54 protein-coding genes (1 of these 54 only partly in view) are annotated in these 56049 nt (G+C 65.8%); 22 read left to right on the top strand and 32 right to left on the bottom strand.

Features of this window, described 5'->3' with window-relative positions:
• Nucleotides 1-685, top strand: the 3' portion of a protein-coding gene (locus tag ACLD7X_RS02995) for a methyltransferase domain-containing protein (protein ID WP_411421977.1). 554 nt of this gene lie to the left of the window's left edge; only the last 685 of its 1239 coding nucleotides appear in the window; its start codon lies beyond the left edge, outside the window; the stop codon is at nt 683-685.
• Between the two features lie 8 nt (nt 686-693).
• Here ACLD7X_RS02995 and ACLD7X_RS02990 read toward each other — a convergent pair whose 3' ends face one another.
• The 9 genes from ACLD7X_RS02990 to ACLD7X_RS02950 form a co-directional block, all read right to left on the bottom strand.
• On the bottom strand, nt 694-1434 hold the full coding sequence (locus tag ACLD7X_RS02990) for a sulfotransferase domain-containing protein (RefSeq protein ID WP_411421976.1): 741 nt from the start codon (nt 1432-1434) through the stop codon (nt 694-696).
• Nucleotides 1435-1501: 67 nt separating this feature from the next.
• The gene (locus ACLD7X_RS02985; RefSeq protein WP_411421975.1) at nt 1502-2620 is read right to left on the bottom strand and encodes a glycosyltransferase 61 family protein; all 1119 of its coding nucleotides are present in this window, start codon (nt 2618-2620) and stop codon (nt 1502-1504) included.
• Between the two features lie 41 nt (nt 2621-2661).
• Nucleotides 2662-3549: a sulfotransferase family protein gene (locus ACLD7X_RS02980; RefSeq protein WP_411421974.1), complete on the bottom strand. Its 888-nt coding sequence runs from the start codon at nt 3547-3549 to the stop codon at nt 2662-2664.
• Nucleotide 3550: 1 nt separating this feature from the next.
• Nucleotides 3551-5863, bottom strand: a complete 2313-nt coding sequence (locus ACLD7X_RS02975) for an N-acetylneuraminate synthase family protein (protein ID WP_411421973.1) — start codon at nt 5861-5863, stop codon at nt 3551-3553.
• Between the two features lie 79 nt (nt 5864-5942).
• Complete coding sequence (locus ACLD7X_RS02970) at nt 5943-7289, bottom strand: DUF6716 putative glycosyltransferase (protein ID WP_411421972.1); 1347 nt, start codon at nt 7287-7289, stop codon at nt 5943-5945.
• Nucleotides 7286-8329, bottom strand: coding sequence for a DUF6716 putative glycosyltransferase (locus ACLD7X_RS02965; RefSeq protein WP_411421971.1), 1044 nt, complete (start codon nt 8327-8329; stop codon nt 7286-7288). Before ACLD7X_RS02965 ends, ACLD7X_RS02970 begins: the two co-directional genes overlap by 4 nt.
• Nucleotides 8326-9618, bottom strand: a complete 1293-nt coding sequence (locus tag ACLD7X_RS02960; RefSeq protein WP_411421970.1) for a DUF6716 putative glycosyltransferase — start codon at nt 9616-9618, stop codon at nt 8326-8328. Before ACLD7X_RS02960 ends, ACLD7X_RS02965 begins: the two co-directional genes overlap by 4 nt.
• A complete protein-coding gene (locus tag ACLD7X_RS02955; RefSeq protein ID WP_412007209.1) occupies nt 9615-10370 on the bottom strand; it encodes an acylneuraminate cytidylyltransferase family protein in 756 nt (251 codons plus the stop codon). The genes ACLD7X_RS02960 and ACLD7X_RS02955 overlap by 4 nt, the downstream gene beginning before the upstream one ends.
• Before the next feature lie 65 nt (nt 10371-10435).
• On the bottom strand, nt 10436-12571 hold the full coding sequence (locus tag ACLD7X_RS02950) for a capsular polysaccharide biosynthesis protein (protein WP_411421968.1): 2136 nt from the start codon (nt 12569-12571) through the stop codon (nt 10436-10438).
• A gap of 116 nt (nt 12572-12687) precedes the next feature.
• Between ACLD7X_RS02950 and ACLD7X_RS02945 the strand changes: the two genes are divergently transcribed.
• Nucleotides 12688-14712 (top strand): capsular polysaccharide export protein, LipB/KpsS family, encoded by a 2025-nt coding sequence (locus ACLD7X_RS02945; RefSeq protein ID WP_411421967.1) that lies wholly within the window; start codon nt 12688-12690, stop codon nt 14710-14712.
• Here the strand turns inward: ACLD7X_RS02945 and ACLD7X_RS02940 are convergent, their stop codons facing one another.
• From ACLD7X_RS02940 to ACLD7X_RS02930, 3 genes are all read right to left on the bottom strand, one after another.
• On the bottom strand, nt 14713-15963 hold the full coding sequence (locus ACLD7X_RS02940; protein WP_411421966.1) for a beta-ketoacyl-[acyl-carrier-protein] synthase family protein: 1251 nt from the start codon (nt 15961-15963) through the stop codon (nt 14713-14715).
• A gap of 233 nt (nt 15964-16196) precedes the next feature.
• Entirely contained in the window at nt 16197-16523 is a 327-nt protein-coding gene (locus ACLD7X_RS02935; protein ID WP_411421965.1) for an acyl carrier protein, read from the bottom strand.
• A gap of 9 nt (nt 16524-16532) precedes the next feature.
• Nucleotides 16533-17540, bottom strand: coding sequence for a GNAT family N-acetyltransferase (locus ACLD7X_RS02930; RefSeq protein ID WP_411421964.1), 1008 nt, complete (start codon nt 17538-17540; stop codon nt 16533-16535).
• Between the two features lie 655 nt (nt 17541-18195).
• Here ACLD7X_RS02930 and ACLD7X_RS02925 point away from each other — a divergent pair.
• On the top strand, nt 18196-19332 hold the full coding sequence (locus ACLD7X_RS02925; RefSeq protein WP_411421962.1) for a polysaccharide biosynthesis/export family protein: 1137 nt from the start codon (nt 18196-18198) through the stop codon (nt 19330-19332).
• Nucleotides 19333-19554: 222 nt separating this feature from the next.
• Here the strand turns inward: ACLD7X_RS02925 and purB are convergent, their stop codons facing one another.
• Both purB and ACLD7X_RS02915 read right to left on the bottom strand, forming a co-directional pair.
• Nucleotides 19555-20850, bottom strand: a complete 1296-nt coding sequence (purB, locus tag ACLD7X_RS02920; RefSeq protein ID WP_411421961.1) for an adenylosuccinate lyase — start codon at nt 20848-20850, stop codon at nt 19555-19557.
• A 91-nt stretch (nt 20851-20941) separates the two neighbouring features.
• A complete protein-coding gene (locus ACLD7X_RS02915; protein WP_411421960.1) occupies nt 20942-21208 on the bottom strand; it encodes a hypothetical protein in 267 nt (88 codons plus the stop codon).
• A gap of 129 nt (nt 21209-21337) precedes the next feature.
• On the opposite strand from ACLD7X_RS02915, the gene ACLD7X_RS02910 reads away from it, so the two are divergent.
• The gene (locus tag ACLD7X_RS02910) at nt 21338-22192 is read left to right on the top strand and encodes a TlyA family RNA methyltransferase (protein WP_411421959.1); all 855 of its coding nucleotides are present in this window, start codon (nt 21338-21340) and stop codon (nt 22190-22192) included.
• Nucleotides 22193-22308: 116 nt separating this feature from the next.
• Here ACLD7X_RS02910 and ACLD7X_RS02905 read toward each other — a convergent pair whose 3' ends face one another.
• A complete protein-coding gene (locus ACLD7X_RS02905; RefSeq protein ID WP_411421958.1) occupies nt 22309-22647 on the bottom strand; it encodes a P-II family nitrogen regulator in 339 nt (112 codons plus the stop codon).
• Between the two features lie 150 nt (nt 22648-22797).
• Here ACLD7X_RS02905 and queF point away from each other — a divergent pair, with 150 nt between their 5' ends.
• Nucleotides 22798-23283: a preQ(1) synthase gene (queF, locus tag ACLD7X_RS02900; protein WP_411421957.1), complete on the top strand. Its 486-nt coding sequence runs from the start codon at nt 22798-22800 to the stop codon at nt 23281-23283.
• Here queF and ACLD7X_RS02895 read toward each other — a convergent pair.
• From ACLD7X_RS02895 to ACLD7X_RS02865, 7 genes are all read right to left on the bottom strand, one after another.
• The gene (locus ACLD7X_RS02895; protein ID WP_411421956.1) at nt 23271-24599 is read right to left on the bottom strand and encodes a cytochrome c biogenesis ResB family protein; all 1329 of its coding nucleotides are present in this window, start codon (nt 24597-24599) and stop codon (nt 23271-23273) included. The genes queF and ACLD7X_RS02895 overlap by 13 nt on opposite strands.
• 25 nt (nt 24600-24624) lie before the next feature.
• Nucleotides 24625-25353 (bottom strand): cytochrome c biogenesis CcdA family protein, encoded by a 729-nt coding sequence (locus ACLD7X_RS02890; protein WP_411421955.1) that lies wholly within the window; start codon nt 25351-25353, stop codon nt 24625-24627.
• A gap of 9 nt (nt 25354-25362) precedes the next feature.
• The gene (locus ACLD7X_RS02885; protein WP_411421954.1) at nt 25363-26574 is read right to left on the bottom strand and encodes an FtsW/RodA/SpoVE family cell cycle protein; all 1212 of its coding nucleotides are present in this window, start codon (nt 26572-26574) and stop codon (nt 25363-25365) included.
• Nucleotides 26575-26812: 238 nt separating this feature from the next.
• Nucleotides 26813-27013 carry a phycobilisome linker polypeptide gene (locus ACLD7X_RS02880; protein WP_087068758.1) on the bottom strand — a complete coding sequence of 67 codons (201 nt, stop codon included), beginning with the start codon at nt 27011-27013 and terminating at the stop codon, nt 26813-26815.
• 35 nt (nt 27014-27048) lie between these two features.
• Nucleotides 27049-27537 (bottom strand): allophycocyanin subunit beta, encoded by a 489-nt coding sequence (gene apcB / locus ACLD7X_RS02875; protein ID WP_006909433.1) that lies wholly within the window; start codon nt 27535-27537, stop codon nt 27049-27051.
• A 42-nt stretch (nt 27538-27579) separates the two neighbouring features.
• Nucleotides 27580-28065: a globin family protein gene (locus ACLD7X_RS02870; protein ID WP_006911806.1), complete on the bottom strand. Its 486-nt coding sequence runs from the start codon at nt 28063-28065 to the stop codon at nt 27580-27582.
• A gap of 567 nt (nt 28066-28632) precedes the next feature.
• Nucleotides 28633-31641 carry a phycobilisome rod-core linker polypeptide gene (locus ACLD7X_RS02865; RefSeq protein WP_412007330.1) on the bottom strand — a complete coding sequence of 1003 codons (3009 nt, stop codon included), beginning with the start codon at nt 31639-31641 and terminating at the stop codon, nt 28633-28635.
• Nucleotides 31642-31734: 93 nt separating this feature from the next.
• Here ACLD7X_RS02865 and ACLD7X_RS02860 point away from each other — a divergent pair, with 93 nt between their 5' ends.
• The 13 genes from ACLD7X_RS02860 (at nt 31735) to ACLD7X_RS02800 (ending at nt 41474) form a co-directional block, all read left to right on the top strand.
• The gene (locus ACLD7X_RS02860; RefSeq protein ID WP_411421952.1) at nt 31735-32979 is read left to right on the top strand and encodes a class I SAM-dependent methyltransferase; all 1245 of its coding nucleotides are present in this window, start codon (nt 31735-31737) and stop codon (nt 32977-32979) included.
• Between the two features lie 181 nt (nt 32980-33160).
• On the top strand, nt 33161-33496 hold the full coding sequence (locus ACLD7X_RS02855; protein ID WP_425625054.1) for an ATP synthase subunit I: 336 nt from the start codon (nt 33161-33163) through the stop codon (nt 33494-33496).
• A gap of 25 nt (nt 33497-33521) precedes the next feature.
• Nucleotides 33522-34250 (top strand): F0F1 ATP synthase subunit A, encoded by a 729-nt coding sequence (gene atpB / locus ACLD7X_RS02850; protein WP_411421950.1) that lies wholly within the window; start codon nt 33522-33524, stop codon nt 34248-34250.
• A gap of 165 nt (nt 34251-34415) precedes the next feature.
• On the top strand, nt 34416-34664 hold the full coding sequence (gene atpE / locus ACLD7X_RS02845; RefSeq protein WP_010315318.1) for an ATP synthase F0 subunit C: 249 nt from the start codon (nt 34416-34418) through the stop codon (nt 34662-34664).
• Between the two features lie 99 nt (nt 34665-34763).
• Nucleotides 34764-35237 carry a F0F1 ATP synthase subunit B' gene (locus tag ACLD7X_RS02840; protein ID WP_411421949.1) on the top strand — a complete coding sequence of 158 codons (474 nt, stop codon included), beginning with the start codon at nt 34764-34766 and terminating at the stop codon, nt 35235-35237.
• 5 nt (nt 35238-35242) lie between these two features.
• Nucleotides 35243-35755, top strand: a complete 513-nt coding sequence (locus ACLD7X_RS02835; protein ID WP_411421948.1) for a F0F1 ATP synthase subunit B — start codon at nt 35243-35245, stop codon at nt 35753-35755.
• On the top strand, nt 35755-36303 hold the full coding sequence (gene atpH / locus ACLD7X_RS02830) for an ATP synthase F1 subunit delta (protein ID WP_411421947.1): 549 nt from the start codon (nt 35755-35757) through the stop codon (nt 36301-36303). The genes ACLD7X_RS02835 and atpH overlap by 1 nt, the downstream gene beginning before the upstream one ends.
• Nucleotides 36304-36391: 88 nt before the next feature.
• A complete protein-coding gene (gene atpA, locus ACLD7X_RS02825) occupies nt 36392-37909 on the top strand; it encodes a F0F1 ATP synthase subunit alpha (RefSeq protein ID WP_411421946.1) in 1518 nt (505 codons plus the stop codon).
• Nucleotides 37910-37923: 14 nt separating this feature from the next.
• Nucleotides 37924-38883 (top strand): F0F1 ATP synthase subunit gamma, encoded by a 960-nt coding sequence (locus ACLD7X_RS02820; RefSeq protein WP_411421945.1) that lies wholly within the window; start codon nt 37924-37926, stop codon nt 38881-38883.
• Nucleotides 38884-39046: 163 nt separating this feature from the next.
• A complete protein-coding gene (locus ACLD7X_RS02815) occupies nt 39047-39802 on the top strand; it encodes a TIGR02466 family protein (RefSeq protein ID WP_411421944.1) in 756 nt (251 codons plus the stop codon).
• A 13-nt stretch (nt 39803-39815) separates the two neighbouring features.
• Nucleotides 39816-40178: a 2Fe-2S iron-sulfur cluster-binding protein gene (locus ACLD7X_RS02810; protein ID WP_411421943.1), complete on the top strand. Its 363-nt coding sequence runs from the start codon at nt 39816-39818 to the stop codon at nt 40176-40178.
• A 10-nt stretch (nt 40179-40188) separates the two neighbouring features.
• Complete coding sequence (locus ACLD7X_RS02805) at nt 40189-40374, top strand: hypothetical protein (protein ID WP_411421942.1); 186 nt, start codon at nt 40189-40191, stop codon at nt 40372-40374.
• Entirely contained in the window at nt 40371-41474 is a 1104-nt protein-coding gene (locus ACLD7X_RS02800; protein ID WP_411421941.1) for a DUF3326 domain-containing protein, read from the top strand. Before ACLD7X_RS02805 ends, ACLD7X_RS02800 begins: the two co-directional genes overlap by 4 nt.
• Here the strand turns inward: ACLD7X_RS02800 and ACLD7X_RS02795 are convergent.
• The 6 genes from ACLD7X_RS02795 to ACLD7X_RS02770 are packed head-to-tail and all read right to left on the bottom strand — an operon-like array spanning nt 41462 to nt 47796.
• Nucleotides 41462-41899: a 23S rRNA (pseudouridine(1915)-N(3))-methyltransferase RlmH gene (locus ACLD7X_RS02795; RefSeq protein WP_411421940.1), complete on the bottom strand. Its 438-nt coding sequence runs from the start codon at nt 41897-41899 to the stop codon at nt 41462-41464. The genes ACLD7X_RS02800 and ACLD7X_RS02795 overlap by 13 nt on opposite strands.
• A 14-nt stretch (nt 41900-41913) precedes the next feature.
• Entirely contained in the window at nt 41914-43065 is a 1152-nt protein-coding gene (gene ald / locus ACLD7X_RS02790; RefSeq protein ID WP_412006922.1) for an alanine dehydrogenase, read from the bottom strand.
• Nucleotides 43066-43095: 30 nt separating this feature from the next.
• On the bottom strand, nt 43096-44799 hold the full coding sequence (locus ACLD7X_RS02785; protein ID WP_411421938.1) for an NAD+ synthase: 1704 nt from the start codon (nt 44797-44799) through the stop codon (nt 43096-43098).
• Entirely contained in the window at nt 44799-45404 is a 606-nt protein-coding gene (locus ACLD7X_RS02780) for a nicotinate-nucleotide adenylyltransferase (RefSeq protein WP_411421937.1), read from the bottom strand. Before ACLD7X_RS02780 ends, ACLD7X_RS02785 begins: the two co-directional genes overlap by 1 nt.
• Nucleotides 45401-46783 (bottom strand): GTP-binding protein, encoded by a 1383-nt coding sequence (locus ACLD7X_RS02775; RefSeq protein WP_411421936.1) that lies wholly within the window; start codon nt 46781-46783, stop codon nt 45401-45403. Before ACLD7X_RS02775 ends, ACLD7X_RS02780 begins: the two co-directional genes overlap by 4 nt.
• Nucleotides 46780-47796, bottom strand: coding sequence for a CNNM domain-containing protein (locus tag ACLD7X_RS02770; RefSeq protein ID WP_411421935.1), 1017 nt, complete (start codon nt 47794-47796; stop codon nt 46780-46782). Before ACLD7X_RS02770 ends, ACLD7X_RS02775 begins: the two co-directional genes overlap by 4 nt.
• A gap of 98 nt (nt 47797-47894) precedes the next feature.
• Here ACLD7X_RS02770 and ACLD7X_RS02765 point away from each other — a divergent pair, with 98 nt between their 5' ends.
• A complete protein-coding gene (locus ACLD7X_RS02765; protein WP_411421934.1) occupies nt 47895-49202 on the top strand; it encodes an aminopeptidase P N-terminal domain-containing protein in 1308 nt (435 codons plus the stop codon).
• Here the strand turns inward: ACLD7X_RS02765 and ACLD7X_RS02760 are convergent.
• A complete protein-coding gene (locus tag ACLD7X_RS02760) occupies nt 49183-50034 on the bottom strand; it encodes a TIGR01548 family HAD-type hydrolase (RefSeq protein WP_411422002.1) in 852 nt (283 codons plus the stop codon). The genes ACLD7X_RS02765 and ACLD7X_RS02760 overlap by 20 nt on opposite strands.
• Here ACLD7X_RS02760 and ACLD7X_RS02755 point away from each other — a divergent pair.
• Nucleotides 50033-50509, top strand: a complete 477-nt coding sequence (locus ACLD7X_RS02755) for a 30S ribosomal protein PSRP-3 (RefSeq protein ID WP_411421933.1) — start codon at nt 50033-50035, stop codon at nt 50507-50509. The two genes, ACLD7X_RS02760 and ACLD7X_RS02755, sit on opposite strands and share 2 nt — an antisense overlap.
• A gap of 140 nt (nt 50510-50649) precedes the next feature.
• Here ACLD7X_RS02755 and ACLD7X_RS02750 read toward each other — a convergent pair whose 3' ends face one another.
• From ACLD7X_RS02750 to atpD, 3 genes are all read right to left on the bottom strand, one after another.
• Nucleotides 50650-51678: a hypothetical protein gene (locus ACLD7X_RS02750; RefSeq protein WP_412006921.1), complete on the bottom strand. Its 1029-nt coding sequence runs from the start codon at nt 51676-51678 to the stop codon at nt 50650-50652.
• 240 nt (nt 51679-51918) lie between these two features.
• Nucleotides 51919-52329: an ATP synthase F1 subunit epsilon gene (atpC, locus tag ACLD7X_RS02745; RefSeq protein WP_411421931.1), complete on the bottom strand. Its 411-nt coding sequence runs from the start codon at nt 52327-52329 to the stop codon at nt 51919-51921.
• Nucleotides 52330-52358: 29 nt separating this feature from the next.
• Entirely contained in the window at nt 52359-53819 is a 1461-nt protein-coding gene (atpD, locus tag ACLD7X_RS02740; RefSeq protein WP_411421930.1) for a F0F1 ATP synthase subunit beta, read from the bottom strand.
• Between the two features lie 240 nt (nt 53820-54059).
• Here atpD and groES point away from each other — a divergent pair, with 240 nt between their 5' ends.
• Both groES and groL read left to right on the top strand, forming a co-directional pair.
• Nucleotides 54060-54371 (top strand): co-chaperone GroES, encoded by a 312-nt coding sequence (gene groES, locus ACLD7X_RS02735; protein WP_411421929.1) that lies wholly within the window; start codon nt 54060-54062, stop codon nt 54369-54371.
• 98 nt (nt 54372-54469) lie between these two features.
• Nucleotides 54470-56049, top strand: a 1580-nt coding sequence (gene groL, locus ACLD7X_RS02730) for a chaperonin GroEL (protein WP_411421928.1), incomplete at its 3' end; no start/stop codon positions are given.

The following is a 56049-nucleotide window of genomic DNA, read 5'->3' as shown; positions in this document are numbered from 1 at the left end:
GGGCATGACCCGGTTGCTGCAGCCGCAGGGCCAGGTGTCGATCGAGTTTCCCCATCTTCTGGAGCTGCTCGAGGGCAACCAGTTCGACACGATCTACCACGAGCACTACAGCTACATCAGCCTGGGCTCGTTGCAGCGGATGGCCAGTGCCGCAGGGCTCCGCGTGATCGATGTGGAGCGTCTGCCCACCCATGGCGGCAGCCTCAGGGTGTGGTTGGCCCGGGCGGACGGGGCCCTGCAGCCGGATGGGGCTGCCCTGCAGCGTCTCCAGGCCGTTCGGAACGCTGAGCGGCAGGGGGGCCTGGAGAGGCTGCAGGCCTATGAAGGCTTTCAGCAGCGGGCGGAATCCGCCAAGCACGCCCTGCTCCGCTTCCTGCTCAGCCAGCGGGAACGGGGTCAGCACGTGCTGGGGTATGGAGCAGCTGCGAAAGGCAACACACTGCTGAACTACGCCGGCGTGCGTGCCGATCTGCTGGCCGCCGTGGCCGACAAGGCGGCCAGCAAGATCGGGACATTCCTGCCGGGGAGTCACATCCCGGTGGTTTCGCCCGAGCAGTGGCTGGCCATGGAGCCCCAGCAGGTGCTGGTGCTCCCCTGGAACCTTGCCGCCGAGGTCAGGAGCTCCTTTGCAGACCACCCCGAGCTGGTGTTCCACAAGGCGATACCCAGCCTGCAAGTGATCTGAGGGCCCCCTCAGCCCGGTTGCGGTATAGGGTACATGGATTTGCGGAAACTGAGCGGATAGCCCTTCTGGCGCAGCCAGCGGCGTCCGGCATGCTCGGCGGCGATCGCTTCCGCCACCGAGAGAGTGTCCTTCCAGGCCCCCGCGCGTCCATCGGTGATGTGGTTGGTTGTGATGAACGTTTCACGTTGCAATGAGCGGTTCCCTTCGCTCACCCTTTGCGAGCGTTCCCGTTGTTTCTCGGGGGAGGCATCCTCCACGAGGGCGGCTTTCCTTTCGGAACTGATCGAGATCTCCAGGAATCGGCCCAATGCATCGACGAGGGCCGGCAGGTCGTGGACGATCTGCTCATAACGACCGATCCAGCAATTCCGGCGTGCCTCGAAGACTGCACCGATCTCGGTTTCCTCCTTGACGAATTGTGCAGCGATCTCCGGTCCCCGATCGCTGCTTCCGAGGATGAAACGATTCTTGCGCCAGGCTGAAGCCAGGGCATCGCGCACGTCCCGGTAGGTGTAGAGATAACGCACGCCCTGATCCGGCAGGGCGCGCCGCAGGTCGCGGCGAGGGATGTGGACCTTGCTCAACCAGATCTGCTCGGGGTCGTTGGCGCGCTCTTGCATCTCGGCGACAGAGTCACCCAGGCCGTTGGTGCTGATGCGGGGTTCACAGGTCTCGCTCAACAAGCCTCGGGTGAGTTGTGCGACCAAGGTGGAGCCTGACCGGTGCATTCCGCAGACAACAACGAGCATCGGTAACAAATCCAGGTGGCAGGACAGTTGATGAGAAGGGTGGATCAGAATCTTGAAGCACGCAGGTTCATCCCTGCGCAGAAAGCCGCCTTACGGTGTTGACCACGGTTTGCACGTCGAAACTGTTGCTCCGTTGAAAGCCATCGTCGGTGTTGTGCTGGCCAGCATCCTGCTGGGGGTGACAGTCGACATAGAGATCGTCGAATCCACAGGCGGCATCAATGTTCACCCAGTTGGTGCTCAGGGTTTTGGGACCAGCCAGGAACATGACCTGACGGGCCGGCGTGTTGCCCGGCGTGCTGGGGACAAAAGCCTTCAGATTCATGCAAGCCTGGGGGAAACCGATGATCCAATCGTAGCTTCGGTAAAGGGCGAGCTTCTCTTCAAAGCTCAGCTCTTCGGGACAGATGATGTCAACATTGGGGAGGCCACTGATTTGATTCACAACATCCAGTTCGCCGAGGAACTTGGTTGTGCCGGTGATCAGTTTGTGTCTTGAGAGGTAGGCGATCTTCTGCTTGCGGTGGGTAGCCTCAAGGTTTGCACGAAGTTCCGGCCGCAAGGCCGTGAGGCAGGCATCGTGGAAGTCGCGGGTCACAAAGCAGCGATCCCGATAGAGAACGCTGCTCGAAACGAGCGTCTTGGCTCGGATCGGCCGGCGGACGAGGCGGGTGCGCTCATGAATGCCCAGGCAGGTTAACCATGCCACGATCAACTCGCGGTTGGCAATGGTTCCGCCCTTGCGAAGACGATGGTAGTGAAACCAGATTGGACAGTCAAGATCGCGAAACAATCTCAGCAGTTGGTAAGTTCGGGTCAGGTCCAGCAGGAGGTGGCCGAAGTGGTCGAAGAGAGTGCCGCCATAGAGAACGAAATCCTTGCTGATCTCTTCAGTGCTGTCCACGCTCCGATTGCGGAGCGCTGCGAGTCGTTCCGTAGGGGGATAAAAGAAATGTCGGTCGCCCCGTTTGTCATTGAGCGCTTCGATGAGCTGTCCATGGCGGTCCACAACACCGTGATTCAGCTCAATCCACCAGCGCCGATGTGTTTCATGCACCCGGTTGATGTCGAGAACCAGTGCGTCTGATTCCACAATGATGCTGGAGGGTTCTGTAACGGAGGCTTTCCCCCACCAGGAAGGATGGCGGCGGTTGGCTTCGCGGATCAGCTTCAGGTCTGGCTCCATGGTTCAGAGTGCCTGGTCCAACCGGTGGAAATGGCCTCCCATCATATTTTCCAGTAGTCCCTGGGTTTGCCGATGTGATGCAGAAATTTCTGGCTGTCAGGTCTGACCAGGCGGCTGACACGCCACTTCAGCAGCCATGGCCAGCGCGGTTTTTCGACATAGCCGCGCCCCTGCTGGCCAGCTTCATTGACCAGCGGCAGACTGGTGCCGCCGTTGAGCAGGGGCTCCACGGGCCCATCCACACCGAGGAAGCCCAGAACCCTCTCCAGGCTGGGTTTGGGCGCACCGAGAAAGTCCTCGAAGGTCAGGCAGAGAATCTGATCATCTGGGAATTGCTCACGAAACTTGCTCAGCCTTTCGTAGTACATCGAGCAGCCGATCAACAGGTGCTTGAGTCTGGAGGTCTTCCAGAGTTGCTGAAATTCGCTGGTGCTGGGATGTTTGCCTTTGATGTGGCGCCACTGGGATACGATCCGATCCAATGGATGCCTGACCATGTAGATGATCTTGGTCTGTGGCAGATAGGTCTTGATCAGAGCTGCCGTGTGTTCAAAACCAGGCAGGGTGCTGGAGTACATGGTGCTGCCTTCGCCGCGCAAGCGAGCATCGCGCCCAGCCTGGAAGTGGCTTGCATACCAATCCCAACCCTTGTCGTAGTGCCTGCCGAAGAATTTGGGCTCCTTTGGCTTGCACATGAAGATGTCTGGATGGCGGCCCAGTACCCGGGTAAGGGTTGTGGTGGCTGACTTCGCGGCTCCAATCACAATGAAGTCGGGCAGACTTCGTGGGTCCACTTGATTCTTGCTCTCCAGATCTGCACCTTTCAGCCCCCGTTCGATGGCATGGAGGAGCTCACTTGTGGTCTCGTCCGCTGGAGATGGTGTGGTTGATCTTTCCAAAGGTGGAGCTTCTTTCGCCGAACGTCTCATCTCAGAAGCCAGAACGGACCATCTCCGTGATCGGCGTCACTGGCAAACCGCTATCCCCATGGCAGGCCTGGTCATGCTGCTCGAGGCGTTCCAGGGCCAACCAGGCACCTTCTCCCTGATTCTTGTGGCCTTGCCAGATTTCAGGAATGAACGACGCTTCAGGAGCAAGCGTTCTGAGCATCTGGAAGAGCATCGGCCAGTCGATGTCCCCCTCATCGATCTGAAGACCTTCCCCATCGACTCCACGAGCATCGGCTAGGTGAAGATGGGCTGTGAACGGCAGAACACGTTCCAGAAAACCATGAAAGGATTGGCCCAGGTGGTTGCAGGCCAGCTTGGAATGGGAGGCATCGAGGCATACCCTGTAGCCCTGCTGACTGCAGAATCCAACAATGAACTCAGGGTCCACGAAGAGGTTGTGAAACCGCTGTCCCCCAAAATGCCATGGGAAGGGTGGCATGGTCTGGGGAATGATTTCAACGCCGTCCGTTGACAGGCACGCCAGGCTCCTGATCAGGGCCTCGACCATGGGAGCGCCCTCGCCCGTATGAAGATGCCGGTGGGCTGAGAATCCGCCCACATTGGTGACCAGCAATACGTCGTGGGGACAGTCGAACCGTTCCTTGAGTCTGCGGGAAATGTCGATGACCCTCTGTAACTCACGGATCGAGTGCTGACGGTAATCCTGATCAAGTGTGCATAGATCGAGTGTATGATCTGATGCAAACAATTCAGGGGCATGTATGACCAGTCCCAGGGGTATGCACTCGGGAACGGCCTGCTCGATGGGAATCTCGAGATCTTTGTAGCTGAGGTGGATCTCGACGAGGTTCAGATTGCTGGAGCGCGTGAATAAGCCAAGATCGTGGTACCGAACTGGTACTCCGAAGGGGTTGAAAAACGCATAGCTCCGGGCCTTGATGGATCCCTCGCCCAGGTCGGACTCAAAGAAGAAGTCGCCCGCGTTCTTGTCGGTAGGGAGATGGCGACCGATCAGATCGGCGAGTCGGTAAGGCTGCAACCCCTGGCCTGGACTCTGGATCCTGACCATGGAGGGTTCCACCGGCGTGCCTTTCGGAATGGCGCAGGCGGCGACCAGGCTCTTGGCCAGCACTTCGCGGTTCATCAGCTCTCCCTGGCTGATGGAGCGCTCTGCATCACTCCCCATGGAGTCCTCCACCGCCCGGATGGCCGCCACCATCCTGCTGAATTCATCAGGGACCAGGCTGACCTTGTGGTCATTGCCCTCCATGGAAGGATCCAGGGTGATGTGCTTTTCCACGATCGTTGCACCGAGCGCCACAGCGGCAATCGGTACCTCGTAGCCCCTTTCATGGCCGGAATAGCCCACTGGTGCTCCGGAGAGCTCGCGCAGCCGGGTCAGATAGCGGAGGTTGACGTCCTTGTAGGGCGTCGGGTACGTGGAGTTGCAGTGCAGCAGGGCAAACGGAGCGCCCAGCTCGCGCAGGTGGCGGATGCCGCTGCTGATCTCCAGCTCCGTCGCCATCCCCGTGGAACAGATCAGCGGTTTGCCGGTGGCTGCGATGGCGCTCAGCAGTTCATGGTTCGTGAAGTCGGCTGAAGCCACCTTGAAGGCCTCCATGCCCCAACGGTCCAGCTTGGCCAGGCTGCTGGTGTCCCAGGGTGTGCAAAGGGGAATCATCCCCTTGCGGGCGGTGTAGTCAAAGCAGCGAAAGAGCTCCTCGTCTGTGAGCTGAAAACGCTCCAGCAGATCAAGTGTGTATTGGGTGCCAAGGTCGGAGGACATATCATTGCTGTCGCCAGCATTCACATAGAGATTCTTCATCTCCCGCATCTGAAACTTGGCGCAGTCAACCCCTGCATCTGCGGCAGCATCGATCAACTGAAGGGCCAGGTCCAGACTTCCATTGTGGTTGTTGCCGATTTCAGCGATCAGAAAACTCGGATAGCCTTCGCCGATGTTGCGCTCGCCGATCCGAAGTTCGTGGGCCCCTGCCATCGCCACGGCGGCGATGCGGCCGTGGCTGTCGAGCAGCGGGATCAGCTGAATCTGGGGACTGAACAGAGGAGCCAGTTCCGCCGGTGCCATCCCGACAAGACCCGTGCGACAGCGCGGGTTCATGGCCTGCGTCACTGGAGCGTTGAGGTCGATGTCGCTGCATTCAGCAACCCATCGCCGGAAATCGCCGTCACTGAGCACGCCCTGCAGGATGCCGCTTTCAGAGACGACAAAAATCAGCCTGCTTTTGTTGGCCGTGATCTTTGAGAGTGCGGTGAGAACCGTGTCTTCTGAAAAGACGACAAACTGCGTGAAATTGCGCTCAATCTGCATGCTCTACTCGTCGATCAACGCGATTTGGCTGACGCTTAACGGACAATCTCTGCTCTGACGCGCCCCGGGCCGGGCCAGCTTACAGCTTGAACCTGGGTGTCGCCAGGAGAAGTAGCCGTCGCACCAGTCGGTTCCCAGCCCTCACCGCGACCAGTCTGCGGCGGATGTTGGCATTGTCCGGTCGCTGCAGCGCCGCCATCTCCAGGAGCTTGGCGGCTTCGCCGTAATCCCGCTCGTCGATGGCCTGTTCGGCCCCGACACGCAGCTGGTTCGTGGAGAGCTCCCCGGAGTTGACCACATAGCCGCGTTGCTGCAGCCGCGGTGGCTGATCCCTGGGCTGAAGCGATGGCGACGTCCCATCGGAGCCCGCCCGCCCGGCACCGTGACGTCGGAGGATCACGAACAGTTCTGCCGGGGTGTACGTACTCCCATACCCCACCCACTCCAGCCAGTCCGGATTGACCCTGAGCCCAAGCAGAGCCTCGAGATCCTGGATCTGGCCGAGTTCGACGAGCATCCCTGAACCCCCGAAAAACACGGTGCCGAGGTCGGCACGCACCCCGAAGTCGCCCATCACGAGGGGAATGCAGCCATGGTCCAGGGCATCGAAGAAGGCTGTGGAGGAGAGGGTGGCGAACAGACGACTCTCGGCCAGCAGGGCGGGGAGAGCTTCGTAGGACACGGTCAGATTGGGCGGCCGCCGTGGACAGAGCCGCTCCAGGGTCGTGCTGATGTGTTCGCCGATCTCATGGAACGTGGCTTCATGGGGGGCGACCCTGGGTTTGAGCACGATCTGCCAGTCCGGGCAGCGGCGAGCCAGCGCCACCAGGTGCCGCACCATCTCCTGGCGCTCCTGCGGCAGCGCCGGCAGGGCCACCTGCTCGGCGAACACCAGTCGGCGGGGGCGGCTGGAGAGCGGTTTGGTCTGGGCCACGTGGGAACGTCCCAGGCCGGTGAGGAGGGTGCGTTGGCTCTGGAATGGCGTATGGCGGAGAAAACGTTCAAACCGCACCTGGTCACGGGGCCCATTGAGGCAGATCAGGTCGTACCCCAGCCGCCAGGTGATGGCCTCTTCGAACCGTTCCAGCACCACACCGTTGAAGCCGCAGAACAGCAGGGCGCGGGGTGGTGCCTGCTGGTGCCGGGACTGGTGATAGGCGCTGCGGAACTCGGCGAGTTTGCTGCCGGTGAGGAAGACGCCGATGCCGGCATAGCGGTTCAGCTGGCTGTCACGCAGGAGGGCAGCCATGCTGCGCTCCTGCACGGTGCCCAGTCGGCGCATGCGTTGAATGACCGCTTTGGGTGTGCCGTCCCTGGGGATCAGATTGATGGTGAGCTCGATGCCTGTGGCCGCCTTGGTACGGGCCAGGGCCTCGCAGTAGAGAAGCTGGCTGTCTGAATCGGCAATCAGCAGAACCGCGGTCATCGGCGGCGATGCTCCCCCACCCAGTTCCGCAACCGACGGGCCCCATCGCCGATCTCCCAGCCGCTCTCCCGCAACCAGCCGGGGTTGGGCTGGGGCAGATCGAGCAGTTCATCGAGATGTTCACACGACGTGAGCCGACCCATCAGCCCTGATCCGAACAGCAGGGCCCCGTCCATGTCGGTGCGGATGCCGTAGTCCCCCAGCAGCAGCAGCGGCACACCCTGGGCCAGGGCATGCCAGAGCAGGGGGCTGCTGATCGTGGCGCAGACCCCGGCCCGGGCCAGCTCCAGCAGTGGGGCGTCCCCATCTCCCTGCTGCAGGTTGGGTGCTGTCGACGTCCTCCCCAGCAGCATCTGGGTCAGGCTCTCTGCCGGCACCGTCGCGGGTTCCCGCTCGGGTTGCTGGGGCCGTGTCGGTTCCGCCGCCGGACCGGGAGCCTGGGCTGGTTGGATCACCACCTCCCAGCCAGGAGAGCTGACGCAGAGGCGTTCGAGCACCTCCAGCAGGCGCAACCTGGCCCCCGGGGCGGGGGGGAGGTCCGCCTGTTCGAGGAACAGCAGACGCCGGGGCCGCGCGGAGGGCTGAAGCTCCGGAACAGGGCGCCAAGGCGCAGCCAGGCCCCAAGGCCCCACCAGCAGGGCTGGCGGTGCTGGGGTTCCACAGGTTCGTGCCAGGTCGCCCAGTTCCTCCACTTGCCGCGGGCCATGCAGGCAGAGCAGGTCAGCACCGAGGCGGGGCAGCAGATCGGCCACCAGGGCATCGCCCACCAGAGGAAGGAGGGGTCCCGTGAACACGGGAATCGGGCTGCGCTCCCGCAGCCTGCAGGCCTGCCGGAACCGATGGAGAAAGGCAGGCACCTGCTGGGCGTGGATGAACAGCCCCACGGCATCCATACCCATGGGCAGATCGCTGCTGCTGAGCATCTCGGCGGAGAGGTTCAGATCGTCGAAGACCTCGATGCCCTCAGCCTCCAGCGCCGAGGCCAGGACGGCTGTGCAGGTGCGCGAGGCCGGACTGTCGCTGATCAGCAGGATCCTCATCGACCCCGAACGAAATCCTCCACCCAGCGCAGACCGAGGACCAGATCGCGCAGGTACCGGACAGCGTTCTTGCCCCTCTGGGTTGTTTTCAGGCGCGAGCGGTTCCCTGCACTCGTGAGCATGCGCCGCCCCCCATGCCGCAGGGCATAGCGCTGCCAGGACTCGGCCCCCCAGCCCGCAGGTCCTGGCGTCCCGGAGGTCTCGGGTCTGCTGCGCCCCTGTGCGATCCGATCGGCCAGGGCCATCACGAACTGATCGCTGCCATGGGGACAGCGACCATGGCGGTCCAGCCAGGTCTCGTCGTGGATCGGGGTGAAGGGGTCCTCGATGATCGCGGCGAAGTCCCGGACGCTGTTCGATCCCATGAAGTAGTGGTTGCCCAGGGTTTCATTCACCCCGAGGTCCCCCACGATTCTGGTGCTGATACCCATGGCCATCGATTCCATGGCGGCGGTGGATGAGACCGTGATGGCACAGCCGCAATGGCGCAGCAGTGCAAGGCTGGGTTTGTAGTTGATCTGAAGATTCGGAGATTTCCGCATCAATTTCTCGATCCGGCTTGCCATCTCCCCATGGCGGCGGTGCAGGGTGCGCTCCACACCGGAGGTTCTGGGCTTGAAGATCACGGTGTGGTCGGGCCACCGCTGGGCCAGGTCGTTCAGGCGGTTGCAGAGGTAGTGACGCTGCAGTGGATTGCCTGGAACCGAGGGCTGCTCGAAGAAGACGATCGTGGGCCGCTCCACGGAGGTGCGGCGTCTGGGATGGAGGTCCCAGAGGATGGGGAGGCCCGTGACGACAGCATTGTCAGAGGGCAGGCCCAGGGCCCGGCAGGCCTGTTGGTAAAGATCGAGATCGACCGGAGAATTCAGACACAGCAGATCGGCGCCCGAGCGATCCATCATCCCCTCGATCTGATGGCGGAAGAGGATCCCCGGGTAGGCGCTGACCGTCAGAGGCCAGTGGCCGTCGGGTGCATCAGCCCGCAGCAGCAATTGGAGCTCACGGGTGCGCTGGCCGTCGAGGCCCAGGATCAGAGCATCCAGTCCGAGCAGGGTGGGCCTGATCGCGCGCAACTGCTGCCATTCCTGGTGGATGATCGTGACCCTGCCGTCGATCCGCTGGATTTCGAGCAGCTGCCGCCGGGAGAGCCGCCGGCCCTGGATTTCCAGCAGGTACAGGGTTGTTCCGGCACCCTCCTTCCGGCACACCGACAGCATCGCCATCGCCGTCTTGCCGAAGGAGTCGAAGCAGGCGATGGCCGCCATCTCTCTGCCCTGAAGACGGTTCATCCGGCCTGGTCTCCTCCAGGGGGATGGTCGAGCACGCTCCCCCTGACCCCTGGCCCATCCAGCAGGGGGGCCAGCTGACGGCACAGCGCGAGATCGGCGGGGCTGTCGATCTCCGGAGCCGGCGCTTCGATGACCACGGGTCGAAGGGGAGGGACGAAGCGGTTTCCCATGGCCAGGAAGGCCGCCGTCCTCAGGGCGTAGATCGCACCGGTCTCCAGATAGGTGGGCGTGAGATCCTGGCGGCGCTGGCGGGGGAGGCTGGCGTCATGGTTCACCCCCCGGCCCCAGCCGTGATCATCGAGGTTCCAGAGAAAGCCGTGCCACGGCGTGACCGCGAAGGCCAGGTTGGCTTCGGAGGCCAGCAGCTCTCCCAGCACCCGGTCGATCTGGCTGCCGGTGGTGAAGGGGGAGGTGCACTGGAGAAAGACGAAGGCGGGCGGGAGAGGAGTCGCCTCGGCCAGCTTGGTCAGGGTGTGGATCAGGGCCGACTCCGAGGAAGCCGTGTCCCCGGCCAGGGCCGGTGGGCGTTCCACCACCGAGGCCCCGGCTTCGCAGGCCTCGTGGGCGATGGTGTTGTCATCGGTGCTCACCACGACGCCGCCGAGCCGGCTGCTGTCCTGGGCCGCGCGGATCGTGCGCGCGAGCAGCGAGGTACCGCCGATGCGCTGCAGATTCTTGGAGGGGATGCCCTTCGAGCCCCCGCGGGCTGGGATCAGGGCAATCGGAGCCTTGCTCGGATCGATCGCGGGCATCGGGCACTCACGAGGCTGGATGACCGCTTCCATCCCCAGGGCCCCGGGGCCAGACTGCGCTGAACCTAGCAGCGCTGCAGGGGGCTCCAGGCCTGCAGACGGGCCAGGAACTGGGCCACTCCATGGCGGAGCTGGCCAGGGGGCTCAACCCCGAGGGCATCCAGCCAGCGCTGCAGCGGTGCCCGGAAGGAGCGGGGATCGGCACGAAGGAGGCGCAGCTCCTCCACAGCCCGCTCCGGGGTGGTGTAGGCACCCGAACGCAGACTCAGGTAGATGGGGTAGTGGATCAGCGCGGCGTAGACCAGATCCTCCAGCAGGAGGTCGCGTCCCCGCCGCGCACACGTCAGCCGGTCCCGGGTGAGTCCCCAGCCGGCATAGAAGGGCAGGCCCCAGGTTTCCACGGGGACACCGCGCATCAGGGCCTCGAACCCTGTGATCGAGGTGCGCACATGCACCCCATCCACCGCCTCGAGCAGCTGTTCCATCGGTGCCTGGAGCAGCACCAGGTCGCAGTGCCGATGGGCTTCGGTTTCCCCCGGCCCGGGGCGCTGACGCCGGGAGATCACATCCGGGTGGGGTTTGTAGATCAGGAAGGCCTCGGGGTGCGCGCGCCGCACGGCCTGGAGCAGTTCCAGGTTGCTGCGCACGGTGGCTTCGGGAGGAACCCCGAAGCGGATCGAGAGATCCACCTCCACCTGGCCGGGGACGAGCAGCACGGGCCTGTCCCCCACCTGGGGGGGGCGCTGCCAGCCAGGGGAGCTCAGGTTGTACTTGGTCAACCCCGCCTCCACGATCAGGGCGCGCAGCCTGGCGGCCCGGTCCCGTTCGGCCGCCGAGAAGGCATGGGTGGCGAGGAAGGTCTCCAGGTCGCAGGGGGCCGAGGAGTCGTAGTAGATGCCGGTCTGGTCGATCACCCAGGAGATCGGTGGCACCCAGCGCAGCCACCATCCCTGACCGACCGAACGCAGAAAGCCGTCTTCGGCATGGATCAGGGGAGGGCTGGCCCGATGGAGCCCCCGTCCCACCCGGTTCCCCCAGACCAGACACCGGCTTCGGCCCTGGCGCCCAGGAGCGGCATGGAAGGGCCGGAAGCGCAGCCTGGCGGGCGCCAGGCCACGCTGAAAGCGACGCACCGCATTGCGCTTCCAGCCCGCGATTCCGAACACTTCCAGGTTCCGAGGCACGGCGGCCCGTTGCTGGCGCTGGAAGCCCAGATGCTCGATCAGGCGTTCCGGGGTGGTGATCCGGCCCGTTTCCGGATCGAGATAGCGGGCATAGGAGACCAGACAGGCATGGACCAGATCGTCCAGGCTGACGCCCGGCTGCCGCGCTCCATGGCGCGGTGGGGGCAGCCGGTCGTGGGTGAGACCCCAGCCGGCGTAGAAGGGCATGCCGAAGCAGTGCACCGCTTGGCCCCAGATCAGGGCTTCGAAGCCCATCTGGGAGGTGACCACGTACACGGCGCTGGCCCCCTCGAGCAGGGCGGCGGGATGGCCCCCATCGGTGCAGAGTTCCACCCGGGGATGGGCCAGGTGTTCGGCCGTGAAATGGCCCCGGCGCCGCCCCGAGACCACATCGGGATGGGTCTTGACGAGGATCCTGTGGTCGGGGAAATCGATCAGAGCCTGCTCCAGCATGGCCAGAAAGCTCCGGGCGTCGGCCTCGCCGTGTCGGATCGCGGCATCGTTGGCCACCTGATCCACCACCAGCACGAAGTCTGCGTCGGGGGTGGGGGACTCGATGGCCGCATTGATCTTGCTGACCCGCTGAGTCCGCCAGGCGGTTCTCAGGGACTGGGCGCGGAGAGTCTGCTGCGGCGTCAGGCCGCCCGCGATGAGGGCATCGAGCCGGCTGGGGGTGGAGGCGTCGTAGTGGATGCCCCGGTCATCCAGCAGGATCCCCAGGGGGGGCGCTCCGGGGCCGGGATCCACCGATCGCAGAAAGGCATCCTCCACGCGCCAGAGCGGCAGCGAGCGCTGCAGAGCTTCCCTCAGGCCCCAACGGCCGCTGGGCCGACGGCCCCAGACCAGCAGGGCATCGACGGGTTCCCTGCGACAGGCCCCTCGTCCGACCACCAGACGGGATGGCGCCAGCAGCGCGGGCAGGGTCGTGTGGGCCAGCACCAGGGGGTCCGGGAGGCCGATCACCCAGCCCGGGGGGCTGGCGGATGGTTGGGATGACACCGGGATGTCCCCCGTCATCCGTCACCCTCCACACTGGTGCCGGATCCTAGAGCCCGTGTCCTGAGAGCCTGGCCGCCCACGGTCACGGGGGGTCCAGCAGGCCATGCGAAGATCGTCGCGCCCCGGCGGTGAGGGTGGCTTTGGGCAGCGTGCAGGTGCAGATCGAAGGCCCCGTGCTGCTGCTGATGGGGCCCATCGGCCTGTTCTTTTCCAGGCTCTGGCACTATCTGAACGATTCGGGAGTTCCTGTTTACAAGATCTCCTATCCATTGCATGAGTTTGGCTTTCCCCGCCGGGCCCGCATCCCCTTCAGCGGCTCCATGGAGGAGTGGCCTGACTTTCTCCGCAATGTGATCCGCTCCAAGGGGATTCGCCACCTGTTCATGTATGGCGACTTCATCGATCCCCATCGCCTTGCCATTCAGGTGGCCCATGAGCTGGGGGTTGATGCGTTTGTCTTTGAATTGGGCTACGTCAGGCCCAATTATGTGACCCTGGAGCCGGATCGAGTCAATTGTCGCTCGAATCTCAACCTGCCGGTTGAGTTCTATGAAGCCCTGCCACCCGTCTCCAGGCTTCCTCAAGCTCGATTGGATCCGGGTTGGCGCTTTCGGAAAATCTGGAAAGCCCCCACATTCATTCAGCATGCCTTCACCCGTTACAGGATCATCGAGGGTGAGCACAAGCTTCAGCCATCGCCTGAATTCCTCTGGTGCCAGCTTCGGGGTTCGATCCGGTATTGGCTCTATCGCCTCGAAGAAAGGCAGCTCAAGAGGGTTCTTGTAGAAAACCTTTCTTATTTCCTGGCCATCCTCCAGGTTTCCAGCGATTCCCAGATCACGATGGGGTCAGGATTCCGTGGTATGCATGATTTCATAGAGACGGTCATCGTCTCCTTTGCGGCCCATGCCCATCCTTCCGACCATCTGGCGTTCAAGCACCACCCGCGGGACCGTGGCTACAACAATTACAAGGCCCTGATTCGCTTTCTGGCCGAGCGCGAGGGGATCGCCGGTCGGGTGCACTACTTCCATGATGGCCCCCTCAGCGCCTTCATTCGCACCTGTCGCGGTCTGGTCACGGTGAACAGCACGGTGGGGCTTCAGGCGCTCTTTCATGCGGCCCCAACCAAAGTGCTCGGGCAGACCTTCTACAACCTGCCCGGCCTCACCGATCAGCAGTCCCTGGATGACTTCTGGGCTTCACCCCAGACAAGCAGCCGCCCACTCTTCTACAGGTTCTACAACTATCTGGTGACGACGACCCAGATCAACGGAAATTTCGATGGAGATTTCCCTTTCCGGGAGACCCTTCCCATCTCCCTGTCGGCCCGGTCCCGCCAGGGCAGGGTCAGGGGCCTTGGGGATACCGGACGCCAGCCCTGGAAGGTCCCGTTCCGGGTCATCTACAGACTCCTGTGCTTCCTGGTCATGTATGTGGCCTACGGACTGCAACTGCTGGCCCTGGCCTTCAGGCTTCGCCGGCAGGCAACAGCGCTGCTCACCGTGGTCGCCCGCTTCGGATTGCGGGCTGTGGGCATCGAGGTGATTGTCGATGACAGCCTGCTGGCTGCTGAGGATGGTCGCCGCCGTATCCACATCTGGAACCACAACAGTCCCTTTGATGTGTTCGCGATTCAGGCCTATCTCCAGCTGCCTGCTGTCACCACTTCAGGTCTCCATCTGAACCGGTTGCTTCCCCTGTTCGACCGCTCCGCCACCAACGCCGGCCACGTTCTGCTGGACCATCGCCAGCCCGACCAACGCCGCAGCAGTCTCTGGCGCTCCTCCCAGGTGCTCCAACGCCACGGCCAGTTGATGATTGCCCCGAATGGCTCCCTGAAGACCTCCATCCTTCAGCGTGCTTCGGCCAGCGCCTTTCTGTTGTCCCGCCGTCATGACGCCATCGTGGTCCCCTGGTGGTTCGAGTACCGCGGTCTCGAGGGCATCGATGCGGACAGCCTTTACCACCCCCTCCGCCTCCTGGTTCAGAGGCTCTGTGCGCCGAGGGCTGTGCTGCACTGCCGCCAGGGCCGGCCGGAAGATCTGCGGCTCAGCCCGGAGGACAGCCACCGCGAGGGATTCTCACGCCGGGTGATTGCTTACTACGCCCAGGAACCCGGCGGTTTGCTTGATGCGGTCCATGGCCAGGCGTCCTGATCAGGCGGCCTGGATCATCACCGACACATTGTGGCCACCGAAGCCGAAGGCGTTCTTCAGGGCCGTCCGGCGGTGCAACGGCTGGGTGATCTGCAGGGGACTCCCCTGAACCAGGTTCAGCTGGATCTCCGGGTCGATCGGGGCGGCATTGACACTCACGGGAATCGTGCCGGCCTGGAGCGAGCAGATGGCCATGATCGTCTCCACAGCGCCGGCCCCCCCCAGCATGTGGCCGAACTGCCCTTTGGGAGCGGTGACGGGGATCTGGCCGTGGGTCGAACCGAGCAGCGTCTCGATGGCCCGGGCCTCCGCCAGATCACCCACCGGCGTTCCGGTGGCATGGGCCTGAATGAAGCAGAGATCATCGAGCTCCACCCCGCTGCGTGCGAGGGCCTGGTGCATGGCCGCACAGGCCTGGGCGCCCGTGGGTTGGGGCGTGACGATGTGGTGGGCATCGTTGGAGCTGCCCACGTCCAGGAGGTAGGCCTCGCAGGCGGCGTCCCTTGCCCGGGCATCGGACTCCCGCTCCAGAATGAGAATTCCCGCACCTTCCGCAATCACGAACCCATCGCGCTCGCGTCCATAGGGGCTCGAGGCCAAGGCCGGCGTGGCGTTCCGGGTGGACAGGGCCCGCATCGCACTGAAGCCCACCAGCCCAAGCTCGTTCACCGGAGCTTCGGAGCCACCGGCAATCACCACATCGGCGCGGTCATCGCGCAGCAGCATCAGCCCCCAGAGCAGGGCTTCCGCCGAGGAGGCGCAGGCGGAGACGGGTGTATGGGCCCCTGCCTGAGCACCGATGGCAATGCTGATCTGCCCGGCGGCTGCATTGGGGATCAGCATCGGCACCGTCAGCGGATTCACCCGGGACGCTCCCCGCTCCAGCAGGATGCGGTACTGCTGCCCCATGGTCTCCAGGCCGCCGATTCCGCAGCCCACGACCACCGCGGTGCGCCGAGCCCTCGCCGCTTGATCCCTTGGGAGTCCAGAGTGCTGCCAGGCTTCCTGAGCGGCGATCAGGGCGAGCTGGGAGCACCGATCCAGCCGTCGCCTCTGGAGGGGTTCCAGGTCGGCGGTGGGATCACCGGGGATCACGCCGGCGATTCGGGACGGCAGGGAGGCTGCCCAGGCATGCGGGAGCAGCTGGATCCCTGAGGCCCCAGCCCGATAGTGCTGCCAGCAGGACTCCACCCCGATGCCCAGGGGTGACACGGCACCCATGCCCGTGATGGCGATCCTCTCGTGGGGCACGGGTATCTGCCGGCTCTTTGTTGTGGTGGATGACCTTAGCCGAGCCTGCAACCTTCTAATCGTGCCGGAGCGCCGGGGGCAGGGAGGCGAGGCTGCTGGAAGTGGTCAGGCGCTCTCTGTTGAATCTTTCCGCTCTCCGTTGAATCGCTGGAGGGATGACGAGAGTATTTCGGTGAGTCTGGGTGGGAAGAATCTGCCGCCGGGGATTTCCAAAGAGAGCATCAAGGAGGTCATTAGGGCTGGGCGTGTTCCCTGGCTTCGATATAGCTTACGATGTCTCCCACGGTTTTGAAGGTGAGCAGATCTTTTTCTTCAATCTTGATGCCCATGGTTTCATCGGCTTCGATCAAAATCTCGTAGAAGCCAAGGGAGTCAACGCCCACATCTTCGATGATCAAGGCATCGATTGTGATGGTATCAGGATCGGCACCAGCAATCCTGGCCAGAATGTCCCTCAGCCCTTGGAGGATGTCGGCTCTGGACATTGAGCTGGCAGCTGTTGGGGTGCCTTCAGCAGGCCGCAGGCCGTCGTTCGGAGCGAGAGGGGCTGGATCTGCCAAGGGAGCCGTTTATCGCGAGCTGGACTGGGGAGAAGGATGTTCCATTTCAACTTTATCACCGCTGGCCGCCCTGGTCCCAATCGGCAAGGGCCTGTTCTGTCCGCGGAACCAGGGGAACTTTCGGTAGACCTCGGCATGGGGGAAGCCCACGAAGTGCTGCAAGCGTCTGGGAGCTACCTGGGTGAGGTCCGCAGTCATCAGGATTTCGGTGATCTGATTGAAATCCTTTGCGAGGGAGATGTCGTGGGTTTTGGCTCCCATCAGATTGATGTACTGGCGCAGGAGTACGGGAAGTCTGAACTCGGAATGATGCTTCTGTGCCTCGGTTTCCAGTTGCTGGATCGTCTGGCAACGGCCGTCTGCGTGCTCTTCGTCGCCTCGGAAGCCGCGGGGGTAACGGGCCGGAGGCAGGTCCGTGACGTTGCTGCGGAAGGGCGGGAGCATCAAGGAACGCAGGAAGAAGTCGTTGACAACTCCGGGATACTGAAAGTGGTTGTAGGAAACGAGCCCGTAGACCGAGGTGTATCCAGACGCGATGGCGGCCTGCAGGCCACCCCGAAACAAGGTCATCAGGGACGCTGGTTGACGCTGAAAAGCGGGAGAAATGGCAACCCGTCCGATTTCCAGGTGGCTGCCTTTAGCCATCAGAGAATTTTTAATTCCAGGGTAGACATGTTCGAGGTAAGAAGTTGTCGATCCATGCGGAAATCCAGTCGACGCAGGCTCCCCTGAGGAGTTCTGGTCGGGCACAAATTGCAGGCGGGCGGTGCCTGCAAGGGCAAATGTGTTGTCGTCGACCAGTACAAAATGGTCGTAATAGGGATCCCTGCGATCAAGGTCCTTGTTTTTGCCGGATCCTGAAAGCTTCTGGCGGTATGTGAGCTCACGCAAAAGGCCAACTTCGTCGGCAAAATTATCGAACGTATTGCCCGGTATCAGATATAGCGTAAGGCCGTAGTTCGAGAAAAAGAAAAATGGCTTGATGTCATCGATAAGTACTCGGCTCAGGGGAATCATCGGCTGTCGGGTCTGAGCGAGTGCAAAGGGTTGAAAGAGTCTGGCCTGACTGTCAGGCGTAGTGTTTCATAACGAATCGTAGTATGGAACTCCGGCGCCCACGGTCCCAGGGCGTTGGCCTTTCCAGGGCCGCCAGGCCGGATGCAGCTAGCCAGGAGGTGGCTTCGCCGGTGGTGGCACGTTCCTGGCCTGGCCTGTCGGCGGCGCGTGTAGCCCCCCTGCTGTGCCGTGATCCCGGGCTCCAGAAGGCCCCCTCCACCCCCGATCTGAAGCTCCAGCGGGGCTTTGGCGTGCCGCTCTGGCATCCACGTGCCGCTGAGGAGAGCCAGTTGGTCAGGCTGGCGGCTGGCTCTCTGGATTGTTGCTGCCTGGGGGTCAGCCCCTGCCCTGCTTCCGGTTCATGGACTGCCACCTGGCTTTGCCCATGGGCTCCCCTTACAGTGAGCGCCACTTTGAGGCCTGTTCCTGCAGGACCTCTCGGGCCCTCGTTCCGTCTCTGTTGCCCATGACCCGCAAGCTCCCGTTCCGTCGATCGGCTCCAGGAGGCCCAACGCTGAGGATCGGAGCTTGCGCCCTGATCCTGAGTCAGGGCCTGGCGACAGGCTGGCTTCACCCGGTCCAGGCCCAGCAGAGCCGTCAGCCGCAGGCCTTCCCGATGACCGAAGAGGGCAGCGAGCCCTCCGGATCGACCTCTTCACCTGCGCTGATGCCCTCCCCACGGCCAGCCGCAACGGTTCGGCCAGCCGCCGCGGTGAGGCCAGCCTCCGAAAGTTTGGCGCGGCGGTATTCGAGCGATCCGCGCAACAGCGGGTTCCGCTACCGCCTCGGTCCAGGGGATCGCGTCAGGGTATCGGTCTTCAAGGTTGAAGGGTACGAGGCCGAGACGGAGGTTCTCAGTGATGGGACCATCAATCTGCCCCGCATCGGGTCGGTCAAGGTGTGGGGGCTGACGTTGGATGAGGCGAACCAGCGCATCACCAAGCTCTACGCGAGTATTCTGCGTCGCCCACTGGTCTACATCGACCTCATCGCGCCCCGACCGGTGCGTATCTCCTTGGTGGGTCAGGTCGAGCGCCCGGGTTTTTACACCCTCACCCAGCAACCGACCACCGCTACGGTGCGAGCCTCCGGCCCCGGATCAGTCGGTACAACCGTCAACACATCGGGGTGGCCCACCATGGTGGATGCCATCCAGCAGGCTGGGGGCATTACAGCCTTGGGCGATCTCTCCAAGCTCGTGTTGGTGCGACCGAGCGACGTTCCAGGTGGACCGCCGCAGGAGTATCGATTTGATTACCTTAGGGTATTGATGGGTGCGGGTTCCGCGGTAAATCCATTAATTTATGATGGGGATATGATTAGCGTCTCAAAAGTTGAGGGTGTTCAGACCAGCGAGGCTTTGATCGCATCGGCTTCCTCGAATTTCGCTCCCGATGCCATCTCTGTGAACGTGGTTGGAGAAGTGGTCAATCCTGGTGTCAAGCAGGTGAAGTCCAACAGTGCTCTCGCCAATGCCGTTCTGGCCGCTGGTGGGCTTGATCCGCAGCGAGCCAAGGAGTCGAATATCAGGCTGCTCCGGCTTGAGGCTGACGGGACGATGATGTCCCGTCAGGTTCCTTTTGATCCTGCAGCCCCCCTGGGATCTGAAACCAACCCACCCCTGCGCAACGGGGACGTGGTGGTTGTCTATCGCAACAACTGGACCCGCTTCAACGATACGTTGAGCCAGGCCGTTGCCCCCCTTGGACCGCTGTTGAATGCAGCATCCCTCTACAACATCCTGACGCGTTGAGATATCTTTGATCAGGCCATCTGACCAGATGCCCTGACAATGTTGGGGCACAAGACCGGGTTGAGGATCGACCCTGTCTTGGCTTGGTCGATGCCTCCCCCGAGTCACTTGGATCTGTCCATCTGGTCCAGCGCCAACAGCGCTGGGCCCCACAGATTCGTACCCGGCCCAACGGATCCTCGGGCGGGCTCACCACCACGTGTGAACCCGCCCGTGCGGCAATCAAAGCCCGAGTCGGGTCCAGATCACATCCAGATTGGCCCGATGCAGGTCGGTTGAGAAACATGCCGCCAGTTGTTCGGCGCTCAGTCGGCTGGTCACCTCGGCATCCGCTTCCAGGTTGTGTCGGAAGTTGCCCCCATCGTTGTTCCAGGCGGCATGGGCGTTGCGTTGCACCACGCTGTACGCCGCCTCACGGCTGAGGCCCGCCTCGACGAGTGCCAGCAGGACGCGCTGACTGAAGACCACACCTCCATAGATGTTGAGGTTGCGCACCATGTTCTCGGGGTAGACCCCCAGGCCACGAACGACCTCGGCCATCTCCCGCAGCATGAAGTGCAGGGTGGCGGAGCAATCCGGAAGCATCATGCGCTCCACGGAGCTGTGGCTGATGTCGCGTTCGTGCCAGAGGGCACAATTTTCCAGGGCGGCCACGACATAGCTCCGCAGCACCCTCGCCAGCCCGCTGATGCGCTCGCTGCGGATCGGATTGCGCTTGTGGGGCATGGCGGAGCTGCCCTTCTGCCCCTTGGCGAAATTCTCCTCCACCTCCAGCACATCGGTGCGCTGCAGGTTCCGGATTTCCGTGGCGAAGCGCTCCAGCCCGGCGCCCACCAGGGCGAGCGTCTGGATGTACTCCGCGTGCCGGTCGCGGGCAATCACCTGGGTACTGGCCGTGTCCGGCACCAGGCCGAGCCTGGCGCAGGCCATCGCCTCCACCCGGGGATCGGTGTTGGCGTACGTCCCCATGGCCCCACTGATCTGTCCCACAGCCACCACCTGCTCGAGCCTTTCCAGACGCTCCTGATTGCGGAGGGCTTCGGCCAACCAGCCGGCCACCTTGAAGCCAAAGGTGATCGGCTCGCCGTGGATGGCATGGGAGCGGCCGATCATCACGGTGTCTTTGTGGGCCTTGGCGAGCGTTTTCAAGGCCTCAACGAGGTGGTCGAGTTCGCCCCGCAGCAGCTGCACCGAGGCCTTCATCTGCAGGGCCAGACCGGTGTCCAGCACGTCGGAGCTGGTCATGCCCACGTGGATGTACCGTCCGGCATCGCCGACGTGTTCGTTCACGTTGGTCAGAAAGGCGATCACGTCGTGACGCACCTCGGCCTCGATCTCGAGAATCCGCTCCACCTCGAAGTGGGCCTTCTCCTTGATGGTGGCGAGGGCCTCCTGGGGCACCTGGCCCAGCTCGCAGTTGGCTTCGGTGGCGGCGATCTCCACATCCAGCCAGCTCTGGAACTTGGCCTCTTCGCTCCAGATGGCGCCCATCTCGGGCAGTGTGTAACGCTCGATCAAGGGCCGGTGGGCGGCAACGACGTTCCCAATGTATGGGTCGGATGTATGGGTGGGTCTGCAGGGCAGCGCTGGGGCTGGGCTGAGGGTGCGTTCAGGCCGCTGCGGTCAGCTGTCGGTGGGCCACCTCCCAGTGGACCTGGGCCCCCCAGGCCTGCTGGCGGACCCAGCAGCGCCCTCCCTTGCACTGAATCAGCTGAAACGGGGGAAGATCGGCCGGCTGGTTGCGCAGTTTGACGAAGCTGCCCGGTTGCAGCAGTTCCACCAGGTTGTCCGTCCTGTGGGCTGCGGTGACCCCGCTGGCCAGGTCTGCGCCGGCGGAGCGGGGGGGGCGCTGGCCAAAGGTTGGAGGGGCTGGCATGGCGGCCGCAACTGGGCTGGCGGCCATCATCGGCGGCGGTTTGGGGCCGAGCGGACCATGCCCTGAATCTGTTCGGTTTCAGCTGTGGTTTGATCAGGGAACCCCAACGGACGGCCTGGTCCAAGCCCTGTGGCACGCAAGCAACGTCTGGATCTGGAACTGGTGGCCAGGGGGCTGGTGGACACCCGCCAGCGGGCCCAGCAGCTCATCCGCGCCGGAAGGGTGCGCAGTGGTGATCGGGTTCTGGACAAGCCAGGCGTGGATGTGCGCCCTGATCAGCTGCTGGAGGTGGCCCAGCCTCCCCGTTTTGTCTCCCGTGGGGGGGAAAAGCTGGCGGCCGCCCTTGAGGCGTTTGCCCTTGCCACGCTGGATCGGGTCTGCCTCGACGGGGGCATCTCCACCGGAGGTTTCACCGATTGCCTGCTGCAGCATGGTGCTGCCAGGGTCTACGGCGTTGACGTGGGGTATGGCCAGACCGCCTGGAGCCTGCGGAGTGACCCACGGGTGGTTCTCCGGGAGCGCACCAACCTGCGCCATCTGACGCCGGAGGGGCTGTACGGGGATGGGGATCCCTGGCCGGATCTGGCCGTTGCCGATGTCTCGTTCATTTCCCTGGCTCTCGTCTTGCCGGCTCTGCTGCGATTGCTGCAACCCCTTGCCCCCAGCAGGCACCTGGACCTGGTGGTGCTGGTCAAGCCCCAGTTCGAAGTGGGCAGGGAGCGGGTGGGCAAGGGGGGGGTGGTTCGAGATGCCCAGGCGCACGTCGATGCCATCGAGGGTGTGGTGGCGGCGGCCGAGCGACTGGGCCTCACGCCAGCAGGGCTGCTGGCTTCCCCCATCACCGGCCCTGCCGGGAACCACGAATACCTGCTCTGGCTGCATGCCGGTGCGACAGGCGAGGGAGAGCACGGGATGCCTGATGACCCTGGCCAGCGTCGGGACGCCATCAAAAAGCTGGTGACCAGAACCCTGGCCACCAGCTGAGCAGGCGTCACAGCCCTCTGAGGTCCGTTGAGCCAGTCCAATGCCGCGTCGCTCAGACGGGTCGCTGAACCGCGTCGCTGAAACGGTGCGGCAGCAAGGACCTGGGTCAGGAGGGTTCAGATCGCACCGCTGTCGCGATCGCCGGTGCGGATGCGGATCACGGCGTCGATGGTGCTGACGAAGATCTTGCCGTCGCCGATCTCGCCGGTGCGGGCGGCCTCCTGGATGGCGGTCACCACGGTGTCCACTTTGTCGTCGTCCACAACGATCTCGAGCTTCAGCTTCTGGAGGAACTCCACGGTGAACTCGGAGCCGCGGTAGCGCTCCACCTGGCCCTTCTGGCGGCCGAAACCGCGCACCTCGCTCACGGTCATGCCCACGATACCCGCATTCACCAGGGCGATCTTGACGTCCTCAAGCTTGAAGGGACGAATGATGGCCTCGACTTTTTTCATGGAAGCAGCTGGGGGCTGGATGGGGATTCTCTCAGGAAATCCCTGCCGGAGGAAGGGACAAGGCCATTAGGCCTGAGCTGAGCGGGCACCGTCGTATCCGTTGTTACGCCTCCCAGTCTGCATAGGATCACCCTTTGAATCACCTCACCCATGAGCGCGACTGCCGCGTCGGGGGCTGCTGACATTTCCGTGGCCGAACCTACCGTCGCCGACCCTGCGGTCGTCAGCCGTGCGGAAACTGCCGAGCAGACCCGCACACCTCACTATGGCGAGCGGGCCATTGCCGAAGCCCGCCTGATCTGTTTCGACAACCCCCGGCCTGGGCGCACCTACGAAGTGGCGATCACCCTGCCGGAATTCACCTGCTGCTGCCCCTTCTCCGGCTATCCCGACTTCGCCACGCTCCGGTTGCTCTACCAGCCAGGGCCACGGGTGATGGAGCTCAAGGCGATCAAGCTCTATGTGAACAGCTACCGGGATCGCGCGGTTTCCCATGAGGAGGTGACCAACCGCATCCTGGATGACTTCGTGGCGGCCTGTGATCCCGTCTGGATGGAGCTGGAGGCCGATTTCAACCCACGCGGCAATGTCCACACCGTGATCCGCGCCACCCATGGGACCCGTCAGCCCTGTTGAGGCTCTGGCTCCTGCTCCCCTGACTGGAGCGCCGCGTCGAGCAGTCTGGGCAGCTCGGTGGCAAAGGCTGTCAGGTTGCGGTTGCACAACCCACCGACGTGGAGTCGTCCCCCTTCGGTGATCGCCCAGAGCTGGCGCGTGGCCAGCAGGCTGAGTCCACCGCCGAGCAGGGCGACGGCGAATCCGCCGTACACCAGGGGCACACCGGGATCGCGCTTCAGCAGAATGCCGCTGGCTGGGAGCACGCTCGCGACCCGGACCGGCAGCCCGCGGATGTCCAGAGGATCTCCACCCACCACGATCTGTCCGAGGTTCGCTCCCTTGGCGTCGTAGACGTCCACCGGGCCCTGCTCACTGCTGAGGCTGAGCAGCACCGGGTCGCTGCCGTCGGGCCGGGTGGGGAGGACCAGCCCCCAGACCTGGTCACCCAGCTGGGGGAAGCTCTGGAGCGGCAGCTGCAGCAGCGGACTGCCACCCAGCTGAACCGTGATCGCAGCGAGCCCCCAGTCGGCCTGATAGAAGGTGACGCCCCGAAAACGCAGGGGGTGGTTGACGCTGATGCTGGCCTGCTTCAGCAGCGTCTCGCTGCTGGGCCCCCCCTCCAGCAGCCTCAGCGCAGAGGTGAACTGTTCGGGACGTCCGGCCGGGTCGCGCTCCACCGTGAAGGCCTCCAGCGCCAGGGTCAGCTGGTGCTGTCCACGGCTGTCGAGCAGCTCCAGGGATCGGCCCGGCGCCAGGAACTGTTCCGCCCGGTGGCCCCCCAGGACCCCCCAGGCGGCCCCCAGCATCAGCACCACCAGGCCGGCATGCACCAGCAGGGGCCCCACCCGCCCCAGCACACCTTTGCGGGCCGCCAGCCGGGAGGGCCGGCACTGGACCTGCCATCCCTCGGATTGCAGGATGCGCGCCAGCCGGTCCAGATCCAGACCCTCGGCAGTTTCACCGCAGAGGCGGGTCTCGGCGACGCTCAGCTTGCTCAGCTGGCGCGGAGATCGGTAATCGATCCAGTTCAGGGCGGCGCGCAGGGCCGGCCACTGGCGTCGCCAGCTGCAGAGCAGCAGGGAGAGGGCCAGCCAGGCGAGCAGCGCCAGGAACCAGTCACTGGAATAGATGTGATCCAGCTGCAGCGCCAGAATCCCGTCCCCCTGGAGCAGCCCAAGCCAGGGTTCAGCGTCGTAGAGCTGGTGGTAGAGGCCTTCGGGCTCCTTCTGGGGAATGACCGTGCCGACGCCGCTGGCGACGGCGATCACCAGCAGCAGGGCGATGGCCAGGCGCAGATCGGAGATCCAGCCCGCCAGCCGGTTCAGCACGGTCATGGCTCCTTCCTGGGCCACCGCGACCTCACGACCAATTGGCCACCAGGGTGAGCACGCCGGTGGTGATGAGCACAGCACCGCTGAGCGGTGGCACCCACTGACCGATGCGCCTCAGGCTCAGCAGTCGGGGCAGGCTGGCGGCCGCCGTGCCCGCCAGTATCAGGGGAACCACCTGGCCAGCCCCGAAGCATGTGAGCAGAAGCATGCCGACCCAGGGCTCGCCGGTCTGGGCCATCCAGCCCAGCAGGACCGCCAGCACCGGCGTGGTGCAGGGTGTGGCGGCCAGGCCAAAGGCCAGCCCGGCCGCCAGCGGGCCGAGGGGGGCGGGAACCCGGCGGCGCCAGCGTTCGGGGTCGGGGCCGCTGGGCAGGGCGAGGGGCAGGATGCCCAGCAGGTTGAAGCCCATGACCAGCGCGAGCACGGCCACGACCGTCGGTACCAGCCCGGGGACCTGGCCGTAGATGCGTCCCAGCAATCCGCTGAGCAGTCCCAGCAGCACCAGGGCGGACACGATGCCTGCCGTGAAACTCAGGCTGCGCAACCAAGGGGTGGCAACGGTGCTCTTCCCCCCGAACCCGGCCAGGTAGGCCATGGTGACGGGCAGGAGGGAGAGGGAGCAGGGTCCAAGACTGGTCAGCAGGCCCCCGGTGAACACCACAAGAACCGTGGTGGGTGTGGGATGGGCCAGGGACTGCTGCAGCAGGCTTTCACTGCTGCGGGCCAACCCGGCCAGCTCGGCCCCGATGCTGATCATGCGACCAGCCTATCGGGCCGGCAGAGGACGGCGGCGCCGTGGCTGGGGGGTGAGACCACTGGACTCGAGCGAGCAGCGAATCAGCAGGCCACAGACAAGCAGGCTGGCCATCAGGGAGTTGCCGCCGTAACTGATCATCGGCAGGGGCAGGCCTGTGGTGGGCATGGCCCCACTCGCCACGGCAATGTTCAGGATCGATTGTCCGACCAGCAGCGTGGTGGATCCGATCGCCACCAGCCGCTGCTGGTTGCTGCGACAGCCCAGCGCGACCCGCAGTCCCACGAAGCCAAACAGCAGCAGGAACAGCAGCAGAACGACGGAGCCCACATATCCGAACTCCTCGGCGTAGACCGCGAAGATGAAGTCGGTGGTCTGGATCGGCAGGTACTGGAGTTTCTGGGTGGAGAGCCCGAAGCCTTCACCCAGCAGACCTCCCGACCCGATGGCCATCAGGCTCTGGACGAGCTGATACCCGTCCCCCTGGGCATCCCTCCAGGGATCGAGGAACGAGATCACCCGAAGCCGCTGGTACTCGTTGATCATGATGCTGGCCCCCCCGAGCAGGCTCCCGGCTCCGGCGGCGCCGAGCAGCAGGGGCATCGCCACTCCCCCGGCCATGGCCATCAGCCAGAGGAGCAGCCCCGTCAGGGCGGCCGTGCTCAGGTTGGGCTGCTTGAGGATCAGCAGGATCAGGGCTCCGAAGATCCCCAGCCAGAGCAGTTTCTGATCCATGCCGATGCGGCGCCAGTGGGCGAAGAGGGCCGCGCCCTGAAGCACCACGAAGGGCTTGACCAACTCGGATGGCTGCAGCTGAATCGGCCCGAGCACGAGCCAACGGCTGGCCCCATTGACCGTGCTGCCGATGATCAGGGTGGCGGCCACCATCAGGGTGCCCGCCATCAGGGCGAGCGGGGCCAGGTGCAGCCACCGGCGGATGCTGGTGCGCATGGCTGTGACCAGCAGTCCCCAGCTGGCTGCCATCCAGATCAGCTGCCGCTTGAGATAGAACGCGCCATCCCCCATTTCGCGTTCGGCCACCCACCAGCTGGCAGAGGTCAGCACCAGCAGCCCCACCACGCTCCAGATGGCCACCAGTACCAGGAGCAGCCGGGCTTCTGCGGGCCACTGGCTCCAGGGCCAGGGCAGCAGGGCCGGGAATCGAGCGGGCGACGGATGGGGCCTGGCGTTGGGACGGCCCTGCAGGGCGACGGTGCGGCTCAAGGGAGGGGGGACCGACTGGTGAGGAAGACGTTGATCGACCCCCCATTGAGCCGTGCCGGCCCCCTGCTTGTCGAGTCTGTATGGAGGGCATCGGGCGAAGTCGCCCGGTGCCGGCGTTCGGGCTTGGCAGGCTGAGGGGGACCTGCGGGAACGCTGAGGCGCGGCGGCACGAAAAAAGCCCGGCATGAAGCCGGGCGGTGGAACGTGAAGACGGGGTCCTAAAAGGAAGCAGAGGGCTTCAGTTGCCGACGTTGACCTGACGCCTTCCCGTGGCCAATTCCACTTTGAGGATCTTCCCCCCCTGCTTCATGATTCGCTGCTGCTCAGCGAACCAGCTCTCATAGGGCACCCACTTGGTGAAGTAGGTGTTCTGGAGTTCCCGCTGGGTTCGGGACTTCTCAGGACATGGAATGCAGGCTGTGATTTTGAACAGGCGCATGGAAGAAATCCGCAGGGGTTTCCAGAAGCTCTGGATCAGTTGCCCAGACCCGAGCAGATATAGTCGAAATAAACAGCCATCTCTCGGCCGGCATCAGGGCCGACCAAGGAAGCGGTGACCTCCTTCATGGCCTGAATCGATTGCACGGTGGCACCGATCGGCACACCCAGGGAGTTGTAGGTCTCCTTGAGCCCGTTCAGCACACGCTCATCGAGGATGGAGGTGTCACCCGCCAGCATGGCGTAGGTGGCGTAGCGCAGGTAGTAGTCGAGATCCCGAATGCAAGCCGCATAGCGACGGCAGGTGTACATGTTGCCGCCGGGACGGGTGATGTCCGAGTAGAGCAGCGACTTGGCGACCGCCTCCTTGATGATGGCGGATGCATTAGCGCTGATGGTGGCAGCGGCACGGACGCGCAGCTCACCGCTGGCGAAGTACTGCTCCAGACGGCCCATGGCGGAACCGTCCAGGTACAGACCCTGCACGTCGGCCTGGTTGATGACGTTGGTGATGGCGTCTTGCATGAATCCTGCTGAAGGGCGTTGGAAGGAATGGGTGGTGCAGCCTCAGGAGAGGGCGCCAATGACGTAGTCGAAGTAGAAGCCTGCCTCTTCGGCATCGGCACCCGTGAGCATGCCCGTGGCCACATTCTTCATCTCGCGAATGGCTTCAGCCATCGCATCCAGCGGTGTACCAAGGGAGCGATACATTTCCTTGGCCCCGATGATTCCGATCTCCTCGATGGGGGTGACATCACCGGCGACCACGCCATAGGTGACCAGGCGGAGGTAGTAATCCATGTCCCGAAGGCAGGAGGCTGTCATCTCCTCGCCATAGGCGTTGCCGCCAGGGGAAATGACGTCAGGGCGCCTCTGGAACAGCGCGCCGCCGGCGGTCTTGACGATGCGCTCGCGGCTCTCGCTGAGCACCTGGGCCACGCGCACACGGCGCTGGCCGGCGGCCACGAAAGATTTGATCTGGTCGAGTTCGCCAGGGCTGAGATAGCGGGCTTCGGCGTCCGCGTTGATGATCGAGTTGGAGACGATGCTCATGCAGTTCTGCCTCGAAACAAGCGGCCGCCTTGACGGAGACCGGTATCCGGTGGGTAAGGGAGTGATCGACTCGCGCCGATCGCCGAATCATTCTGCGCCAAGCCCCTGCGGCGCCCTGGCCTGCGGTAACAGTTCTTCACGGCTTGATGCTTCCGGAGACCCCTTGGGGCGCAAGGGTTTTGGCGGATGTTGCAGACAATGACCCCAGGTCGCAATTGTTCACTGCCGCCGAGGGGTGATTGCTCAATCTCCGTTTGCCCTTGCATGGGATTTCCCCTGGAAAAGTGTTTCTCTCATTCCGCAAAAGAAAAGCGCCCTGGCGGTAGGCCACAGGGCGCTGAGGAGTGATGAACTTGACCGGCTCCCGGCCAAGAGATGAAGAAGGTCGTCAGAGGATCAGGAATTCATTGAATTCAATACCTGTGAAGATCTTCGAATTCAACGTCTGGGCTTCAGCGCTTGTTGGAGTTTCTGTGTCGAAGTCGGGGCCCGTCATCCAACGGGCTGGCGGCGCGGGCATTGGCCTTGGTGGGAGCTTCGGGCCGGTGGTCGGCCCGTTGCTGGGATTCAGATGGCGGAACGGGGAGATGGGGTGAGGCCGGCATTGCCGCTGTACAGGGAAGCGGTGCGGTTCACGGTGACCAGGGGGATTCCCTTGGCTGTCGCCAGTCCGCGGAGGTAAGGAATGGTGTCCTGGCCGAAGGCCTCGGCGTATTCCATGCTGTCCAGAAGCTGACGAATGGCTGCTTGCTGGCCCTGGGACGACCGGGTGCTCAGGAACTGGCTCACCTCCTGGGGTTGGGCAGCCCGTCCAAGCAGGGCGAGGTAGGCCGCCGAAGCGGCCCGAAGCGGCGCCATGCGGTTGAGCCGCTGCTGGAACAGCTCACTTCCAGCAAGCTGAGCCACGAATTCAGCCGCATTCAACTGGGTGTTGCGGAACTGGGACTCGGTATCGCCAAGCCGTTCGGCCGCAAAGGGCACGCGGTTGAGCAATTGCTTGTAGGCCGCTTCGATGGCTTCCTGAACCTGAGCTTCATTGGCGGTGCGTCCGACCCGCACCGCTCGGCCGATGCTCTGGCGGCGGGCAAATCCCTGGGGTTGGCCGGGCCGCAGGGCTTTGGCCATGGCAGCACCGGGCTCGGTGGCTGTCACCGTTGCCAGGTTGGTGCTGACGGCTTTCGACCAGACGCCGATGACCGGCGCGGTGGGAGAAGGCCGAGAAGCCGCAAATCCAGTGCCCCCAGGGGTGCTCCAGAAGGGGCTCACCCCGGCTGGTCGCCAACGCCGGGTCGGCTCAGGGCTGCGTCGAATGCTCGGATTCTCGAGGGTGGTCGCTGGAGCCGCGAGGGTCTCTCCACCGGCGATCTTGGCGCTCCAGCCGCCGCGTACCACCGTTGGACGGTCGGGAAGGTTCCGGGGGGTGATGTCCCCAACCGTGCGCAGACTCTGGGGTGGCATCACCTCGGGGCGCTTGACGCGGTTCAGGTCCGGGTAGGCCGCCGCGTTGAAGGGACGGTTGAGTGCGGGAACCTTGCGGGCGGTGCGGTCGGCGGGCGTGATGAAGCGTTCATAGGGGACGGTGTCCTCACCGAAGCTCTCGTTGTACTCACGGCTGTTGATGAGGGCATCGACCACGCCGTAGAACCCCTGACGTGCAGCGGTGTCGAAATAGGCGTCAATCTCCCAGCGACCGAAGGTTGGCCGGCCCAGGATCCTGCGATGCATCACCTCGATGGCCTTGGTGATGTAGAGACCACTCCAGTAGCGCCGTCGGAAGGCCTCGGAGCGGGCCACCTGGCGGATGAATTCGCGCAGGCTGATGTCGCCGTTCTCCAGCTTGATCTCCTCGACCTTGTTGCGTTCTCCCGCATAGCCGGTGTTGCCCAGGATCTGGACGTACACGGCATTGATGACGGCCTGGGTGCTGGATTCCGTTCCGCGGATGCTGGGTTGGCCTCCCCGCCGGGGGATTGAGCTGCCACCGGTGGCGATCTGTTGAAGCCTGACCACCTTGGGTCCGACGCGCCTTGGCGACGCCTTGCGGAACTGCGCGCTGTCCATCTGGCCGGGCTGGGTCATCCCGTTGCCGATCAGAATCCTGCGGGTGTCGTAACTGAAGGGAGCGGGACGGGTGGAGACCTTCGCCGTGGCCGATGGGAAGATGGCCCCGTAGGTCAGCCCGAGAGGATCGTTGGAGCCTCCGTAGGGGTGCTGATCGGGCAGGGGTTGGCGGTAGGCCGCATACAGGGTGACGTACTGCGGTGCTCCCTCGAAGGGGGCACTGAAGCGGAACAGTTTGCGGTTCGAGCCCCAACCCGCGCTCTCCTGGGCCTCCTCGCCGAGATCGCGCAGGTAGGGAACGGTTTCCTCTCCGAAGTTGCGGGCGTACTCCATGGAGTTCACCAGACAGTCGACCAGACCTGGCAGTCCCTGGTCACTGACGATGTCGAAATAGAACGTGAATTCCTCGCGGGAACTGATGCCTCGGCCCAGGAAGTGGCGGAAGGCCAGCTCCACGGCGCGACTGTTGGAGAAGCGGCCGTAGAACTGCTTCTGGTACTCCTTGCTGCGACCAAGGGCGCGAATGAACTCGCGCATCGAGATCTGCCCCTGCCGCACCTGGGTGGCTTCGACTGGGCAGACCTCCTGGCTGTAACCCTTGACGATGTCGCGTTCGAACACTTGCCGGTAGGCGGCCCGCACCACCTGAGCCTTCTGGGCGCCGCTCATGGCCGGCTTCATCACGAAGCGCAGCGCCTTGCCCCGGGCGGCCAGCGCATAGGTGGCCGGCAACTGGAGACCCTGGTTCACCGGGCTGCCCAGCCGCTGACGGGCCGAGGGGGTGGGGACGGCGAGCTCGGCAATCAGCACGTTGAAGTACTGGATCACCAGCTGACGGGTTTCGCTCTCCCCCTTGAAGAGCCCTGCCGCTGCAGCGCGCATCTCCTGAAGTGCCACGTTGGTGGCCGCCAGGGAACAGGCCTTCTCCAGCACATCCCGCAGTCCGCGGGTGTTGACGGCGAGGATGCTGGGGTCACCCGCCACCAGCGCGTAGCCGACGTAGCGCAGGAACCAGGCCAGATCCCGGATCGACTTCTTCATCCGGGCCGTGCCGTACACCCCGACGGAGATCGGGGCGAAGCCCGTCGGGAGCACCACCCGAACGTCGGCGTCACCCCCCGCACCCTCCAGCAGGCGGGTCAGGACGTTCCCTCGCGTGGATGTCGCCCCTGCGTAGGTCTCGACGGAACGCCGGAAGGCAGCCTGATCAGCTGCCAGGGGAGTCGCATCGTCGCTGGGCGGCGGGCTCAGCGGGGCGTCCAGATAGGACAGCGGCGTGCCCCCGGAGAAGATCCGGTTGGCCGCTTTGGCCACAATGAATTCCGCATTGTCCGAGATGCGCCGTGCCGCCTCCACGCGACGCTGGCCACTCTGAAAAAAGTTGATCAGGTTGCTGAGTTCGCTCCCGTCGGGGAAACGATCCTCCTGCTCCGCCTGACGGACGCTGGACAGCGGCAGGGTGTCGTAGCGCTGGGGAGCAACCCTGGTGCTGCCGCTGCTGGCGGTCACGGTCATTGACGAGAGCGAACCGGGCTGGGCCAACTTACGGCTCGCCCCGAGGGCCACCGGGGTGGCATGAACAAATGTTTGCAGCGTTCCTGCCCCGCCATGAAATGCTCGGCCGAGAGTCGCCCTGCCGCCGTGCCTGCCAGCGATGCCGCCACCCCGGTGGTGAGTGCCTTCTATGACCGCTTCCCCTACCCCGCCGACCCCCTTCAGGATGGGCCACCGCCCGGATACAACTGGCGTTGGTGTCTCGACAGTGTCTGGGCCTTCACCACAGGGGCCCTGCCCCCGTCGCCGCCGGGTGGCCGTCCCTGGCGGATTCTCGATGCCGGTTGCGGCACCGGTGTCAGCACCGATTACCTCTGCCACCTGAATCCAGGCTCGTCGGTGCTGGCGGTCGACATCAGTGCGGGAGCCCTCGCGGTCGCGCGCGAACGCACCCTCCGTTCCGGTGCGGCGGACCAGGTGGCCGAGCTGCGGATCGAACAGCGCAGCCTGCTGGACCTGGCGGGGGAGGGGCCCTTCGACTACATCAATTCCGTCGGCGTGCTGCACCATCTGCGCGAGCCCGCGGCCGGCCTGCAAGCCCTGGCGGCACTGCTGCGTCCGGGGGGCCTCCTGCATCTCTTTCTCTATGCCGATGGGGGGCGCTGGGAAATTCACCGTGTTCAGCGCAGCCTGGCGCGGCTGGCGGTGGGTGCCGGCGACGAGGGCCTGCGGCTCGGGCGTCAGCTGTTCCGCGATCTGCCCGAGACCAACAGGCTGCGCCGGCACCATGAGCAGCGCTGGGCTCTCGATACGGCAGCGGACCCCAACTTTGCCGACATGTACCTGCATCCTCAGGAGACCAGCTACGACCTGGAACGCCTGATGGCCTTCGTGGCCCGGGCTGATCTCAGCTTTGCCGGTTTTTCCAATCCGGAGGTCTGGGACCCTGCCCGCCTGCTCGGCGGCGCGTTGCTGGAGCGGGCCCTCGCCCTTCCGGAACGGCAGCGCTGGGCCCTGGTCGAAGACCTCGATCCGGACATCAGCCATTTCGAGTTCTTTCTCTCGAGCGGCGCGCTGCACCGGCAGGACTGGCGCGACGATGCTTCGCTTCTGGCGGCCGCCGGCACCCGCAACCGATGCCTGTGGGGCTGGCCCTCCACCAGCCTGCTGGGCCAGGACCTGATGCCGCTCACGATCAGTCCCGACGCCCTGACCCTGATGCAGGGGCTGGAGGCGGCTCCGCCAGGGACCGCCCTCGGTGCCCTGCCCCTCGACTGGTCCGCCCCGCGCCGACTGGCGGCAGCGCGGGAGCTGCTGGCGGCCAGGGTCTTGCTGCCACTGGGATCTGAGGCTGCGTGATAGATTCCGCGCGCAATTCGAGGGGTTGGCGCGATTGACCGTTTCACCACCCTGCCCAGTGGATCAGCCGGCGGTGTCACCACCAGCCGTTGCCGATCCTGCTGTCCCCCTGGCGGGCCTGGCGCAGGTGACGAGCGGTTCTGCACCCACCCCTGACTCAGCTGTTCAGGCCGGTGACGGCATGGACGATTACTTCAGGCTCCAGCAGCGCCTGCAGCTTTTCACGCTGCTCCTCGCCGCTGCCGCCATACCGTCCACGGCCCTGTTGGGTGGCCTCCATGCCGCTTTCGGCGTTCTGGTGGGAGCCTGCGCAGGCCTGCTCTATCTGCGTCTGCTGAGCCGCAGTGTCATGCGTCTGGGTGGCGATCGTCGGAGCGTGGGGAAATCCCAACTGCTCGTTCCCATCCTGTTGGTGCTGGCCGCGTCCCGTCTGCCCCAGCTTGAGCTTCTGCCCGCCTTGCTCGGGTTCCTGCTCTACAAGCCTGCCGTGATCCTGCAGGCCGTTCTTGACGCCTGAATTCCCTGTCCTCCCGTTCAACCTGATGGCTCCGCTGCCCCTCACGCTTCCCTTCGCCGAACTGGAGGTTGGTCAACACCTCTACTGGCAGCTCGGCAACCTCAAGATTCACGGCCAGGTGTTCCTGAGCTCCTGGGTCGTGATCGGCGCTCTGCTGGCTCTGGTGGTTGTCGGCACCCGCAAGCTCGAACGGGATCCGCGGGGCACCCAGAATCTGCTCGAGTTTCTCTGGGACTACATCCGTGACCTCTCCCGGGAGCAGATCGGCGAGAAGGCCTACCGCGACTGGATGCCATTCATCGGCACCCTTTTCCTGTTCATCTTTGTGAGCAACTGGGGTGGTGCCCTGGTGCCCTGGAAGCTCATTCATCTCCCGAGCGGAGAACTCGGGGCTCCCACGGCTGACATCAACACCACGATTGCCCTGGCACTCCTGGTCTCCCTGGCCTACTTCTACGCAGGCCTCAGCAGGAAAGGGTTGCGCTATTTCGAGTATTACGTGGAGCCGACACCGATCATGCTCCCCTTCAAGATCGTTGAAGACTTCACGAAACCTCTCTCCCTCTCCTTCCGTCTTTTTGGCAACATCCTGGCCGATGAACTCGTGGTCGCCGTGCTGGCGTTCCTGGTTCCCCTGGTGGTTCCCCTTCCGGCCATGTTCCTGGGCCTCTTCACCAGTGCCATCCAGGCCCTGATCTTTGCCACCCTCGCCGCCTACTACATCGGAGAGGCTGTCCACGAGGAGCACCACTAGGCCTCGTCGGCTGCTGACCTGTCAGGCGGTCTGGCAAACTCTTGGCGCGCAGGTCCGGCCGCAAGCCGGGCCCGTTTCCGAACCACGGCAACGTCCCAGGCGCCATGGGGATTTCACCCCCGTCCACTCAGCGCTCCCGCAGCGCACTCCATCCTCTCTTCCACCATGGATTCCATCACCTCCGCTGCTTCTGTCGTGGCCGCTGGTCTGGCTGTCGGCCTGGGCGCCATCGGCCCTGGTATCGGTCAGGGCACCGCTGCCGGCGGCGCCGTTGAAGGCATTGCGCGTCAGCCCGAAGCCGAAGGCAAGATCCGGGGCACCCTGCTGCTTTCCCTGGCCTTCATGGAGGCTCTCACCATCTACGGCCTGGTGGTCGCCCTGGTGCTGCTCTTCGCCAACCCCTTCGCTGGTTGAGCGACTCCTGAGTGGACGGAAGGTGAGGGCCGTTGAGCCCTCGCCCTCCCGGACCTCGGCCAACAGCTCCATCCTGATCCATCCAGCGCTTCCATCCCCATGACCAGCTGGCTTCTGCTCGCCGAAGCAGGTGCACCTGAGGGGGGTCTCTTCGACCTCGACGCCACGCTGCCCCTGATGGCAGTGCAGGTGGTACTCCTCACCTTCATCCTCAACTCGCTGTTCTTCCGTCCCGTGGGTCGGGCCGTGGAGGAGCGCGAGGGTTACATCACCACCAGTCGCGCCGAAGCGAAGGAGAAGCTGGCCCAGGTAGCACGCCTGGAGGCCGACCTCCGGGAGCAGCTTAAAGATGCCAGGCAGCAGGCCCAGAAGCTGATCGTGGAGGCCGATCAGGACATGGATCGCCTCTACCGCGAGGCCCTGGCCGCCGCCACCGCCGATGCCAATACGCAGCGTGAAAACGCCCGGCGTGAAATCGATGCCGAGCGCGAGAAGGCCATGGCCCAGCTCGAGACCGACGCCGAGGGCCTCGCCGACCTGATCGTCACCCGTCTTCTGGCTCCAGCGCGATGACTGCCATGACATCTCTACTCGCCAGCCACGGCGGTTTCGGTCTGAACCTCAATCCGTTCGAGACCAACATCATCAATCTGGCGATCGTGATCGCCGCCCTCTGGAAGTTCCTTCCAGGTTTCCTCGGGGGCATTCTCGAGCGCCGTCGGGCCGCCATCCTCGCCGATCTGCAGGATTCCGAACAGCGCCTCGCCCAGGCCACTACCGCACTGGCCCAGGCCCAGCAGGATCTGGCAGCCGCCCGGCAGAAGGCGGAGCAAATCCGAGCTGATGGCAAGGCCAGAGCTGATGCGATCCGTGCCGAGAGTGAGCTGCGCACCATTGAGGAGATGGCTCGCCTCAAGCAGGGCGCCATGGCGGATCTGAGTGCCGAGGCTGCCCGTGTCACCGAAGCCCTTCGTCGCGAGGCGGCGCGCCAGGCCGTCGAAAAGGCTCTGGTCACCCTTCCAGGCAAGCTGGACCCTGCCTCCCAGGCTCGCCTGATCGACCATTCCATCAACAATCTGGGGAACGCCTGATGCCACTCCTCAACACCATCGCCACCCCCTACGCCGAGGCCTTGCTCCAGGTCGCGGACGCCCGCAAGGAAACGGACACCGTGGCCCAGCAGGCCAAGGAAATTCTGGCGATCTGGAGCGCAAGTCCCGAACTCCGTGCTGCCATGGCCTCCCCGGTTCTGGAACCGGAGGCCAAGAAGGCTGCTCTTGGTGGCCTGTTCGGCGAGCAGATCACGCCCTCCCTTCAGAACCTGCTCAAGCTTCTGGCCGATCGCCAGCGGATCGCGGTTCTCGACTCCGTGCTGGTGCGATTTCTCGAGCTCTACAGGGAGCTCCGCAACATCGCCCTGGCCACGGTGACGTCGGCAACCCCGCTCAGTGATCAGCAGCAGCAGGAACTCACCGCCAAGGTCAAGGACCTGGCCGGAACCGACGCCGTGGAAATCGACCTTCAGGTCGATCCCGCCCTGATCGGCGGCTTCATCGTCAGTGTGGGATCCCAGGTGATCGACGCCAGCCTCTCCGGCCAGGTGCGTCGCCTCGGTCTTGCTCTGGCCAAGGTCGGCTAGGCCGTAGCGGCGCCGTTTCGGCGGCCGTCTTCTTCCCCTCCCATCACGCCCCCAGTACCCTCATCTCCCCCTGCGGGGATTTCCTCCCATGGTTTCCATCCGTCCCGACGAGATCAGCGCCATCCTCAAGAAGCAGATTGAGGACTACGACAAGTCGGTCGCCGTCAGCAACGTCGGCACCGTGCTGCAGATCGGTGATGGCATTGCCCGCGTCTATGGCCTCCAGCAGGTCATGGCCGGGGAACTCGTCCAGTTTGAGGACGGTACCGAGGGCATCGCACTCAACCTCGAGGACGACAACGTCGGCGTGGTGCTGATGGGCGAGGGCCGTGGCATTCAGGAGGGCAGCACCGTCAAGGCCACCGGCAAGATCGCCGCAGTCCCCGTCGGTGACGCCATGCTGGGCAGGGTTGTCAACTCGCTGGGGCAGCCCATTGATGGCAAGGGCGACATCGCCACCACCGAGACCCGACTGATCGAGTCGATGGCTCCCGGGATCATCCAGCGCAAGTCGGTGCATGAACCCATGCAGACCGGCATCACCGCCATCGACGCCATGATCCCGATCGGCCGCGGTCAGCGCGAGCTCATCATCGGCGACCGCCAGACGGGCAAGACGGCGATCGGAATCGACACCATCATCAACCAGAAGGGTGAAGATGTCGTCTGCGTCTACGTCGCGGTCGGCCAGAAGGCCGCCTCCGTCGCCAATGTGGTGGAGGTGCTGCGCGAGAAGGGCGCCCTCGACTACACCATTGTCGTGGCGGCGAGTGCCTCCGAGTCGGCTGCGCTGCAATACCTGGCTCCCTACACCGGTGCCGCTTTGGCCGAATCGTTCATGTACAAGGGCAAGGCCACCCTGGTGATTTACGACGATCTCACCAAGCAGGCCCAGGCCTACCGCCAGATGTCCCTGCTGCTGCGTCGTCCTCCCGGTCGTGAGGCCTATCCCGGGGACGTCTTCTACTGCCACAGCCGGCTGCTGGAACGCGCCGCCAAGCTTTCCGATGCCATGGGCAAGGGTTCGATGACGGCCCTGCCGATCATCGAGACCCAGGCCGGTGACGTGTCGGCCTACATTCCCACCAACGTGATCTCGATCACCGACGGTCAGGTGTTCCTGAGTTCCGACCTGTTCAACTCCGGCCTCCGCCCCGCCATCAACGTCGGCATCTCCGTGAGCCGGGTCGGTGGCGCTGCCCAGACCAAGGCGATCAAGAAGATCGCCGGCACCCTCAAGCTGGAGTTGGCCCAGTTCGATGAACTGGCCGCGTTCTCCCAGTTCGCCTCTGACCTCGATGCCGCTACCCAGGCCCAGCTGGCCCGGGGCAAGCGGCTGAGGGAAATCCTCAAGCAGCCCCAGTTCAGCCCCCTCATCCTGGCGGAGCAGGTGGCCGTCGTCTATGCCGGCGTCAAGGGTCTGATCGACGAGATCCCCGTCGAGTCGGTCGTTCAGTTCTGCCGGGAGCTTCGTGAGTACCTCAAGACCAACAAGGCCGACTTCATCTCCAAGGTGCAGACCGAGAAGCAGCTCAGCGAGGACGCTGAAGCCATGCTCAAGGATGCCATCAACGAGGTGAAGTCGACCATGCTGGCCTCGATCTGAGGAGGATCGCTCAGATGGCAAATCTCAAGGAAATCCGCGACCGGATCAGTTCGGTCAAGAACACCCGCAAGATCACCGAGGCCATGCGTCTCGTGGCGGCTGCCAAGGTGCGTCGTGCTCAGGAGCAGGTGTTGCGCAGTCGGCCCTTTGCCGATCGCCTCGCCCGGGTGCTGGAAAACCTCCAGTCCCGCATGCGTTTCGAGGACGTCGACGCCCCTCTGCTTGAGGCCCGGCCGGTTGAAACCATCACCCTGCTGGCCGTCACCGGTGACCGGGGTCTCTGTGGCGGTTACAACGCCAACATCATCAAGCGGACCGAACTTCGCCACGCGGAGCTCAAGGAACAGGGCTACAAGGTTGATCTGGTGCTGATTGGTCGCAAGGCCATCACCTATTTCCAGAACCGCTCCAACATCTACACGGTGCGGGCCACCTTCTCCGGACTGGAGCAGGTGCCCAATGCGGATGAGGCTGGCTCCATCGCCAACGAGATCCTGGCTGAGTTTCTCTCGGCCGCGACCGATCGGGTGGAGATCATTTTCACTAAGTTCATCAATCTGGTGAGCTCCAAGCCGGTCATCCAGACCCTGCTTCCCCTGGATTCCCAGGGGATTGCCACCCCAGAGGATGAGATCTTCCGCCTCACCACCCGGGAGGGTCGGCTGGTGGTGGAGCCGGGCACCATGGCGGCCGCTAACGTGGCTCCCACCCTTCCGTCGGACATCGTCTTCGACCAGAGCCCCGAGCAGCTCCTCAACGCGCTGTTGCCGCTGTACATGCAGAACCAGCTGCTGCGATCCCTGCAGGAAGCTGCGGCCTCCGAGCTGGCCAGCCGGATGACCGCCATGAACAACGCCAGCGACAACGCCAAGGCCCTCGCCAAGACCCTCACCCTCGATTACAACAAGGCCCGCCAGGCGGCCATCACCCAGGAAATCCTCGAAGTCGTGGGTGGCGCGGCGGCGATGGCCTGATGCTCCGCCAGCACTGATCGACACGCCGCTGGTGTCTTGACCGGCTCGGCTGGTCGTTCCCTGATCCCAGGGGGCGCCAGGCGAGCCGGTTTTTTCATGCCGCCGTGGCCTGAGGGGGCCATGGCCCGCTGTCAGGCTGGAGCGCTTGCCCCCGGTTCACCCCATGGCGCAGCCGCCGACCGCCCGCCACCCGGACGCCGGGATCGCCAGGGGGCAGGCCCCGCTCTCCTCCGAGCTCAGGATTCAGCCCCTGTTTCCCGTCGCCCTGGCCCAGGTGCAGCTGCGGCCCGATCCCCTCGATCTGGCCAGGCAGCTCCAGACGCTTCTCGCCCTGCGCGGTGAAGCCCGCAGCAATCCGGATCCCGGTTGTGCCTGGACCGGAGATCTGCACGGGGTCTGGAACCTGCAGGGCCACCCCACCTTCGCGCCGCTGGTGGCGGAGCTCTGCGGTCATGCCCGCAGCTTCCTGACGCAGCTGGGTTTTGACCTGGACCGGCTGGCGCTGCACATCCAACGCTGCTGGCCCGTCGTGAGCGAGCCTGACCAGGTGATCGGTCGCCACCATCATCCGAACGCCCATCTCAGCGCCGTCTACTACTTCAACGGTGATGGCAGTGGGGCACAGGGTTGCCTGCGGCTCTTCCCCCAGCGCCAGGTGAATGAGCTGGTTCCCGGCATGGCCGTGGGCCATGGCGGGCCGCTGGGCCCCTCGCCCTGGACCCTTCCCTGGATCGACGTCGCCCCCCGGGCTGGACTGTTGCTGCTCTTCCCTTCCTGCCTGGAGCATGCGGTGCTGCCCAACGGGGATCCTGACGATCTGCGCTGCTCCCTGAGCCTCGATCTGGCGCTCACCGCCCCGGCGGGATCCGCGCCGCCGGAATACCTTGCCCCCCACCCCAGCCACTGGCAGGAGCCATGAGCTGGGAGGATGGGTGCCCTCCAGCACCGATCCGACCTACTCCGTGAACGACGAGCCCCAGACCTTCACGATCACTGCTGCGATTGACGGCACCACCCACACGTTTTCCTGTCGGGCCGACCAGACCGTGCTGGCAGCGGCGGAGGCCGCCGGGGTTCCCCTGCCCAGCTCCTGCTGTTCCGGGGTGTGCACCACCTGTGCGGCCCTGATCAGCACGGGCGAGGTCCGCCAGCCGGATGCGATGGGCGTCAAGCAGGAACTCCAGCAGGCCGGCTATGCCCTGCTGTGTGTGGCCTATCCCACCAGTGATCTCAGCCTCACGGCGGGCATGGAGGATGCCCTCTACCAGCTCCAGTTCGGCCAATACCAGAAGTGAGGCTCCAGGGATGGATCCGCTCTGGCGACTGAAGCCGTTGGCGCTGCGCCTGCGGCGCGGGGAAGGTCCGCTGCGCCCGCAGATCCTCCGGGCGCTGAGCGCCCATGGACGGCCGCTGCGCTGGGCGATCACGGCCGTCCAGGGTGACGAGCTGGCCGTCGAGGCGGTCGTGGTCTGCGTCTCACCGCAGCCGTGACGACGGCTGCCCCCTTCCCCACCCTGCTGGTCGTGCCCACGGGGATCGGCTGCGCCGTGGGCGGCTTCGCCGGCGATGCCCTGCCGGCGGCTCGCCTGCTGGCCGCGGCCAGCGGCTGCCTGATCACCCACCCCAACGTGATGAACGGGGCTGCGCTGTACTGGCGCGACCCCAGCATCCACTACGTGGAGGGTTCGGCCCTGGATCGCTTTGCGGCAGGAAACCTCGCCCTGCGTCCGGGGCGTTGCCAGCGGGTCGGGGTGCTCCTGGACGCTGGCATCGAAGCCGATCTGCTCCAGCGCCACCTCCAGGTCGTGGAGGCCTGCCGCGCCACCCTGGGCCTGCAGATCGGCCCGGTGCTGTGCACCGATGCCCCCCTGGCGGTGAGTCTTGCCGAGGGGCCGAGCGGAGCGAGCTGGGGAAGCCTGGGCCGTCCGGATGCCCTGTTGCGGGCGGGGGAGCGGCTCAAGGCAGCCGGTGCCACCGCGATCGCCGTGGTGGCCCGCTTTCCGGATGATCCCGACAGTGAGGCCCTCGCGGCCTACCGGAGCGGTTCGGGCGTGGATGCCCTGGCCGGCGCCGAAGCCGTGATCAGCCACCTGCTCACCGATCACCTGGGCCTGCCCTGTGCCCATGCCCCTGCCCTGGGTCCCCTGCCGCTGAACCCGGGCCTGGACCCCCGCGCCGCCGCCGAGGAACTGGGGTACACGTTCCTGCCCTGCGTGCTGGTGGGCCTCAGCGGAGCTCCCGATCTGGTGCCCCTGAGCGAGCCCGGCGAGGGCCGGATCGATCCGCAGTGGCTGCATCCAGCCAGGATCGGGGCGGTGGTGGCTCCTGCGGGTGCCCTGGGGGGGGCAGCGGTGCTGGCCTGCGCCGAGCGGGGGGTCCCGCTGATCGCGGTGGACAATCCCTGCGTGCTGCAGGTCGATGCGGAGGCCCTCGGCCTGGAGGCCATCGCCGCCTCGAGCTTTGCGGAGGCCGCCGGCCTTGTCCTCGCCCTGCGGGAGGGCATCTGTCCTGGGGCTCTGGGCCGACCGTTCTCCCCCCTGCCACCGCTGGTCTCCGCGCCCCCGGGCCGCGGGGTGTCTCATTCCCGGTGATAGGGCCCGCCCTGGAGGATCGTCTGCACGCGGTACAGCTGCTCCACCAGCAGCAGCCGGGCCAGCTCATGGGGGAAGGTGAGGGCCGAGAGGCTGAGCTGCCAGCGCGCCTGGGCCCGCAGGGCCGGATCGAGACCGTCGGCCCCGCCGATCACGAAGGCCAGGCGGTCCGAGCCGCACTGCCGCAGCTGCTCGGCCAGCTCCATGGAGCGGAAGGTGCGGCCCTCCTCGCTCAGGGTGACCAGCTGTTCATCGCTGCGCAGTTCCCCGCGGATGGCCTGGGCTTCCCGCCGCGGATCGCTGTCCCGGAGCTCCACGATCGTCAGTCCGGGCAGACGTTGGCAGTACAGCGCCACGCCTTCGCGCACCCATCCCTTGCGCACCCTGCCCACGGCGATGATGCGGATCCGGTCGGCTCTCAGCACGGAGGCCCCTGCCCTCAGCGCAGGCAGGCCATCGGGTGGCGGGGCGCCAGGCCCAGGGCCCTGGCCACCCCCGGATGGCAGACCGAGCCATCGACCGTGTTGAGGCCCGAGAGCAGTTCGGGCCGGTCCGTGACCGCCTCGGCGAGGCCACGGCCCGCCATCACCAGGATGTAGGGGAGGGTGACGCTGACCAGGGCCTCGGTGGAGGTGAACGGAACGGCCCCCGGCATGTTCCCCACCGCATAGTGCTGCACCCCATGGATGCTCTGGACGGGATCGGTATGGGTCGTCTCCCGGCTGGTGGCGATGCAGCCCCCCTGGTCGATCGCCACGTCCACGATCACTGAACCGGGCTTCATCTGGCGCACCAGCTCCTCCTCCACCAGGGTCGGGGCTCGACCACCGGGGGTGAGCACGGCGCCGATCACCAGATCGGCCCCGGGCACGAGGCGCTCCACCAGGCTGCGGCTGCTGACCAGGTTGAACAGGCGGCCGCGGCGGTCGGCCTCCAGCTGGCGCAGGCGCTGGGGTGAGCGATCCAGCAGAAACACTTCGGCATCCATGGCCGCGGCGATCCGGGCCGCATTCCAGCCCACGGTGCCGGCGCCGAGCACCACCACCCGGGCTGGGCGCACCCCGGTGCATCCCCCCATCAGGATGCCGCGGCCGCCATGGGGCTTTTCCAGCAGGTGGGCGCCCACCTGGGCAGCCAGACGACCGGCGATCTCGCTCATCGGGGCCAGCAGCGGCAGGCTGGTGTCCTCCAGCTGCACCGTCTCGTAGGCCACAGCTGTGGTGCCCGCCTCCAGCAGGGCCCGTCCCACATCCGGATAGGCCGCCAGATGCAGATAGGTGAACAGCACCAGGTCGCTGCGCAGATAGGGGAACTCCTCCGGTTGGGGCTCCTTGACCTTCACGACCAGATGGGCGGCCCAGGCGTCCTCGCGGCTCACCAGCCGCGCACCGGCGGCGGCGAAGGCGTCATCGCCGATGCCGGCGCCGAGGCCGGCACCTTCCTGAACCCGCACCTCCATGCCCTGGGTCACCAGTTCCCGAACCCCGTCGGGGGTGAGGGCCACGCGTCGCTCATCCCGCTTGATCTCGGTCGGCACCCCGATGCTCGCCATCGGTGCGGTGAGCTGGTGAGGCGAAGCCTGGGCAGCCATCAAGTGCAGGAGGTGCGACACCAGCCTGGCTCAGCCGGCGGCGATCGGCATGCGCCAGCCGCTGTCGAAGGCGTGACCGCTCACCTTCAGCACCGGCGGCGCCTGGCGGCGCTTGAATTCGGCCCGCCGCAGCAGGGTGCTGACCCGTTCGGCCAGCTCAGGATCGGTGCCCTCGGCCACAAGCTCCCGCTGGCTGCGCCGCTCCTCCACCAGGGCCCTGAGCAACGGGTCCAGTTCCCCATAGTCCGGCAGGGAGTCGGTGTCGCGCTGGTCGGGCCTGAGTTCGGCGCTGGGGGGCTTGTGGCGGATCGCGGCGCCGATCAGCTCCCCCCGCTCCGGCAGGCCCAGGGACCGGCGGCAGGGGAGAGCGGCCGGACTGTCCAGCCAGGCCGCCAGGGTGAACACGCTGGTCTTGTAGACGTCCCCGATCACGGCCAGACCCCCGTTCATGTCGCCGTACAGGGTGCAGTAGCCCACCGCCAGCTCCGATTTGTTGCCGGTCGAGAGCAGCAGCCGTCCCTGCTGGTTGGCCACGGCCATCAGCAGCGTGCCGCGGATGCGTGATTGCAGATTCTCGGCGGTGAGACCCGACGGCGGCTGGCCCAGTGCCGGGGTCAGGGCCGTGTCGAAGCCCGCCATCAGGCCGGTGATCGGCAGGGTGTGGGTGATGAGGCCGAGACGCCCCGCCAGGGCCAGGGCGTCGTCGGTCGCGCCGCTGGAACTCCAGGGGGAGGGCATCAGCAACGCCCGCACCTGCTCGGCCCCCAGCGCCGCCGTGGCGATCACCGCCACCAGGGCTGAATCGATGCCCCCACTGAGCCCCAGCAGGGCCCGCTGGAAACCGCATTTGCCGGCGTAATCCCGCACGCCCAGCACCAGGGCGCGGAACAACTGTTCGAGGGGCTCGGGCAGGACGGCGTCCGCTGGTGGGCCCGGGGCGGGGTGCCTTCCGGGACTCCAGGTCTTCAGATCCTCCGTGCAACAGGCCAACTGGCAGGCCAGCTCGCCGCAGGCCTCCACCACGAAACTGGCTCCGTCGAAGACCAGTTCGTCGTTGCCGCCCACCTGGTTCACGTACACCACCGGGCAGTTGAGCCGTCGCGCCGCACGGCGGGCCAGGGCATGGCGCAGTGGCACCTTGGCCTGGCCGAAGGGCGAGGCGGAGAGATTGAGCAGGAGGTCCACCCGGCTCGGCAGCAGGGCGGCGACCGGATCGGGGCCGGCCAGGCGGTGCCCCTGCAGCTCCTCCTCCACCCAGAGGTCCTCGCAGATGGTGAGCCCCAGGCGCCAGCGCTGCCCCCGCCGTTCCAGCTCCAGCACGGCGGCGGCGTCACCCGGGAGGAAGTAGCGCTGCTCGTCGAACACGTCGTAGGTGGGCAGCAGCAGCTTGCGCGCCACCACCCGCCAGCCGGCGGCCTCCACCAGGGCCACGGCATTGAACAGGTTGGGCAGCTGGCCTCCACCCTTCGGCTCGGCGATGCCCACCAGCAGGGCCAGCTCGGGCATGGTGCGCGCCAGCTCCTGCACCATCGCCTCGAGCACCTCCTGCTGCCGGGTCAGCCGGGTCGGCTGCAACAGCAGATCCCGCGGTGGGTAGCCCCACAGCGAGAGTTCGGGGGTGAGCACGAGGTCGGCGCCCCGGCTCGCCGCCTGGCGGCAGGCGGCGAGGATCCGCTCCCCGTTTCCCGCCAGGTCGCCCACCAGAGGGTTGATCTGGGCCAGGGCAAGGCGCATCACGAGGGGCGTTCGAGGCCGTAGAGATTGTGCTCCAGCAGCACCGGCCAGACCGACGCCGGGATCTGGCTGGGATCCGGCTGCCGCCGCACAGCCGAGCTCGCGGAGGCTGGGATGGACAGCGGCAGGATCTCGAGCTGCGCGCCCAGGGCGCGGAGGGGCTCCAGCTGGTCCGGTTCGATCGACCACCCGCGGCGCGGGACGATGGCGAGGCGGCAGCCCTGCAGCAGGGCCCTGGCCTGCTTCCAGCGGGGAATCTGGGGGGCCAGATCACTTCCCACCACAAAGACCAGCTCCGCGTCAGGCCAGCGGGCGGCAGCCCGCTCCAGGGTGGTGATCGCCCAGGGGCTGCTCAGGTCCTGATGCAGACGGAGGCGTGGATTGCCGATGGCTTCCACCAGGGCCGCCAGCAGTGCGGTGCGCTGGGTCAGGGGAGCCCCATGCTGCTTGAGGGGGTTGTCACTGGCCCAGGTGGCCACCTGGGGGAACTGCTCCAGCAGCCTGACCAGCAGGGCCTGGTGTCCCCGGGTGGGAGGGTCGGCGCTGGTGCCGAACAGGGCGATCCGGCCGGGCCCTCCAGAGGGGGTGTCAGCGATGGTGCTCACGGCAGCAGGGCGCGCCAGGAGGGGGCGGGCCCATCCGCGGCGGCCCCCGCCGCGGTGTCGGATGTGGTGTGGGCCGTGCTGTCGGGCCAGCGCCCCAGCCACCGGCGCACCTGGGGATCCGTGGCGGCCAGGCGGCGCAGCAGGGCTGCAGGTGTTCCCCCCCGCCGGGTGCTGCTCAGCAGTTCCTGGGCAGCCAGGCGGCCCGTGCGGCGGGTCGTGTGCACCGCCAGCGCCGCCTGGGCGATGGCGACGGGGGCGGCAGGCGCGAGGCTGAGGCCACCAGTGAGGGGGGCGGCCACGAGCAGCAGTTGCCGAACCCCCCCGAGCAGGACCTGAATCCCCAGCTGGGCGCCGCCCAGAAGGGCGTTGTGGCCCGACAGACGGGTGAGCAGATCCCGGGCGGCCCGCCCGCCCATCGGCAGGCCGTAGAGCTGGCAGAGTTGCATCACCAGGGCCGTGTCACAGGCCAAGCCCCCGGCCAGGTCCAGCAGCACCAGCGGGTTGGCCGCCACGCCCGTGGCCTTGAGGGCGGCAAAGCGGCCGATCAGCCCCTGGGCGGCCTTCTGACTGTGCCGCAACCGGGTTTCCTGGAGGGACCGCTGGAACCGCTCCGCGCTGCGCAGCGCGTTGATCGCCAGCAGCAGCTCACCCTGGGAGTCGAGGCACTGCAGCAGGGCGACCTGCAGAGGTTCCACGGCCGGGGGCCGGCGGGTGGAGCGAATCCGGCCATCGGCCATCTGGAAGGCCTGCCGGGGGGCCGCGGCCACGGGGAGCAGCTCCAGCTGACGGGCCTCGGCGGGCAGCCGACGCCGAATGCCGGCCAGCAGGTTCGCCCGTTCGGCCTCTGACCAGGAATCGCAGCGGTTCAGCACCAGCATCAGGGGCTTGCCACTGGCCAGCAGGACCTCAAGGGCCTCGAGATCCACCTGGCTGAGATCCCCGTCGAGCACGAACAGGACCAGATCGGAGCCGAGGGCCACACGGCGTGCCAGGCGGCCGCGGGCGGCCGCGGCGATCTCGTCGATGCCCGGGGTGTCCACCAGCTCCACGGCCGCCAGGGTCGACAGGGCAGGGGCCCAGGTCGTCGCGGCCTGACGGCGGGTGCAGCCATGGGCCACGTCCGTCGCGAAGGTCTCCTGGCCCAGCAACGCATTGAGCAGGCTCGACTTGCCCACGCCGACCCGGCCGAAGACCACGATCCGGAGCACCCCGCGCTCGAGGCGCTCGAGCTGGCGATCGAGGTTGGCGAGTTCCCCGGCCAGCCAGCTGTGTTCTCGGCTGCTCAGCTGCAGCTGCCTGCGCCAGTGCCCCAGCCACTGCGCACAGCGCTGGGCGGTGGGGGGGGGCTGGGGTTGGCTCTGGCTGCTGGCCGGGGTCATGGGAGGGCCTCTCCGCCGGCCGGCTGGGGGCGCCGCCACCAGCCGGCCAGCACCGCCAGCACCGCCTCGGCGCCGATCACCCCGACAAAGCCCCCGAATTCGTCGACCACCACGCGCACGCCGCCGCTGTTGCGCCGGAAGCCGGTGAGCAGGCGATCCGCCCGGATCATTTCGGGGACGTACTCCACCGGTTCGCTGAGGTCCGCTGGAGTGAGCTCGCTGTGGCCCTGAAGCAGGGCTGTGAGCAGCCGCTCCCGACTGGCCACCCCGAGAATCTCATCCACCTCCTCCCCCAGCACCACCCACCACGGGGCGTTGTTGTCCAGCAGTTCGCTCTGGGCCGCCGCCAGGCTGCCGGCCCCCGCGAGGGTGGGGGCCGCCACCCGGGGGGTCATCAGGTCGCGGGCGGTGAGGTCGTTGAGCTGGAAGACCTTGGCGATCATGGCGGCTTCATCCGCCTCGATCTGGCCCTTCTGGGAGCCGAGGCGGGCCAGCAGCCGGATTTCCTCCTCATCCGTGCTGATTTCACTCTCGGCGGTGATCGCCGGCAGGAGCCGCTCGAGCAGCAGCACCAGCGGCAGCATGATCCTGCCGAGGATCGCCAGCGCCGGAGCACTGGCGAGGGCCACCGGCAGAGCCAGCCGACTGCCGAGTGCCTTCGGCAGGATCTCCCCCAGGAGGATCACCAACAGGGTCAGCCCCACCGAAAACAGCGGCAGGGCGACTCCCTCCACGCCGTACTGGCGGAACACTTCGGCGGCATAGCCGCCAAGCATGAGGCTGCCGAAGATGTTGAAGCCGTTGTTCGCGATCACCAGCACCGACAGGGTCCGTCCCAGGCGCTGGCGCAGCTGCTCGAGGCGCCGGGCTCCCCTGACGGGGCGGGGGCGGGCCGCCAGCTCATGAATCCTCACCGGGTTGACCGTGAGCAGCGCGGCCTCGATTCCGGAACAGAGGGCCGAACCGACGAGGACCACCACCACCAGCAGCACCAGGCCCAGCAGGTCGTTCATTCAGGTGGTGGGGCCTTGGGCCATGGCACCATTTAATCGGCCCGCGCCGCAGCTGGCCCAGACTGGCCGCCAGGATTGGCCCAGCCGGGCGCCCGTGCATGTCGATTTATGCCGAGCGGCGCAGCCGCTTCCTCCAGCAGCTTGGAGGTGCTGCCGCAGTGATCCCGGCGGCGCCGCTGGTCACCCACCACGCTGACTGCGAGTACCCGTTCCGTCAGAACAGCGACTTCTGGTACCTCACCGGCTTTGACGAGCCCGATGCGGTGGCCCTCTTCCTGCCCCACCACGAGGAGGCGCGCTTCGTACTCTTCGTCCATCCCAAGGAGCCCTCGGCCGAGGTCTGGAACGGGGTCCGCTGGGGGACCGAGGGCGCCGTGAGCCGCTTCGGTGCCGATCGGGCCCATCCGCTGGCCGAGCTGCCCGAGCGCCTGGCCGACTATCTGCAGGGCGCCGAAGGCATTGCTTTCCGGATCGGCCGCCATCCCCAGGTCGAACCGCTGGTGCTGCAGGCCTGGGGGCAGCAGCTCGATCGGGCACCGCGCCGGGGCAGCGCCGCCCTCGGGCTCGTGGCCCCCTGTCCGCTGCTGCACGAACTGCGGCTCCGCAAGGCACCTGAGGAGCTGGAGCGCCTCCGGGAGGCGGCCCGCATCTCGGCGGAGGCCCACGAGCTGGCGCGGCAGGTGAGCCGCCCGGGCCTGAACGAGCGCCAGGTCCAGGCCGTGATCGAGCAGCATTTCCTGGAGCAGGGGGCCCGGGGCCCGGCCTACGGTTCAATCGTGGCCGGTGGTGACAACGCCTGCGTGCTGCACTACACCGCCAACAGCGCGCCCCTGCGGGATGGGGAGCTGCTGCTGATCGACGCGGGCTGCAGCCTGCCCGACTACTACAACGGCGACATCACCCGCACCTTTCCGATCAACGGCCGCTTCAGTGCCGAGCAGCGCGAGCTGTATGCCCTGGTGCTCGCGGCCCAGGAAGCCGCCGTGGCGGCCGTGGCGCCAGGCCAGACGGCCGAATCGGTCCACGACACGGCCGTGCGGGTGCTGGTGGAGGGTCTGGTGGCCCTGGGGCTTCTGGCCGGCGACGTGGACGGCATCATCGAGCAGGGTGCCTACCGGCATCTGTACATGCACCGCACCGGCCACTGGCTGGGCCTCGACGTGCACGATGTCGGCGCCTACCGTCTCGGCGAGCATCCCGTGCAGCTGGTTCCCGGCATGGTGCTCACGGTGGAGCCGGGCCTCTACGTGAGCGACCGTCTGCCGGTGCCGGAGGGGCAGCCGGCCATCGAAGCCCGCTGGAAAGGCATCGGCATCCGCATCGAGGACGACGTGGCCGTGACGGACCGGGGCCATGAGATCCTCACGGCCGCTGCAATGAAGAGCCTCAGTGCGATGGAGCGCTGAGCAGCGGCTCCAGGCAGGGCAGGACGCTCGCCGTGGCCGGGATCACCAGATCGGCGCCCGCGTCCCGCAGAGCAGCTTCGTAGCGGCTGCGGCCGGGGCCATCGGCGTGGAGGTGGGGGGGCGCCACGGCCAGGGCCACGAAGCGTTGCTGGGGCAGGACCTGCCGGGCTTGGGCGATCGTGAGCACGTCCGCCACGGTGTCGCCCAGGTAGAAGACCGGCGGGCTGGAGGCCTGACCCAGGCCTGGTTCCGCCAGACGGTTCGCCAGCTCCAGCAGTCCGGTGGGGTTCGGCTTGTCGGGTGCGTCCCCCATGGCGATCAGGGGCGGATCCACCAGCCCGAGCCGCTGCTCCAGCACAAAACGGGCCGACGGAGGTTCGGCGCCGCTCACGAAACCCCACGCCAGGCCCGCCTCATCCAGGGTCTGGAAGAAGGAACGCTCCACGAGCAGTGGTTCGCGGCCGATGAAACCCTGCCAGTGGGCCGGGTCCCCCTCCGGATCACCGCCGAAGTAGAAGCGGCTGAACACCTCCACGAGCGCCGTGAAATCGGGCAGGGGCGTGTGGCCGCGGCGACGCAGCAGTTCCAGGGACGCTTCCCAGTCGTTGTTCCAGAGACCTTCCCCCTTGAGGGCATCGATCGACGCGGCATCGGGGCGCCAACCGCAGTAGTGGTGCACTGTCTCGGCCAGGGCACGGCGGTAGCTGCCGGCCACGTCGCGGATCACGCCATCGATGTCGAACAGCAGGATGGCGCGAGGATTCAGCGGGAGCAGGAGCAGGGCTGCTGGTAGGTTAGTTCTTTGATCTTCTGTCTTGAGCGTCGACACCATGACAGCCACCGAAAGCGCCGCCGGCGCGGCCGTGAGCGATGCGCCCGAGGTGGTCGCTGCCACGGACGACACCTCTGCTCAGGGGCGCCCGGTCATGCGTGGTGGCAGCGCTGCCCTGGCCTCAGCCACGATCGATGAGGACGGGGTCCCTTCCGGCTATACCCCCAAGGCCGATGAGGGGCGCTTCCTGTTGAAGATCCTCTGGCTGCCGGATAACGTCGCTCTCGCCGTCGATCAGATCGTCGGTGGTGGTCCGAGCCCCCTCACCGCCTATTTCTTCTGGCCCCGGGAGGATGCCTGGGAAACCCTGAAGACTGAGCTCGAAGGCAAGAGCTGGATCACGGACAACGAGCGCGTGGAGATTCTCAACAAGGCCACGGAAGTGATCAACTACTGGCAGGAAGAAGGCAAGGGCAAGAGTCTCGATGAGGCCAAGCTCAAATTCCCCGACGTGACCTTCTGCGGAACCGCCTGATCGCCCCCACGCCTCCGGTCGTCCGGGTTGCTGGCGCTCCCCTTCTTGGAGGAGCGCTTTTTTTGACCGCCCAGAGCCCCCCGGATGGGCCAAGGCCATGGGGACATGGGGACATGCCGCGCGGTGAAGCACCTGCCCGATCAGGGCCTGCTGCCCTGATCAACGGGTTTACTGTCAAGGATCAGGGCTGGACGGCTGCTCGTGTCCACCGTGAAGCTGCGCTGCTCGCGCCCGACGGTGCCGTCCCCAGCGACAACGGTCAGCTCCCCCTGCAGGATCATCTGCGGGCCCACCCGGCTCACCTCCTGAAGGCCGGCGACACCGACCTGCTGAATCGCCGGAGAAAGGGGCGGCACGGTTTCGAACACCTCCGCGGCAGTCCCCCCCAGGTAGCCGCGTGCCTGTTCGTAGTCCCTGCGGCTCAGGGCGGCGTAGAAGCCCTGGATGCTGGCAGCCGCCTGCTCGAAGCTGGTGTCGGCCCCGGCGGAGTCCCCGGCGGAGTCCCCGGCGGAGTCCCCGGCGGAGTCGCGGTCGCCGTTGTTCGCTTGAGGATCGTCCCCAGCGTTGGCCAGATCAGGTGGGGCTTCGGGAGGCGGCTCCTCGACCGGGACGGCTGGTTCCAACGGTGGAGTCTCCCGCACGATCGGACTGCGGGGAGCTCGCTGCAGCAGCAGCACAGGTCCCAGCAGGGCGAGGATCAGGCCGCCCACGAGAATGCCCACCACCGCCAGCAGTCCTGCGCTGCGCCAGCCGCCGCTGCGCAGGCCGCCGGCCAGTGAGACGCGTCCGGCTGTTCTGGAGGCTGCCGCCAGGTCGGACGCGATCGGCAGAGGGGGCGGCGGCGGGGGGAGCTGGCCGGGGGGCATCCTGAGCAGGCCTCGGAGCACCTCCTCCATCCGCCGGCAGATGGCAGGCGCAAACACCGCTTGCAGTTCCTGCAGCAGCCGGCCATGCAGCTCCGGATCAAGCCGAGGGTCGGCCAGGTTGAGCGCCTCGGTGATGGTTGGGGAGCTCACGAGGTGGCTCAGGGCCGGCCGCAGCTCGATCTGCTCGATGCCGCAGAGCTCTGCGGCCAGCGTCTGCAGGCGGATCAGGCGGCTGGCCTGGCCCCGCCAGTCTTCGCTGAGCAGCCTCTCCCTGAGGGCGGCCCCGAGCTGGTGGTCGTTCATGGCTGTTGAGGACGGCACACCACGACGGTTGGGCGCCGCGGTGGCGATGGCGTCCTGGGCAGGGGACTGGCCAGGAGCGTGGCTCCAGCTTGGCGCTTCCGCCCAGTGCTGGCTCCATTCAGCAGTCCCCGGGCGGTGGCCTTCCCGCTCCATGCGAAAGGCCAGCGATGACCGGTACTGGTCATCGCTGGCCTGGGTCTGAACCTGCCGCTGGAGGGCGGAACGGCCAGGAACGGTGGGTCAGCCGGGCACCCGGGTGGCTTGCAGCCAGGCCCTGGCCTGGGCCAAAGCCTGCTGGGCCTTGAGCTTCTCGGTGCTCGAGGGCTGGCCTTCGAACCGGACCGCGGCCTGCTGGGCCTCCTCAAAACGGGCTTCGGCGGCCGCCGGATCGATGGTGCTGCCGAGCTGGGCACGGTTGACCAGCACCGTGATCTCGTCGGCCTCCACTTCGGCGAAACCGCCGAGCAGTGCGATGGTCGACCAGCTGTTGCCCTCCCGCAGCCGCATCACACCGGTGTCGAGGGCCGCCAGCATGGTGACGTGGCCAGGGAGGATGCCCATCTGCCCCGTGGTGCTGGGGAGAATCACTTCCTCAGTGGTGCCGTCGAAGACGCTCTGGTCCGGGGCCAGAACTCGCAAGGTGAGAGACATGGTGGAACCTCAGGATTGATGGAGGGGGATCAACCCTTGGAATCGGCCAGGATCTTCTCGGCCTTGGCCTTCACTTCATCGATGCTGCCGACCAGGTAGAAGGCGGCCTCGGGGAGATGATCCAGCTCACCGGCGAGGATCATGTTGAAGCCCTTGATGGTCTCCTCGAGCTTCACGTACTTGCCAGACATGCCGGTGAAGACCTCGGCCACAAAGAAGGGCTGGGAGAGGAACTTCTCGATCTTGCGGGCGCGGTCCACCGTGCGGCGGTCGTCTTCGGACAGTTCGTCCAGACCCAGAATCGCAATGATGTCCTGGAGCTCCTTGTAGCGCTGCAGGGTGGACTGCACGGCCCGGGCGGTGCGGTAGTGCTCGTCGCCCACCACGGCCGGCTGAAGCATGGTGCTGGTGGAATCCAGGGGGTCCACGGCGGGGTAGATGCCCTTGGAGGCCAGGCCGCGGCTGAGCACGGTGGTGGCGTCCAGGTGGGCGAAGGTGGTGGCCGGAGCGGGGTCGGTCAGGTCGTCCGCGGGCACGTAGACGGCCTGGATCGAGGTGATCGAGCCCTCCAGGGTGGAGGTGATGCGTTCCTGCAGCATGCCCACGTCGGTGCCCAGGGTGGGCTGGTAGCCCACAGCGGATGGCATGCGGCCCAGCAGCGCCGACACTTCGGATCCGGCCTGCACGAAGCGGAAGATGTTGTCCACGAACAGCAGCACGTCCTGCTTGTTGGCGTCACGGAAGTGCTCAGCCATGGTGAGGGCTGACAGCCCCACCCGCATGCGGGCGCCGGGGGGCTCGTTCATCTGGCCGTAGCAGAGCGCCACCTTCGACTTGGAGAGGTCGTCGGGGTTGATCACGCCGGACTCCTTGAACTCCTCATAGAGGTCATTGCCCTCACGGGTGCGCTCACCCACGCCGGCGAACACGGATACGCCGCCGTGCTCCTTGGCGATGTTGTTGATCAGCTCCTGGATCAGCACGGTCTTGCCCACGCCGGCGCCGCCGAACAGGCCCACCTTGCCCCCCTGGCGGTAGGGCGCCAGCAGGTCGATCACCTTGATGCCGGTCTCGAAGACCTTGGGCTTGGTCTCCAGCTCGGTGAGGCTGGGGGCGGCCCGGTGGATCGAGGCCGTCTCGGAGGTGGTCACGGGGCCCTGCTCATCCACGGGCTCGCCGAGCACGTTGAAGATGCGACCCAGGGTGGCCTCACCCACGGGCACGGAGATGGGGGCGCCGGTGTCGAGGGCTTCCATGCCGCGCACCAGGCCATCGGTGCTGCTCATGGCCACGGCCCGGACCCGGTGATCGCCGAGCAGCTGCTGCACTTCAGCGGTGAGGGCGACGTTCTGGCCGGCGGAGTTCTTCGCCTCGATGCGCAGAGCGTTGTAAATCTTGGGCAGCTTGCCGGCCGGGAATTCAACGTCAAGCACCGGGCCGATCACCTGCCGGACGATGCCTTTGGTGCCGGTGGCAGTAGCAGCAGCCATATGTATGGAGGGTCGCGGAGGGCGCTGGACAGGGAGGGTGCTGAAACGATCCCTGCCCGCTGGGAGCCGGGCAACCTTACCACTCGGCCGCTGTCGCCCCGCTCGGTACGGTCACCCGCACAGGGCATGGGTGGCCAGCCCGGCCGCTCTCGGCATAGGTTGGCACTCGTGTGGAGCGAGTGCTAACTCCTCCCGCGAAATGGCGTCTCAGACGCCATGTCGTTGCTGTCGCATCTATCCATGGCTGCTGTTTCCCTCAGCGTCTCCACGGTCAAACCCCTTGGAGATCGCATTTTCATCAAGGTCTCTGAGTCTGAAGAAAAGACTGCCGGCGGGATCCTGCTCCCCGACACTGCCAAGGAAAAGCCCCAGGTGGGCGAGGTGGTCCAGGTGGGTCCCGGCAAGCGCAACGATGACGGCACCCGCCAGGCTCCTGAAGTGAGCGTGGGTGACAAGGTCCTCTACAGCAAGTACGCCGGTACCGACGTCAAGCTCGGCACCGATGAGTACGTCCTGCTGTCCGAGAAGGACATCCTCGCCATCGTCAGCTGAGCGCCCGGGCCCCGTGTCTGGCGTCCTTCGGGACCCCACGGAGCCTGCTTCTGCCAGCACGGTCTTCAACGAACACTTCCACAGGATTTCCGACTCCCATGGCTAAACGCATCATCTACAACGAGCAGGCCCGTCGTGCCCTCGAAAAGGGCATTGACATCCTCGCCGAATCCGTTGCCGTGACCCTTGGTCCCAAGGGCCGCAACGTGGTTCTCGAGAAGAAGTTCGGCGCTCCCCAGATCATCAACGACGGCGTCACCATCGCCAAGGAGATCGAGCTCGAGGATCACATCGAGAACACCGGTGTGGCCCTGATCCGTCAGGCCGCCTCCAAGACCAACGATGCCGCCGGTGACGGCACCACCACCGCCACGGTGCTGGCCCACGCCATGGTCAAGGCGGGTCTGCGCAACGTCGCCGCCGGCGCCAACGCCATCACCCTGAAGAAGGGCATCGACAAGGCTTCCGATTTCCTGGTCAAGAAGATCGAGGAGCACGCCAAGCCGATCTCCGACTCCAACGCCATCGCCCAGGTGGGCACCATCTCCGCCGGCAACGACGAAGAGGTGGGCCGCATGATCGCCGATGCGATGGACAAGGTCGGCAAGGAGGGCGTGATCTCCCTGGAAGAAGGGAAGTCGATGACCACCGAGCTGGAGGTCACCGAGGGGATGCGCTTCGACAAGGGCTACATCTCCCCCTACTTCGCCACCGACACCGAGCGGATGGAAGCGGTGCTCGAGGAGCCCTACATCCTGCTCACCGACAAGAAGATCGGCCTGGTGCAGGATCTGGTGCCCGTGCTCGAGCAGATCGCCCGCACCGGCAAGCCCCTGCTGATCATCGCCGAGGACATCGAGAAGGAAGCCCTCGCCACCCTGGTGGTGAACCGCCTGCGCGGTGTGCTGAACGTGGCGGCTGTGAAGGCTCCCGGCTTCGGTGACCGCCGCAAGGCCATGCTCGAGGACATCGCCGTTCTCACCAACGGTCAGCTGATCACCGAGGATGCCGGCCTCAAGCTGGAGAACACCAAGCTGGAGATGCTGGGCTCGGCCCGCCGCATCACCATCAACAAGGACACCACCACCATCGTGGCCGAGGGCAACGAGGTGGCCGTCAAGGCCCGCTGCGAGCAGATCCGCAAGCAGATGGACGAAACCGACTCCTCCTACGACAAGGAGAAGCTGCAGGAGCGTCTGGCCAAGCTGAGCGGCGGTGTGGCCGTGGTCAAGGTGGGCGCCGCCACCGAGACCGAGATGAAGGACAAGAAGCTGCGCCTGGAAGATGCCATCAACGCCACCAAGGCGGCCGTTGAGGAGGGCATCGTTCCTGGGGGCGGCACCACCCTGGCCCACCTGGCTCCTGCCCTCGAGGAATGGGCTGCGGCCAACCTGTCCGGCGAGGAGCTGATCGGCGCCACCATCGTGGCCGCCGCCCTCACCGCGCCCCTCAAGCGCATCGCCGAGAATGCCGGTGCCAACGGCGCCGTCGTGGCCGAGCACGTCAAGAACAAGCCCTTCAACGAGGGCTACAACGCCGCCACCGGCGAGTACGTCGACATGCTGGCCGCCGGCATCGTGGATCCCGCCAAGGTGACCCGCTCCGGCCTCCAGAATGCCGCCTCGATCGCTGGCATGGTGCTCACCACCGAGTGCATCGTGGCCGATCTCCCCGAGAA

The sequence above is a fragment of the Aphanothece microscopica RSMan92 genome, from assembly GCF_046613545.2.
Classification (GTDB): Bacteria; Cyanobacteriota; Cyanobacteriia; order PCC-6307; family Cyanobiaceae; genus NIES-981.
This window is presented reverse-complemented; position numbering and strand designations above follow the sequence as displayed.

Coding starts and splice junctions, on each gene's coding strand:
- ACLD7X_RS02865 (WP_412007330.1), bottom strand. CDS start 31,641: ATGACCGTGACCGCCAGCAGCGGCAGCACCAGGGTTGCTCCCCAGCGC.
- ACLD7X_RS02905 (WP_411421958.1), bottom strand. CDS start 22,647: ATGAAAAAAGTCGAGGCCATCATTCGTCCCTTCAAGCTTGAGGACGTC.
- atpH (WP_411421947.1), top strand. CDS start 35,755: ATGCCACTCCTCAACACCATCGCCACCCCCTACGCCGAGGCCTTGCTC.
- ACLD7X_RS02765 (WP_411421934.1), top strand. CDS start 47,895: ATGTCGATTTATGCCGAGCGGCGCAGCCGCTTCCTCCAGCAGCTTGGA.
- ACLD7X_RS02855 (WP_425625054.1), top strand. CDS start 33,161: ATGGACGATTACTTCAGGCTCCAGCAGCGCCTGCAGCTTTTCACGCTG.
- queF (WP_411421957.1), top strand. CDS start 22,798: ATGAGCGCGACTGCCGCGTCGGGGGCTGCTGACATTTCCGTGGCCGAA.
- ACLD7X_RS02915 (WP_411421960.1), bottom strand. CDS start 21,208: ATGCCAGCCCCTCCAACCTTTGGCCAGCGCCCCCCCCGCTCCGCCGGC.
- ACLD7X_RS02975 (WP_411421973.1), bottom strand. CDS start 5,863: ATGCAGATTGAGCGCAATTTCACGCAGTTTGTCGTCTTTTCAGAAGAC.
- ACLD7X_RS02815 (WP_411421944.1), top strand. CDS start 39,047: ATGGCGCAGCCGCCGACCGCCCGCCACCCGGACGCCGGGATCGCCAGG.
- ACLD7X_RS02985 (WP_411421975.1), bottom strand. CDS start 2,620: ATGGAGCCAGACCTGAAGCTGATCCGCGAAGCCAACCGCCGCCATCCT.
- ACLD7X_RS02955 (WP_412007209.1), bottom strand. CDS start 10,370: ATGCCCGCGATCGATCCGAGCAAGGCTCCGATTGCCCTGATCCCAGCC.
- ACLD7X_RS02980 (WP_411421974.1), bottom strand. CDS start 3,549: ATGAGACGTTCGGCGAAAGAAGCTCCACCTTTGGAAAGATCAACCACA.
- ACLD7X_RS02805 (WP_411421942.1), top strand. CDS start 40,189: ATGGATCCGCTCTGGCGACTGAAGCCGTTGGCGCTGCGCCTGCGGCGC.
- groES (WP_411421929.1), top strand. CDS start 54,060: ATGGCTGCTGTTTCCCTCAGCGTCTCCACGGTCAAACCCCTTGGAGAT.
- ACLD7X_RS02770 (WP_411421935.1), bottom strand. CDS start 47,796: ATGAACGACCTGCTGGGCCTGGTGCTGCTGGTGGTGGTGGTCCTCGTC.
- ACLD7X_RS02930 (WP_411421964.1), bottom strand. CDS start 17,540: ATGATTCCCCTGAGCCGAGTACTTATCGATGACATCAAGCCATTTTTC.
- atpE (WP_010315318.1), top strand. CDS start 34,416: ATGGATTCCATCACCTCCGCTGCTTCTGTCGTGGCCGCTGGTCTGGCT.
- ald (WP_412006922.1), bottom strand. CDS start 43,065: ATGGCTGCCCAGGCTTCGCCTCACCAGCTCACCGCACCGATGGCGAGC.
- ACLD7X_RS02755 (WP_411421933.1), top strand. CDS start 50,033: ATGACAGCCACCGAAAGCGCCGCCGGCGCGGCCGTGAGCGATGCGCCC.
- apcB (WP_006909433.1), bottom strand. CDS start 27,537: ATGCAAGACGCCATCACCAACGTCATCAACCAGGCCGACGTGCAGGGT.
- ACLD7X_RS02820 (WP_411421945.1), top strand. CDS start 37,924: ATGGCAAATCTCAAGGAAATCCGCGACCGGATCAGTTCGGTCAAGAAC.
- atpC (WP_411421931.1), bottom strand. CDS start 52,329: ATGTCTCTCACCTTGCGAGTTCTGGCCCCGGACCAGAGCGTCTTCGAC.
- ACLD7X_RS02785 (WP_411421938.1), bottom strand. CDS start 44,799: ATGCGCCTTGCCCTGGCCCAGATCAACCCTCTGGTGGGCGACCTGGCG.
- atpA (WP_411421946.1), top strand. CDS start 36,392: ATGGTTTCCATCCGTCCCGACGAGATCAGCGCCATCCTCAAGAAGCAG.
- ACLD7X_RS02925 (WP_411421962.1), top strand. CDS start 18,196: ATGACCGAAGAGGGCAGCGAGCCCTCCGGATCGACCTCTTCACCTGCG.
- ACLD7X_RS02750 (WP_412006921.1), bottom strand. CDS start 51,678: ATGAACGACCACCAGCTCGGGGCCGCCCTCAGGGAGAGGCTGCTCAGC.
- ACLD7X_RS02880 (WP_087068758.1), bottom strand. CDS start 27,013: ATGCGCCTGTTCAAAATCACAGCCTGCATTCCATGTCCTGAGAAGTCC.
- ACLD7X_RS02970 (WP_411421972.1), bottom strand. CDS start 7,289: ATGACCGCGGTTCTGCTGATTGCCGATTCAGACAGCCAGCTTCTCTAC.
- ACLD7X_RS02835 (WP_411421948.1), top strand. CDS start 35,243: ATGACATCTCTACTCGCCAGCCACGGCGGTTTCGGTCTGAACCTCAAT.
- ACLD7X_RS02990 (WP_411421976.1), bottom strand. CDS start 1,434: ATGCTCGTTGTTGTCTGCGGAATGCACCGGTCAGGCTCCACCTTGGTC.
- ACLD7X_RS02870 (WP_006911806.1), bottom strand. CDS start 28,065: ATGAGCATCGTCTCCAACTCGATCATCAACGCGGACGCCGAAGCCCGC.
- ACLD7X_RS02775 (WP_411421936.1), bottom strand. CDS start 46,783: ATGACCCCGGCCAGCAGCCAGAGCCAACCCCAGCCCCCCCCCACCGCC.
- ACLD7X_RS02860 (WP_411421952.1), top strand. CDS start 31,735: ATGAAATGCTCGGCCGAGAGTCGCCCTGCCGCCGTGCCTGCCAGCGAT.
- ACLD7X_RS02840 (WP_411421949.1), top strand. CDS start 34,764: ATGACCAGCTGGCTTCTGCTCGCCGAAGCAGGTGCACCTGAGGGGGGT.
- ACLD7X_RS02950 (WP_411421968.1), bottom strand. CDS start 12,571: ATGACGGGGGACATCCCGGTGTCATCCCAACCATCCGCCAGCCCCCCG.
- atpD (WP_411421930.1), bottom strand. CDS start 53,819: ATGGCTGCTGCTACTGCCACCGGCACCAAAGGCATCGTCCGGCAGGTG.
- ACLD7X_RS02890 (WP_411421955.1), bottom strand. CDS start 25,353: ATGATCAGCATCGGGGCCGAGCTGGCCGGGTTGGCCCGCAGCAGTGAA.
- ACLD7X_RS02965 (WP_411421971.1), bottom strand. CDS start 8,329: ATGAGGATCCTGCTGATCAGCGACAGTCCGGCCTCGCGCACCTGCACA.
- ACLD7X_RS02895 (WP_411421956.1), bottom strand. CDS start 24,599: ATGACCGTGCTGAACCGGCTGGCGGGCTGGATCTCCGATCTGCGCCTG.
- ACLD7X_RS02760 (WP_411422002.1), bottom strand. CDS start 50,034: ATGGTGTCGACGCTCAAGACAGAAGATCAAAGAACTAACCTACCAGCA.
- atpB (WP_411421950.1), top strand. CDS start 33,522: ATGGCTCCGCTGCCCCTCACGCTTCCCTTCGCCGAACTGGAGGTTGGT.
- ACLD7X_RS02960 (WP_411421970.1), bottom strand. CDS start 9,618: ATGAACCGTCTTCAGGGCAGAGAGATGGCGGCCATCGCCTGCTTCGAC.